Here is a 56,330-nt window from a genome sequence, read left to right on the forward strand (position 1 = left end):
CGCCGGCGGGTGCCTGCTCGGTCTGCTGCTGCTGGTCGCGCTTCTTCTTGCGCGGCTGCTGCTGGTCGTTGGCGGGAGCGGCCTCGCTGGCTGGCGCCTGCTCGGTCTGCTGCTGCTGGTCGCGCTTCTTCTTGCGCGGCTGCTGCTGGTCGTTGGCGGGAGCGGCCTCGCCGGCGGGTGCCTGCTCGGTCTGCTGCTGCTGGTCGCGCTTCTTCTTGCGCGGCTGCTGCTGGTCGTTGGCGGGAACGGCCTCGCTGGCGGGCGCCTGCTCGGTCTGCTGCTGCTGGTCGCGCTTCTTCTTGCGCGGCTGCTGCTGGTCGTTGGCGGGCGCGGCCTGGCCGGCGGGCGCCTGCTCGATCTGCTGCTGCTGCTCACGCTTCTTGCGCTCGGGCTTCTGCTCGCCCTGCTGCTTCTGTGCGCAGGCTTCGGCTGATTCGCCCTCGGCGCAGGCCGCCTGGGCCAGGATGATTGGCGCGACGCTACGTTGCATCGGGCCGAACGTGGCTGTCCCCTGGAGCGGGGACGCGCCTAACGGCGCGGATGCCATCAACAGGCCAAGCGCTGTGCCTGCCAGAATCCGTGGTTGGCGTTTCATCGAAAATTCTCCTTGTGGGGTCCCATCCTTGCCGAAACCGCTTTTAACGAAATTGGTTCCAGTCGCCCAGCGTTAGGGGCCGTGCGGGGCTATTGGCCGGCCTTTTGAAGGCAACATCATGTCATTCGGCCTGTTAGAGGCCCATTCCGGCCTTTGCCGCGCTTGACCTTGGGGGCGGCTGGGGCCACATGCCGGAAATGGAAACGCCGTTCTGGAAAACCAAGACGCTGGAAGCGATGAGTCCCACGGAATGGGAATCGCTCTGCGACGGCTGCGGCAAGTGCTGCCTGTCGAAGCTCGAGGACGAGGACACCGGAGAAATCTACTGGACCAGCGTCGGCTGCCGGCTGTTCGACGCCGAGAGCTGCCGCTGTGCCGATTATGCCCACCGGCTGGCACGCGTTCCCGATTGCGTCGGCCTGACGCCGCAGAATGTGCGCACCATCAGCTGGCTGCCCAGCACTTGCGCCTACCGGCTGGTGGCCGAGGGCCGCGATCTCTACTGGTGGCACCGGTTGGTCTCGGGCAGTGCCGAGACCGTGCATGAGGCCGGCATCTCGATGCGCGGCCGGGTCAAGGCGAACGAGACCGAGCTGGCCGAGCCGGAAGACTATTTTGACTATATGCTCGACGAGGAGCCCTGACCGCGCGGAGGAAGGCGCGCCGGCTTTGGCCGGCTACGATTTGGCCGGCGAGGGATAGCAAATGGCCGGCGCTTGGCCGCTGGCGCCACATGAACGGCGGATGAACGGCGAGTTCGTGAATGGTTCAGACAGGCGAGTGCATTCTGGCGCCATCGGTTTCACGACGACGGGCGCAGGCCCGCAACAAGGAGAGAGAACCATGTACACCACGATCAAGACGGCGGCCCTTTCGGCGCTGGTCGGCCTCGGCACGCTGGCGGCCATCCCCGCCCATGCCGACAGCCTCTATCTTGGCTTCGGCAACAACCAGGATCCGCGCTTCGGCGTCTATGCCGGCGACGATGGCTATCGCCACCGCCGGGATGAGCGCCGCGACGACTGGCGCCGCGGCTGCTCGCCGGAGCGCGCGCTCGACAAGGCCGAGCGCATGGGGCTGCACCGTGCCCGCATCGTTGACGCCAACCGCCGGGTGGTCAAGGTGATGGGCCGTCAGTACGGCGACCGTGTCGTCATCGTGTTCGCCAACGAGCGCGGTTGCCCGATCATCAACCGTTGAGCCTTTTCAGCCTGGAGGCTGGATCGCCCGCAACGTCGGTTGCGGCATAATCCTCTGCGAGGATCGCGAGGCTCGAAAAAACCCCGCGGGAGCGATCCCGCGGGGTTTTTCATGTGCCAATGATCGATGGCCGGCAGGGACCGGCCATCGCCTTAAACCGGTTACTTGAGTTCGAAGGTAACGGTGACCTGGACATTGTAGGCGTTCTCGCCGGCCTGCACCGGCGCCGCCCCGGCCGCGGCGTCGAAGGCCTTGGCGTTGATCGGCATCGGCGCCGGTCTGATGTTCTGATCCGTGATCTCGAGCACGCGGCCGAGGCTGACCCCGGCCGCCTCTGCCAGCGTCTTGGCCTTGGCCATGGCGTCGGCGACTGCCTTCTTGCGCGCCTCGGTGACGGTGGCCGCCGGATTGTCATTGGTGAAGGCGATGCCGCCGCCCTGGTTGACGCCGAGTGACACCGCCTTGTCGAGGATCTCGCCTGTCTTGTCGACGTCGCGCACGCGCACCGAGAGCGTGTTGGTCACCTGGTAGGCGATGAGTTCGGCCTCCTGGCTGCCGTCCGGCTTGTTGGTGTAGTTGTAACGGGGGTTGATCTGGATGCCCGCGGTTTGCAGGTCGCGATCCTTGATGCCGGCGGCCTTCATCGCGGCGATCACGGCGGCCATGGCGTCATTGTTGGCGTCGAGCGCGGTGCGCGCCGTCTTGGCTTCGCGCATGACGCTGAGCGTCAGGACCGCCAGATCGGGGGCCACGGTTGCTTCGCCCTCGCCGGACACGATGATGCGTGGCGGCGTCGGCAGGTCGGTGGCTCCAGCCATCGCCGGAAAAGCGATTGCAGCGGCGAGCGCGAGTGGCAAAAGATGTCTGGTCATGAAAAATCTCCTTGGTCCGCGATCAGGTCGCTGCGGTCGCGTAGAGCGCGATTATGGGATGATTTGGGCGATCTGCGAAAGCACGCCGGTAAAGCCTTGTGCCGCGATGGGAAAAACATTAATCCAGCGCGCGTGGGGCCTGTAGCTCAATGGTTAGAGCCGGCGGCTCATAACCGCTTGGTTGGGGGTTCGAGTCCCTCCGGGCCCACCATTATCGTTATTTATCAATGGCTTACGGGTAGGTTCGCCAACAGGTTCGCCAAAAGGTTCGCCAAGCAGCGGCTTGCGGGTCACGAGCCGCACAACGCGATCCATGCCCTGAACCGCCAGGCGGACCTGCGATGCCTCGCGTGAATAGAGTTCAGCGTGATCGATGTCGTCGTGACCCAGCACATCCATGAGCTGCCTGGTCGAGGCCTCTGCCTCGGCGAGATAGACGCCAAGTGATTTTCTCAGTCCGTGCAGCGTCAGCCCTTTGGCAAGCCCTGCAAGCTTGCACCAGTGTGCCATGGTCCCGGTCAGGGATTTGGCGGAGAAGGGCTGGCCATAAGCGGTCACCAGGACGGTTTCACCGCGCTTGTCCGTGGCCTCAAGGATTTCGGCAAGCATCGGGGTAATCGGTACGAAAAGCCGCTTGCCACCGGTCCGGTTCTTGTTCTTTGCCTGGACAATGTCGAAGCCGTCGAAATGGCGCTCCTGGCCATCGATCATGACCTTGCGCGTCACCCTCTGGTCCCACCGCAAATCGGCGACATCGCCGCGACGATTGCCCAGCCATAACGCCAGGCCATAACAGGTGCGCGCAGCCGTCCCCAGCGGCCAGTGCTGCTCAAACTTTTGCATGGCTTCGTGAGGCCAAGCCTTCCAGCCCGTGTAAGCAGGACGCCACTCGACCGCTGCGGTAGGATCGATTTCGATCCAGTCCAGTCGTATCGCGACATGGACGAGCTTGCGTATCGCGACCAGCAGGTGCTTGGCCTTGTGTGGTGTCGCGATGAATTGCCCCAGAAGCTCTTCGACGTGGACCCGCCGCAGGTTCTTAACGGGCACATCGCGCCATGTCAGCGGATGGTCCGGGACAACCCGCAGACCCAGAAATTCCTCGATCAGGCGCCTATTTTTGAATTTCGTGCTCTCATCATGAGCGAGCCACTTGACCGATGCCTTCAATCTCTTTTCCGCTGCTCCGAAGGTTCCTGGCAACGCAGCACCCGGCCTTGTGACCACCGGCGCCTTTTGAATCTTCCGACCCTCGACAGCGGCCTGATAGGCTTGCTTGAAACCGCTCGCGTTCGGGGCGGGCAGAGGCACCACGCGCCCTTTGGCGCGATAGCGCCAGCGCGTCTTTCCATGACGGTCCTGATAAGAGGACAAACCCGGATATTTGTCTTTGAGACGCTGTTCCATAGCAGGACCAGACTATTAGCCTCGATGATTCCCTTGCAAGAGGAAGTCGACGATATTGTCGTCATCGTCGCCGGGCAGATCCGCGAACGCGGCCTCCAGTTTAAGGCGATCCCAGATCACACGACTATCGATTTTCTTCGGTTTTGGCATCCGCCGGTCGGCGACCATTTGGTCGAATTTTGTCACGCCAACGCCGACGTATCGTGCGGCTTCGTCCCGTGACAGGCCGCGTGGTGGGTAGAAGAGAGTATCGCTCTTTATCACCTTGGTCCTCCAAGCACCTTCCAATCGCGTGGAGCTATTTTGCGAGTATCTCGCCGAAATAGGGGGTCTCGGTATCAAGGGACAGTCCCCTGACTGGTATCGAGTGTTCCGGGGTGTCGCGGCGTGCGAATAGGACGGTTGAGCGCGGCGGGAGCTGGAATACTCGACCTTCCGCAGGCCGTGATCGAGTAGGGTTTAAAATGAAACCAATGGCCTGGAAGTGAAAATCATCCCGTGTCGCATGGCCTCGCTGAGCGAACCAACTTAACCTAGGCGGCGCCGCGTCGGTCCGAAGCAACGGGTTGTGCTCCGACAGGCCATGCGAACTTTCCTGTCCGAGAGAACGATGTACGGAGCCGATAGCGATCACCTGCGTAGCGGATGGTCGAGGACAACAACGGACGGCCGGAAGCGTCGACGATCAGCTGACGCATGACCAAAGTGGATTTGCCTACGCCCATGTCGAGATGTTGCGCCAGCGCCGAATCCGCACCATGGGCCTCAATCGTGGTCTCGGCGCGGGCCAGATCGATGCCGGCGGCGATCAGCAGACCGAACAGCGAAGCGGTCCGAAAATCTACCTGGCCGAGATGGGGCGCCAGGGCGACGGCGAAGAACGAGGTGTCGACGGCGACCGGGACCTGGTCGAGCCGGCGGATGCGTTCTAGGTGAAACAGCGTCGTGCCGGGCGCGATTGAAAGCTCCTCGGCTTCGTCGAGCGTGGCCGGTGCTTCCTCGGCACGCAGCACGTCGGAGGAGGGCGTCAGGCCAAGGCGCTTGGCGGTCTCGCTGAACGATTCCAGCGTGTTGGGAAACTCCTTCGGCACCTTGGCCGAGACATACCAGCCACGCCCGTGCGACGGCGTCAGCACGCCTTCCTCGACGAGGCTCTGCAGGGCCCTGCGCAAGGTCACCCGGCTGATCGACATCCGCGTGAACAGGTCGCGCTCGGCCGGCAGGCGCGCGCCCGAGGCGAGCTTGCCGCTGGCGATCTCCTGCAGGATCGCTTCGGCGGCCTGCCGCCAGAGCGGCTCCGGTCCATCCAACTGCAGCGGCGAGCCCTCCATCTCAGTCACCCATCCGCCTTCACTTTTTCCCACACGCCCGTTCGCATCGAACGGTAGCAGGCGTCAATTATCCGGTTGACGATGACACCGTCCTCGAAGGTTTCCATCGGCACTGTCCCCGCCGTGAAGTGATCCACAAAATGCCGCATCTGCTGCGAAAAACCATAGGCCCTGGTCTCTTCCGGTACCGGATAGACCCAGCCAGTCTCTGCGTCAGCCTTCTCGACGAGATAACCCACCGGTTTCTCGATAAAGCCCCAAACCGGGCCGACGGATGTGTCGGTGACAATACGCCCGGCCGAGCCGACCAGTTCGTGACGCAGCTGCATGCCGCCTTTCTCGATCCACGAGGATTCGATCGTGGCAAGCTGGCCGCCGGCGAATTTCAGCAGTGCGATCGCGGTGTCCTCGCCGGTCGTCTTGTCGCCATGGGCCATGGTGGCGCCCCACGCAAACACCTCGGTGATCAGATTGTCCTTGCCGAAAAAATGACGCGCGCTCTCGACAGTGTGGCAGCCCATGTCGAGCAGGGCGCCGCCGCCGGCGAGTTCGGCGTTCCAGAAATGCGGCGCATGGGGTCCCGAATGCGCTTCCCGGGCCCGCATGGTCAGCAGATTGCCGATGCCACCCGCCTGGATCATCTGGTGTGCCTTGGTGATGTTGGGCGAGAACACGGCGCATTCGGCATAGCCATGCCAGATACCGGCGCGCTGGACGATGTCGAGGATTTCCCGTGCTTCCTTGCCGGTGCGCGCCAACGGCTTGGTGCAGATGACAGCCTTGCCGTGTTTCGCGGCGATCCTGACGGCTTCGAGATGGATCTCGTTGGGCAGCGCGATCACCACCAGTTCCACCGCTGGATCCGCGCAAACGGTGTCCATATCCCGGTGCGCCGTGACCCGCGGTCCCCACTTCTTGGCAAAGGTCGTGGCTCGCTCGAAACTGCGTGACGAGCAGGCCACGAGTTCGGCGGTGCGTACGTCGAGCAGAGAGTCCGCATAGGTCTCGGCAATGAAGCCCGAGCCCAGAATTCCAACTCCAATCATCGAGCCCTCCCGAATTTCCTTGCCATCGGTTGGGCGTGTCCAATCAAGACGGCGCCTCATTCGATGATAAAAAGACAACACAATACCACTTGTCACAAGATGTATCATTAGGTATGGTCCGAGGCAACAGTGCAAAATCGTGAATCCACAAGAGGCACCGTGTTGAGGGAGGACCCCAAAATGCGTTCGATACATGCATCGATTCCGCTGGCAATGACGCTGAGCGCGATGTTTTCCAGTGGTATCGGCATGGCCTATGCCGACCCGGTGACCATTACCCTGAACAGTTGGCGCACCGAGGACATCGCGGTCTGGCAGGACACGATCCTGCCCGCTTTTGAAGCCAAGCATCCCGACATCAAGATCGAGTTCGCGCCGATCAATACTAATGAATACAACGCCGCCATCCAGTCGCAGGTCGAGGGCGGCGCCGGCGGCGACCTGATCACCTGCCGCCCCTTCGATGTGAATCGCGAATGGATCAAGCGCGGCTATTTCGAATCGCTCGAAGGCCTGCCAGGCCTGGCGAATTTCGACAAGACGTCGCGTGCGGCGTGGAGCGGCGCTGACGACAAGACCTATTGCCTGCCGGTCGCCGCCGTGCTCGCCGGCTTTTACTACAACGCCGACATCTTCAAGGAACTCGGCCTCAAGGTGCCGACCACCAGCGCCGAGTTCATCGCTGTACTGGAGGCGATCAAGAAGGATGGCCGCTACACGCCGCTCGCCTATGGTTCGGCCGAATCCTGGCAACTCGCCTATAACGGTCTCTATTCGATCGGCCCGGCCTATTGGAAAGGCGAGGACGGCCGTCTCGGCCTGATCGATGGCAAGAAGAAGCTGACCGATCCGGAATTCGTCGATGCCATCGCCGCTTTCGCGGCCTGGAAGCCATTCCTGCCCGCCGGGCAGGAGAGCCTCAACTATGCCGACATGACGCAGCTGTTCACGCTCGGCAAGGCGGCGATCCTCCCCGACGGTTCGTGGGACATCAACCAGGCGACGTCGACCAATTTGAATGTCGGCGTGTTCGGCCCGCCGGCGCCCAAGGCCGGCGACCAGCGCTATCTGCAGGAGATGCCCGACATGGGCATCGGTATCAACGCCAAGAGCGCGCACAAGGATGCGGCCAAGACCTTCCTCGACTGGGTCGCCGGGCCGGAATTCCAGGAACTTTATGTCAACGCTGCTCCCGGCTTCTTTGCTATGAGCTCGAAGCCGGTCACCTACAAGAACAAGCTGGCACAGGATTTTGCTGACCTGAAGAAGGGCGCTGAGCTCACGCCACGCCTGGCGCTGGATCGCCTGAGTGCCGGCACGCCGCCGCTCGACGACGAGACCTGGCGTCTCCTGCAGGTGATGTTCACCAAGTCCGATGTTACGCCGCAGCAGGTCGCGACCGAACTCCAGGCAGGCCTTGCCTCCTGGTACGGACCGCAGAAGAAGTAATCGGCAATGCTTCGCGCATGCCTTGCCAGCTGGCCGGACATGCGCAAGCCCCGCACGCCGACGCCATCCAAGCCGGCGTGAACAGGAGCAATCCAGGAAAAGTGTGAGACGGTTTTCCGTCCGGAATTGCGTCGAAACAAAAGATATAGAGCGGTTCCCGTTTCCGCGAAACGGCGAACCGCTCCAGAGGTCTTCAGTTGATATCTCCCGCTGCCGCCTACCGAAACCTGCTGCTGTTCGTGCTGCCGGCCCTGGCCGTCTATTTGGTCTTTGCTGTGCTGCCGCTGGCGACGTCGATCGTGATGAGCTTCTTTCAGACGAGTGGCGCTTCAGGCCGGACGTTCGTCGGCCTCGCCAATTACGAACGCCTGTTCACGCACCCGACCATAAGTGCCCGCTTCTGGAATGCGTTGCTCAACAACATCCAGTATTTCGCCATCCATCTGATTGTCGAAGTGCCGGTAGGCTTGCTGCTGGCTGCTTTGCTCACCTCCGGCAAACTGGCTCGGTCGGAAGGCATCTATCGCACCTTGCTGTTTATTCCGGCGACGCTGTCGGTGGTCATCGTCGGCTTCGTCTGGCGCCTCATCATTAACCCGCTCTGGGGCCTGGTCGGCTTTCCGCTGCTCGGAACGGAATCGACCGCGCTCACCACCATCTCGCTGATGTCGGTGTGGCAGTATTTCGGCATCCCGATGGTCTTCCTCTACAGTGCCCTGCTGGCGGTGCCCAACGAGCTTGTCGAGGCCGCCAAGATCGACGGCGCCAGCGGCTGGACGACCTTCTGGAAGATCAAGTTCCCGCTGATCGCGCCGCAGTTCGGCCTGATCGCGATCCTCACCTACATCTGGACCTTCAACGGCTTCGACCTGGTGTTCGCGCTCAACGGATCGGCGCCCGGTCCGAACTACAGCACCGACATCCTCGGCACCTACTTCTACCGCACCTTCTTTGGCTCGAGCGGACAGCTTGCCGATCTCGACCTGGGCGCTGCGGTCGCGACGGTCATCTTCCTCACCGTGTTGCTGGTGACGGCAGCCTATTTCTGGCTGATCCAGCGCCGTCTGAAATCCTATTCGGTCTAGGAGCTGACATGAGCGCCCCAGACCGCATATCAGACCTTGCCATACCAGCCGCCCGCCGTCGCCAGGACCGCGAACCCTGGCCGGTCGAACGCATCATCGTGCACGCGCTGCTGATCCTGTTCGTGCTGCTTGCCATCGGGCCGGTGCTGATCGTCATCATCAATTCGCTGAAGACGACGCCGGCGATCTTCGGCGGACCGTTTGATCTGCCGACGGCCAAGACCTTCAGCCTCGAAGGCTACAAGCGCGTCTTCACGCGCGGCAATTTCATCGTCAACTACCTCAACAGCCTGATCGTCACGGTGACCACCATCGTGCTCACCATGGTGCTGTCGACCCTCGCCGCCTTTGCCCTGGTCGAATACCGCGTGCGGCTGGCCTCGCTGCTTGGCGGGCTGTTCGTGCTCGGCATCATGCTGCCGATCCGGCTCGGCACCATCCCGCTGATCCAGATGATGCTGGCCTGGCGGCTGATGGACACGCTTGCCGCACTCATCCTCGTCTACACCGCCATGAGCGTCCCGATCGCGGTGACGTTGATGGTCACCTATTTCCGCACCGTGCCGACCGATCTCAAGGAAGCCGCGCGCATGGATGGCGCCAGCGAACTGCGCACCTTCTGGATCGTGCTGCCTTTGGTCAGGCCGGGCCTCGCCGCAGTCGCGGCACTCACCATGCTGCCGGTCTGGAACGACCTCTGGTTTCCGCTGATCCTGGCGCCGAGCCGGCAGAACCAGACGGTGACGCTCGGCGTGCAGCAATTCGTCGGCCAGTTCATGAACGACTATCCCGCGCTGCTCGCCGCACTCACGCTCGGCGCGGTGCCGCTGGTTCTGCTGTTTACCCTGTTCTCGCGGCAATTCATCAGCGGCCTCAGCAAGGGCTACAGCAAATAGCCGTGCCTCCGACAGATTTTAACGAGACTGACAATTTCGAACTGATGGAACGATGCGATGCAGATAGGCACTTACATCCGCCGGCAGCCCGCGACCCTCACCGGTCTCCCCGCCGCCATCGGCGCGGATCTCGATGGCTTTGCGAGCCTGCGCCAGAGGCCGGAACGGATCGTGCTGCTCGGCACCGGCTCGTCGATGAACGCACTTCTGGCCGGCGCCGAAGCGCTGGAGGAGGGGACGGGTGCCTCCGTGATCGCCAAGGAGCCGGAGGCATTCCTGCGCCTGCCGCCCAGGGCATCGGCCCAGCGCACGTTGGTGCTGGCCGCTTCGCAGTCGGGCATGAGCATCACCACGATTGAAGCGGTGCGCCTGGCGGTTGAGCTCGGTTTCCCGACGCTTGTCATCACCGGTGAAGCCGGCAGCCTGATCACCGAGACCGGCGCCGAGATCATCGTCATGCCGATCGGCACGGAGACGGTCGGCCCCAAGACCATGGGCTATTCCGCCACCGTCATCTCGGTGCTGGCGGTCGCCGCCAAGCTCGCCGGCAGGACGATCGATGTGTCGGGGTTGCTGCAGCAACTGGAACAGACGGCGGAAACCGGTCTTGCCGCCGCGAAAGACTTGATAATCCGCTTCGGTGTGCCCGATTACATCCTGGTCGCTGGCCAGGCGACGCATCTCGGCACCGCGCTCGAGACGTCGCTCAAGATTGCCGAGATCAGCGGTGTGCCGACTGCTGGTTTCGACACCGAGGAGGCTTTGCACGGCCATGTCTATGGCACGACGGATAAGAGCCTGGTTATATCAATCGCGCAGACCGAGGCCGAGGCCAAGGTTGCCGCCAATCTCGGCGAGGCACTGGCCGAACTCGGACCACGCACCGTCGTCCTGAACCTCTCCGGCTACTCGACCCGCTTCGACCTCGATGTCAACTGGCCGACGGAGCCAAAACAGCAATGGCTGGCCGGCTGCTGGGCGCCGATGCCGCTGCAATGGTATGGCTGCGAGCTGGCGATCGCGCGCGGCATCGATCCTGACAAGATGATCTACCCCAACCTCGGACGGCGGCTCAACGTGCGCATCCGCAAGGAGGCGTGATGGTAACCGCTGTTGGAATCGACATTGGCGGCAGCCTGGTCAAGCTCGGCGTCGTCGACGGTTCGGGCAAGGTCCTCGCGCGCAGCGCTGTCCCGGTGCATCGCGATATAGAATTCGCCGATTTCGTTCATCTGGTCACCAACGTGACCGAGGAACTGAGGCGGGCATTTCCCGGCATCACTGCGATCGGCATCGGCGTGCCCGGCACGCCCAATCCCGAGACCGGCATGCTCAACGGCCGCTGTCCGGCGATCCCGGCGCTGCTGAAGGGGTCGCTGTCGAAACTGTTCTCGATCCGCTTCGGCGTGCCGGCCGTCGTCCGCAACGACGCCGTCAGCGCTACCCATGGCGAAATGCGCCATGGCGCCGGACGTCCGTTCTCGCGCTTTGCGCTGCTGACGCTTGGCACCGGCATTGGCGGGTCGATGGTCATCGACCGCAAGGTCATCGACGGCCCGGACGGGCTGCCGCCGCAGTTCGGCTGCATCTCGCTCGACCCGGCCCGCACCGATATCGCCGATCCGGTGCCGGGCATGGTCGAGAACCTGGCCAGCGCCCGCGCGCTGGTCAACCGCTACCGCCAGCTCAAGCCCGACACCGATGCCAAGGACGCCGAGACCGTCGTCGATCTCGCCAAGGGAGGCGATCCGGCAGCGCTGCAGGTCGTCGACGAAGTGGCGCGCTGGCTCGGCCAGATGATCGGCATCATGTCAAACATGCTCAATATCGAGGCGGCGATCATCGGCGGCGGCCTGTCGCTGGCCGGTCCCTTCTTCATTGATCGCATAGCCAAAAATGTCAGGGATTTCGTCCTGCTCAAGCCTGGCCGGCCGCCGGTGATCGTGGCGGCGGAGCACGGCAACGATGCCGGCGTGATCGGCACCGCGGCACTGGCGCTCGACCTGTTCGCGCCCCCGGCAAAGGAATAGCCCCATGGCGGATGTCGAACTGCGCAAGATTTCGAAAAGCTTCCAGAACCTGAAGGTCGTGCACGATATCGATCTCGAGATCGCCGAGGGCGAGTTCGTCGTCCTCGTCGGACCGTCCGGCTGCGGCAAGTCGACGACGCTGCGCATGGTGGCGGGACTGGACCGGCCGAGCGGCGGCGAGATCCATATTGGCGGCCGGCTGGTCAACGACGTCCAGGCCAGGGATCGCGACATCGCCATGGTGTTCCAGAGCTACGCCCTCTATCCGCAAATGACGGTGGCGCAGAACATGGCTTTCGGCCTGCGCATCCGCAAGGTTCCGGACGCCGAGGTGACGCAACGCATCGCACGTGTCGCCGACATTCTCGATCTCAGCGAGCTTCTTCAGCGCAAGCCGCACCAACTGTCCGGCGGCCAACGCCAGCGCGTCGCCATGGGCCGCGCCATGGTGCGCCAGCCGAAAGTCTTCCTGTTCGACGAGCCGCTCTCCAATCTTGACGCCAAGCTCAGGGGCAAGATGCGCGCCGAGATCAAGAAGCTGCACCAGATGGTCGCCACCACCACGGTCTATGTCACCCACGACCAGGTCGAGGCGATGACCTTGGCCGACCGCGTCGTGGTGATGAACAAGGGGCGCATCGAACAGATCGGACCGCCCAACGACCTCTACCACGAGCCGGCCAGCCGCTTCGTCGCCGGCTTCATCGGCAGCCCCGGCATGAACTTCTTCAAGTGCCGGCTGGAAGCGCGCGGCGACCGCCTGGCGGTGGTGCTCGGCGATGGCACGGCGCTTGCCGTTCTGGCGTCCCGCACCGCGCGCTACACCGGCCATGCCGGGCGCGAGCTCGAATTCGGCCTGCGGCCCGAGCATATCACCGAGCAGCGCGAGCGGCCCGATAGCGTCGACATCAAGGTGCCGGTCGAGGTCGTCGAGCCGATGGGTATGGAAACGCTGCTGCACGTGCTGGTCGCCGGCGCGGAAGTGACGGCGCGCATCGATCCCGCGGCGACACCGAAGCCAGGCGAGATGGCGACGCTGTCGCTCGGCATGGCCCACATGCATTTGCTCGATCTCGAAAGCGGCAAGGTGCTCTGAGACGCGACGGCTCCAACACAGGTCGAAACCGGCCCACCACACATTCGCGTGTCGAAACGCAAAAACAATATATTATCCGTTGACAAATATAATTTCTGAGCGAATTTTAGGTGCGGCGCCAGACGGCCGTGATGGCCTTCGACATGCAGGGACATCTTAAACGCAGTCCAGGAATGTGCCGGTCATGATCGACATCCACAGCGTGTCAAAATCCTTCGTGACCCGGGATGCCGATCCGGTGCATGCGCTGAACCTGGTCAGTCTCGAAATCTACGATAATGAGTTCTTCACGCTGCTCGGCCCGTCGGGCTGCGGCAAGACAACCTTGTTGCGCCTGATCGCCGGCTTCGAGGCGCCGAGTTCGGGCGCCATCCGCATCGCCGGCAATGACGTCGCGGCGTTGCCGCCGCAGAAGCGGCCGGTCAACACGGTGTTCCAGAGCTACGCGCTGTTCCCGCATATGAGCGTCGCCGAGAATGTCGCGTTCGGGCTGGAAATGCAGAAAGCGCCAAGATCGTTGATCGACGAGCGCGTCAGGGAAGCGCTTGCAATGGTGCGGCTGGAAGGCTTTGCGGCGCGCCGCCCGGCGCAATTGTCGGGTGGCCAGCAGCAGCGCGTCGCGGTGGCGCGCGCGCTTGCGCCCAAACCAAGCGTTCTCCTGCTCGACGAGCCGCTGTCGGCGCTCGACCTCAAGTTGCGCAAAGGCATGCAGAGCGAGTTGAAACGGCTGCAGCGCGAAACCGGCATCACCTTCGTTCTGGTTACCCACGACCAGGAGGAGGCGCTGGCCATGTCCGACCGCATCGCGGTCATGCGCAGCGGCGACGTGCTGCAGGTCGGCACGCCAAGGGACATCTACGACAACCCGCAGGACCGCTTCGTCGCCGACTTCATCGGCGAGTCCAACCTTTTGCCTGGTGCAACCCTTGGCCGCGACCCGGCGAAAACCATCGTCGTGCGCCCCGAACACATCGTCGTGTCGCCGGCATCGGACGGCACCAAGGGACACGCGACGGGCGCGGTCTCCGCCATCACCTTCCTTGGCTCCGACACGCTCTATGAGGTCGTGCTGGAGGAGGGGGCAAAACTGCATTCGCGCTCGCGCGGCGGTGCGGCGCTTTCGACCGGCGACAGGGTCGTCGTGGACTGGGCACGGCATCTCGAACGCGAACTGGCGAACTGAGATGGGTCCGACCCGCACCTGGCTCCTGATTGCGCCGGCCATGCTGGTCATCGGCATCTTCATGGTGCTGCCGCTGTTCCTGGCGGTCGCCTACTCCTTCATGACCGCCAACCCCTATGGCGGCGTCACCGCGCCGGCGACCTTCGACGCCTATCTGCAGTTCCTCTACCAGCGCGACTTCGACGACAGCCTGGTGTTTTCGCCGAGCTACGCGCTGATCATCCTGCGCTCGATCTATCTCGCCATCGCCACCACGATCATCTGCCTCGTCCTCGGCCTGCCGGTTGCCTGGTATATCGTCTGCCAGACGCCGGAGCGGCGGCGCATCCTTTTGTTCGCTGTCACGCTGCCGTTCTGGATCAATACCCTGATCCGCACCTATTGCTGGATCCTGATCCTGCGCGACGAGGGACTGGCGAACGGCGCGTTGCGCCATGCCGGCATCATCTCCGATCCGCTGCCGTTGCTTTACAATGACGGCTCGATCCTGCTCGGCCTCGTCTACACCTTCCTGCCCTTCATGGTGCTGCCGATCTATTCGACGCTGGAGCGCATCGATCCCCGGCTGATCGAGGCCGCGCACGACCTCTATGCCGGCCGCGCCGCCGTCTTCCGCCGCATCGTCTGGCCGCTGGCGCGGCCCGGCGCGCTGGCCGGCGCCACGCTGGTCTTCGCGCCGGCGCTGGGCTCCTTCCTGGCGCCGGACCTGCTCGGCGGCGGCAAGAAGCTGCTCATCGGCAGTCTGATCCAGATGCAGTTCACCTCCTCGCGCAACTGGCCGTTTGGTGCCGCGCTCTCGACCGTCGTGACGGTCGTGGTGCTGACCGTCTTCGTCATCCGTTCGCGCAAGGCGCAGGAGGACCTGCGATGAACGGCGTCAAACCCTTCGACTGGCGGCACACGCCCGGCCTGTCGGCCTACACCGCGCTGATCTTCGTGTTCTTCTACGCGCCGCTGCTGATCCTGGTGATCTACGCCTTCAACTCGAGCCGGCTGGTTACGGTGTGGGCCGGCTTCAGCTTCAAATGGTTCGTCGCCGTCGCCTACAATGGCGCGATCCGCGACGCCGCCTTGAACAGCGTCATCATCGCCATCGTCGCCACCATTGCCTCGACGGCGATCGCCACCGCCGGTGCGATTGCACTGGAACGCGGCCGGCCGCGCTTCGGGCGGGGTGCTGCAATGGCGCTGATCGCGATGCCGCTGGTGGTGCCGGAGATCGTCGTGGCGATCACCACGCTGATCTTCTTTTCGGGGCTCGGCATGCATCATGGGCTGCTCAATCTAATGATCGCCCACACCGTCTTCTGCATCCCATTCGCGCTGCTGCCGATCCAGGCGCGCCTGCGCGACATGGGCGGCACGCTGGAGGAGGCGGGACGCGACCTCTACGCTGACGAGTGGCGGCTGTTTCGACGTGTCACGCTGCCCTTGCTGCTGCCGGCAATCTCGGCCGGCGCCATCATGGCCTTCGTCGTCTCGCTCGATGATTTCCTGATCTCGATGATGGTGTCGAGCGCCGGCTCGACCACGCTGCCGGTCTACATCTACGGCATGATGCGGCTTGGCGTGACGCCCGAGGTCAACGCCATCTCCACCATCCTGCTTGCCGTTTCCATCATCTTCGTCGCCGCCGCCCTGCTCGTCGGACGGCGCAACAGATTTGCCTAGAAAAATAAGACCAGACCAGAGGAGAACGAACGTGACTAAATGGAAAGAAGGACTTTCGAAGATAGCCCTTGCAGCCGCTATGCTCGGCGCAATCACCACCAGCGCGCTCGCCGATGCCGGCGAACTGCACATTTACAACTGGACCGACTACACGTCGGACGAGATGATCAAGAAGTTCGAGGCGGAGACCGGGATCAAGGTTACCATCGACACCTATGATTCCAACGAAACCGCGCTCGCCAAGCTGAGCTCCGGTGCCGCCGGCTACGACGTGATGATCATCAGCAACGACTTCGTGCCGATCTTCATCAAGCAGAAGCTGTTCCAGGAAGTCGACGCCGGCGCGATGCCGAACTTCAAGAACGTCGATCCGAAATGGCAGCACCGGCCGTGGGATCCGGATGCGAAATACACCGTGCCATGGGTATGGGGCACCACCTCCTATTCCGTCGATACCGCCGTCTACAAGGGGCCGACCGACAGTTTGAAGCCGCTGTTCGACCCGCCGGCGGAATTGAAGGGCAAGGTCGGCATGTTCGGCTCGCCGACCGAGGTGATCTCGCTGGCGCTGGTCTATCTCGGCAAGGATCAGTGCAACAGCAATCCGGCCGACCTCAAGGAACTCGATGCCTTGCTCGAGGCGCAGAAGCCGTTCGTGAAGGTCTATAATTCCGACGGCATCGTCGAGCGTCAGGTTGCCGGCGAAACGGTCATGCACGAGCAATGGTCGGGCAAGGCGCTGGCGACGCGCCAGCAGAAGTCGACGGTCAAATACGTCTATCCTAGGGAAGGCGCTGTCGGCTGGATGGACAATGTCGCCGTGCCGACCAGCGCGCCCAATGTCGAAAACGCCAAGAAGTTTCTCAACTTCCTGATGGATCCCGAAAACATCGCCCTGCAGCAGAAATACACCGGCTACCAGAGCGCTATCTCCGGATCGAACAAGCTCCTGGCGCCGGAAATTGGTGGTTCGCCCGAATTCAATCCGCCGGCCGATCTCAAGATCACCTTCGCGCCGTCATGCGACGAGAAGGCGATCCGCGCCTATGACCGGATCTGGACCAATCTGCGCCAGTAGGCCGCGACACGAAACGCCGCCCGTCTTGCACGGGCGGCGTTTGTTTCTGTCCGAGGAGATCGAATGAAACGCTACGCCCGCTCAATCGTCTTGCGCGCCGGCAGGTCGTCGGCTTCGGCGGCGAGCAGGATGTCGGTGGTGACAGCCAGATGCTCCGCCAGCAATTCGCAGGCCTTCTCCGCCTCGCGGTCGAGCACGGCATTGGCGAGGTCCTGATGTTCCTTGCTGATGTTGCGCGCCCGGGGTGCCAGCGAGACCGAGCGGCGGCGATAGCGCTCGCTCTGGTCGTAAAGCTGGTCGCGCAGGCGCAGCAGCCAGCGGCTGTCGCAGCCTGCGACCAGCGCCTTGTGGAAGGCCGCGTGCGCGGTCGCCCATTCGTCGCTCGAATGCACCGGATCGTCCGGCGTATGCTCAGGCGTGCGCGACAGCCGGTGGAGTGCCGCGACCAGCTGCGATTCCCAGGCGACATCGCCGACCTCTATGGCGCGGCGGATGCACAGCGTTTCGATCTGGATGCGCGTCTTGGTGAGGTCGAGCAGGTCCTCGGCCGAGATCGGAGCGGCGCGAAAGCCGCGCTGCGGTTCGGCCACGACGAGGCCTTCGGATGTCAGCCGCGACAGCGCCTCGCGGATGGCGCCGAGGCTGACCGACAGCCTGTCGCACAGCTCCTGGACCTTGAGCCGGCTGCCGGGTGCGATCCGGCACGACAGCAAGTCGGCGCGCAAATCCTCATACGCGCCCTGGGTGAGATTGATCGAGCCTTCCCTAGCCATTCGTTTGCCTGCGGGCGAATCCGTCCTTCGAGGGGCCTTGATACATTATCCCAGCGGAAAATCAGAATGCAGAATAATATATTCTCTGTTGACAGATATATAATTTGTCAACAAAGTCCAGTCGTCACGAGCAAGGGTGTGGCCAGTGCGATTTGCAGCCTATAAATCGTCGCGGGGACCTGGGCTGGCGATCGCCTTGCCGGCAGGCGAGTTCCGCGGCATCGACGCCAGCGATGCGATGTTTCCCGGATGGCTGGACGAGCTGATTGCCGAAGGCACGCCGGCACTGCAGGCCGCCGGCGAGAAGCTGGCCTGCGGGCGGCGCATTGATGCGAAATCGGTCGAATGGCTGCCGCCGATCTCGAGGCCCGGCAAGATCATCTGCGTCGGCCTGAACTATGTCGACCATTCGATCGAGAGCGGCTTCGTGCCGCCGACCTATCCGACTTTGTTCGCCCGTTTCTCGACCAGCCTGATCGGGCATGGCGCCGCGATCCGCCGGCCGGAGGCTTCGATCCAGCTCGATTATGAAGGTGAGATGGTGGCGGTCATCGGCAAGGCCGGCCGCCACATTGCACCACGCCAGGCGCTCAGCCATGTCGCCGGCTATTCCATCTTCAACGACGGTTCGATCCGCGATTTCCAGACCAAGGCGCCGCAATGGACCGTCGGCAAGAATTTCGACGGCACCGGGTCGTTCGGGCCGATTTTCGTGACCGCGGACGAACTGCCGCCGGGCGGCAAGGGCCTGCGCATCCAGACAAGGCTCAACGGCGAGATCGTCCAGAACGCCTCGACCGACGACATGATCTTCGATGTCGTGTCGCTGATCTCGATCATCAGCGAGGCCATCACGCTCGAACCCGGCGACATCCTCGTCACCGGCACGCCGTCCGGCGTCGGCATGGCGCGCAAGCCGCAGCTTTTCATGAAGCATGGCGACATCTGCGAAGTCGAACTCGAAGGCGTCGGCATCCTGTCCAATGTCGTGGCCGACGACGTCATCGCAGCACAAGCCGTCAACCAATAACCCTCGCCAACTCCGAAAGGACGTTTGTCATGACAAGAGTGATGTTTCGAAATGCCATGCTCTGGGACGGCACGGGCGCTGACGCCTATCCGGCCGATCTCCTAGTCGGCAATGGCCGCATCGTCACCATCGCACGCACGCCGGGCCAGTTGTCCGGCGAAGGCGCGACGACGGTCGAATGCCGCGGCATGACGCTGATGCCGGGCCTTGTCGAAGGCCATGCCCATATCTCGTTCGGCGGCGCGATCAAGGATTCCGATCTCGGCTTGATCCCGCCCGAGGAGCATCTGCTGCTCACCATGCGCAATGCCAAAACCTTGCTCGACCACGGCTTCACCAGCGCCTACAGCGCTGCGACCTCGAAGCTTAGGCTCGACATCGTCATCCGCAACGAGATCAATGCAGGGCGCCTGCCGGGTCCGCGCATGCGTGCCGGCAGCCCGGAGATCACCGTCACCGGAGGCCTCGGCGACGAGCGCCAGCAGCATATGTACCATGAGAGCTTCGGCATGATCGCCGATGGCGTTGAAGAGATCACCAAGGCGGTGCGGCTTTGCTGCCGCGAAGGCGCCGACAACATCAAGATCAACATTTCGGGTGATGATCTCAGCCCCGCGGCGCATGGCGGCCTAACCGTCATGAGCGAAGCCGAGGTAATGACTGCGGTGCAGGTGGCGCGCGACTTCGGCAAGAAGATCAACTGCCATGCCCGCGCCGCCGGTTCGGTCAAGCGGGCGGTCAAGTGCGGCGTCGACGTCATTTACCACTGCGAATCCGCCGACGAAGAGGCACTCGACGCGCTGGAATCGGCCAAGGACCGCATCTTCGTCGGCCCGGCCATCGGCATCATCTACGGCACGCTCTATGAAGGTGAGCCCTTTGGCTTCACCCATGAAATGGCGGTCAAGTTCGGCATGCAGCGCATCCTCGACGACAGCCGCAAGGTCTACACCGAATTGCGCAAGCGCGGCGTGCGCGCGCTGATCGGCGGCGATTACGGTTTCGCGCAGACGCCGCAGGGCACCAATGCGCGGGATCTAAAGCACTTCGTCGACCTGCTGGGCTATTCGCCGAGCGAAGCGCTGCAGTGCGGCACGCGGCTCGGCGGCCAGGTGATGGGGCTCGGCGACGAGCTCGGCTTGGTCAAGGAAGGCTTCATCGCCGACCTTTTGCTGGTCAATGGCGACCCGCTGAAGGACCTCGACATGATGGTGCATGAGAAGAACCTCGTCGTCATCATGAAGGACGGCGAGCTCTACAAGGACCAGTCGGCCTCGGTCGCCTCGCAGCGGCAGGCGGCATAAGCGCCATGCAGCCCGCAGTTCCGATCGATGTCGATGATACAAGCGGCATCTGGCGGACCGACGGGCTGCCCATGGTCTATCTGCCCAGGCATTTCCTGGTGAACAATCATCTCGCGGTGGAGGCAGCCCTCGGCCGCGCGGCCTACAGTGCCATCCTGCGCGCGGCGACGGCGAAATCCGCCATCGAATGGTGTGAGGCGCAGGTGCGAGACAAGAGGCTCGATCCCGAAGCGACGTTTCGGCACTATTTCCAGCGGCTGTCGCAGCGCGGCTGGGGCCAGTTCTCCGTCGATGAACTGGATATCGCCGGCCGGCGTGGCAGCATCGGCCTGAGGAACTCGATCTTCACGCTGGAAGCGAGGCAACAGCAGGGCCAGCGCGTCTGCTACATGTTCGAGGGGTTCATATCGGGAGCATTCTCTTTTCTGCTCGGCAATTCCGGCGCGAGCGCGATTGAATGCGAAGAAGTGTACTGCGGCCGCGAAGCTCACGATCACTGCCGCTTTAAGTTCGCGATAGGGGTCTCGCGTTGAAAGTCAATGAGACGACCCGTACTCGGCTGCTCGTCTCGCCATGATCATCTTGTAGATCGGAGCGACATCGCACGTCCCGAAAAAGCTTTCGCCAGCCTTGATCCATGGCTGCCTTCCTTGGCGTGTCCATGTTGTCGACTGCCTAGACGATCGCGTGTTCCAGCACCCACCACGGTTCCGGGTTCATAGTCTAGGTGTCAAAATCTTCCAGCTTGGGATTGGTGGTGGTGTTTGGCACCCAACTCAGAACGGCTGCGGCTTGCAGCGGTGCTGTGTTGGCCATCGGGCTTTCTCCTCTACTTGCGCCGCCTCCCAGCTAGGAACTGGAAATGCTGGGCGCGAGCAATCAGGTCGTGATGCAGCACCATAGCTATATCCCGTTCCTTCGCATCACGCTCTACATCTGTTCTGACGCGGCGAATATCAACCGGACCTCTGATGTCGAAGTTGCGAAGCTGGTGCGCAACTCAGTGCCGATTTTCACGTTGTGTATTGCTGCCTCATCGAGCTCTCTCCGTTCAGTCAAATCTACCGAGCAAGGTTTTTCATGCGGCGCCCTTCGCCGGGGGCGGTCGGTCCCGCATCCCGCCTGACGGCGGCGCCATGCTGATGCTCCTGCGGCCGCCCTGTTGAACCGGTCTCAGGGCCACGAACTTGCTCCAGCACCGAACTGGCCGAATCTCGCTGGCGGACATTTCGGTGCTTGCGCCTTGTACGCCCTTGTTTGCCTGGCACGGAGAGCAGGGAGCTCTCCGTGCGGAGAGTGAGAGGAGGGTCGAGTTTTCCGCGACGGGTTGAAAGCGGAAGGAGAGGCCTTCGGCGCCGGTCGCGGAGAACCATAATGACTTTCCAACGCAATCGGAGCCGTGCAGTCGCCAAGCGTTCGAACCTCTATGATGAGATCACGGGCAAAATAATCGCCGAACTGGAAGCGGGTCGTTTTCCTTGGGTCCAGCCATGGGGCACGTCCGCAGCCAAGGCGCCGCTTTCCCTACCGAAGAACGCCAGCACGCAGCGCTCATATACAGGCATCAACGTTCTAATTCTCTGGGGCGCCGTTGTCGAACGCGGGTTTTCAACGCAGGCCTGGGTAACGTACCGACAGGCCCTCGGGCTCGGCGGCAATGTCCGCAAGGGCGAGCGTGGAAGCACGGTGGTCTATGCTGACCGGTTCGTCCCGACTGATGAGAAAAAGCGGGCTCGCGAGGCGGGCGAGGATGTCCAGGCGATCCCGTTCCTGAAGCGCTTTACCGTCTTCAACGTCGAGCAATGTGAGGGGTTGCCTGCCGAAGTCGCGACTTCGGCCCCGCCGCCGGCCGCGGGTTTGATCGAGCCGCAGGTCGAGAAGCTGATCAAGGCAACTGGCATCTCGTTCCGTCTGGGGGGCGACAAGGCCTTCTACGTGCCTGCCCAAGATTATGTGCAGGTGCCCCCTCCTCAGGCCTACTTCGAGACGATCAACTGGCACCGCACGGCTTTGCATGAGCTCGGCCACGCGACCGGTCACCGTTCACGCCTGGCGCGCGATCTCTCTGGCTCATTCGGTTCGAAGAAGTATGCCTTCGAGGAACTGGTGGCAGAGATCAACGCAGCTTTCTGCTGCGCCGCGTTGGGCATCGTGCCGACGGTTAGGCATGCCGACTATATCGGCTCCTGGCTTGAGGTGTTGCGGGAGGACAACCGCGCCATCGTGCGTGCCGCCAGCCGGGCAAGCAAAGCGGCCGACTGGATCCTGGATCATGTCCTTGCCGAACCCGCGATCGGCTCTGGCGCGGTCACTGACAAGAGGGCCGCTTGACCCTCACCTTCGCCAGGGACTTCGTCGCGCCAATGCCGTGCCTGGGCTCTCAATCCGGCTCGCTTAAGGCACATGGCGCCCCCGTTGAGGCCACCGCGATCGATCACGTGTGCCGGATCGTGCGCAAGCGTGGGAGAGGAAGAGGTTTGAAGGGACCTGGTGACGGGCTCAGGACCGAGAGAGAGGCTCTCGGCGGTCCGTCGCGGAGAAACTCAAATGACCACTTCGGTTCAAAAGATCACACTGTCGTCCTCGCGCGATATTCCATTCAACAAGCTGGTGCTCGCCCAGACGAACGTGCGGCGTATCAAGGCTGGCATCTCGATCGAGGATCTGGCGGCTTCGATCGCGCGACGCGGACTGATCCAGAGCATCCATGTTCGCCCGGTGCTCACTGCCGACGGCCATGAGACAGGAATGTTCGAGGTGCCGGCTGGCGGCCGTCGCTACCGGGCCCTTGAAATGCTTGTGAAGCAGAAACGTCTCGCCAAATCCGCGCCTGTCCCGTGTGTCGTCGGCAGTGCTTGCAGCGGCTTACTCGCGCAGGAAGTTTCGTTGGCCGAAAACATTGAACGCGCGCCACGCAACGATCATGACGGTCCTCTACTTCGCGGCTCTGCGGCCGCAGGACAGGGTCGCGGTCAAGCCGCACGCCAGTCCGGTGTTTCATGCCATCCAGTACCTCTTTGGTAATCAGAGCCGCGAAAAGCTGGAGAATTTTCGCGGTTACAAAGGGGCACAATCCTATCCCTCGCGGACAAAGGATGCCGACGACGTCGACTTCTCGACCGGTTCCGTTGGCCTCGGGGTCGCCCAGACTTTGTTCGCGTCGCTCGTGCAGGATTATCTTCATGCCAAAGGATTGGGCGAGCACCTGCCGGCGGGCAAGATGGTCGCGCTGATCGGCGACGCCGAAATGGACGAGGGCAATATCTTCGAGGCCCTTCTGGAGGGGTGGAAGCAGGGCCTTCGCAACACATGGTGGATCGTGGACTACAACCGGCAAAGCCTCGACGCGGTCGTACGCGAAGGCCTGTGGGAACGGTTCGAGTCGCTTTTCGAGAACTTTGGCTGGGACGTGGTGCTGGTCAAATACGGCCACTTGCTGGAAGCGGCTTTCTCGGAGGCGGGCGGCGCGACGCTCAAACAATGGTTGGATCACTGTCCCAACCAGCTCTATTCCGCGCTGACATATCAGGGCGGCGCGGCATGGCGAAAACGGCTGCTTGACGATATCGGCGACCAGGGTGCGGTATCCAGGCTCATAGAAAGCCGCAGCGACGACGAATTGGCTACGCTGATGACCAATCTTGGTGGTCACGACTTGCCGACACTGTTCGAGGCCTTCGCGAAAGCGCGCACCCATGACCGTCCGGTTTGCTTCATCGCCTACACCATCAAGGGCTTTGGTTTGCCGCTCGCCGGCCACAAGGACAATCATGCCGGGCTGATGACCAGGGCCCAGATTGACGAATTGCGCGCCGCGCACGGCGTCAGGGCCGGCAGGGAGTGGGAGCCCTTCGAGGGGCTTTCGCAGGCCCCGCGTGTCGCTGACTTTGTCCGCAACGCGCCCTTCAATGCCAAAGGCACAAGGCGCTATGCATCGGCGCGTGTCGATGTGCCCGCCGTGCTGGACGTGCCGATGCAACCGCAAATGTCGACTCAGCAAGGTTTCGGCTTGTTGATGCACGAGATCAGTAAGCGGGAGGACGAATTCGCCAGGCGCATCGTCACGACGTCGCCGGATGTTACCGTCTCGACCAATCTGGGCGCCTGGGTAAACCGCCGCGGACTGTTTGCGCGCAACGAGATGGCCGATCTCTTTCGCAAGGAACGAATCCCGTCCACGTTCAACTGGGATTTCTCGCCCAAGGGGCAACATATCGAACTCGGCATAGCCGAGATGAACCTCTTTATCCTGCTCTCGGCGCTGGGCCTTTCACACTCCATTTTCGGTGAACGTCTGTTGCCGGTTGGAACGCTCTATGACCCCTTCATCGAGCGCGGGCTCGATGCGTTGAACTACGCCTGCTACCAGGACGCTCGCTTCATCGTCGTCGCCACACCCTCGGGCGTGACCCTGGCGCCGGAAGGCGGCGCTCACCAGTCGATCGCAACGCCGCTCATCGGCATGGCGCAGGACGGTCTGGCCACTTTCGAGCCCGCCTTCGTCGACGAGTTGGCGACGATCATGCGGTTTGCGTTCGACTACATTCAGCGTTCGGGAGAGCCAGAGCCAGACGAGACGAGCTGGCTGAGGGACGCCGTAGGCGGATCTGTCTATTGCAGGCTGTCTACACGCTCCATCGAACAGCCTCGCCGCGAGATCGGGTTGGAGCTTTCCCGGCACATCGTCGACGGCGCCTACTGGATGCGCGAGCCTGGTCCCAATTCGGAAGTCGTGGTAATCTACACAGGGGCCGTTGCTCCTGAGGCCATCGAGGCGGTTGGCTTGATGGGCGAGGACCGGCGAGACGTCGGGCTGCTTGCCGTTACCTCGGCCGACCGGCTCAACGCCGGCTGGACCGCCGCCCTGCGTGCGCGCGAACGTGGTATTCGTCATGCAAGAAGCCACATCGAGAGACTTTTGGCCCAGGTGCCCACGAACTGCACGCTGATCACGGTCGTTGACGGTCATCCGGCGACCCTTGCTTGGATGGGATCTGTCGTGGGTCACCGCGTCCGACCGCTTGGCGTTGAGCATTTCGGGCAGACCGGCACTATCGCCGACCTCCATCGTCACTATGGCATCGATGCTCAGGGCATAGCGCGTGCGGCGCAGGCGATCTCAGGTGGCCGGCCAATCAGGCATGTGGGCGTCGCCGCGGCCTAGTACGCCGACGCGGCATGAAACGTACCCAAAAACCATGAGGTCTCGGTATCCATAACAGGCGGATGTTTAGGGAAGCGAGCGCTTGTGAGCGGTGCTGAAATACGCATCAACGATACGCCTTCGCGCCGCCTCGTCGATTTCCTTACTTCGAGGGAATTTGATCTGATCATATGTGACCCCACATGCATCTTCGTCAGAACGAAGCGGCACGAGGTTCTCCAAATCTGCGGTCGGCACCTTGTTGACGAGTTGCGGCGGAGCGCCCAGATGCGCCGCCAGCGCGCGCACCCGGCGCTTGTTTAGACCTGAAAGAGGAAGAGGGTCAGCAACGCCGTCGCCAAACCTGGTGAAGAAGCCCATCATTGCCTCGGCCGCATGAGCGGTACCAATGACCAGTCCTCCTCTGGCAGCGGCGAGCGCGAATTGGGCGATCATGCGCTGACGGGCCTTTGTGTGCCCAGCAAGAAGTCCTCCCGACGAGCATCGCCGAATTCCACGCCAGCCGACCTGATCGAGTCGAGCGTTGGGTCGGCCGCCGGTTTTATGTCGAGCCTGTGCACTTCGTCCGCCGCAACGGCGTCGAGTGCTTTTCTGCGGTGTGGATTAAGCTCGCCCCTGAAATAGGGCATAGCCGGAAATCGAAAAGAACAGACGCGGCTGAGCCTGCTTCTCCGGCGACCCTTGACCCAGAGATCCACGGGTCTGATTGGCCGCCATCGTCGGAGTTCAAGCGCTCGCGAAGCTTGTCGCGATCCGGGCCGGCGCCCCAGTACAGGCTGCCGCCCAGCTCGCTTTGATCTCCCCAGCATTCTTCAATCCGCGCAGCCGATGGGAACGCCTACCTCCCAAGGGAGACGGACTCCGGAACTTCGCTGCCCCGATGACGTTTCGACTTCTATGAGACGAAGGAGGCCACAACATGGACTGGAACCGTGTCGAAGGGAACTGGAAGCAGGTCAAAGGCAAGGTCAAGGAAAAGTGGGGCAAACTCACCGACGACGACCTCGACCGCATCGCCGGCAAGCGCGATCAGCTCGAAGGCAAGATTCAGGAACGTTACGGATTGGAGAAGGACCGCGTCCGCCGCGATGTCGATGATTGGTATAGCATGCAGGGCTGGTGACCATTCGCCAGAGAAGTCCCAGAAAAGCCCGCGCCCCTGGCGGAGGACGCGGGCCGGCTGGATACCGATCTTCAGCCGGCATCGTGGGCGACGAAGGCCGCCAAGCCACGATTAGCCGCGCGTCAGGCACTGTTCAATGCAATTGCCACCTGTCGATGGACTTCGGCACGTCGAAAGCCACGGCTTGGTGATCGGCGCGACCCAAGAAGCGAGGGCAACGCTTACCGAGAATGAGATCAGTGAAGCCAAGGCGGGTCGTCAGTAAGGGCAAACCCGCACGCGTTCCAATACCCGGTGGTGATGGCGCCAGTGCCTCAACAGCTTGACCCGGCAATGGCGGTAGTGATGCCTGGAGTAGCGGTGCGGATATCGAACCATATAACCAGGATAGTCACTGTAGTAGCGGGGGCCGTAATAGCGGCCGCCATAGTCGTAGAACGGAGCCCCGTAGAACGCGCCGCCCGAAAATGGGCCGAATCCGCCGAACGGGCCAACGCCGAGGCCAAGCAATCCCCAGGCATCAGCCGGGGCGACGGTGGCGATCGCGGACGCAACAGCGATCAATGAGGCAAGTAGCAGCTTTTTCATGGCAACCTCCTAAAGGCTGATTAACTGCTAAACGACCGCACGAGGCCTGAGTTCCCGATTGCTAATGTTCGCGGCGGTCGCTCGAGGCCGTGAGCAGGCTTGCCGCAAACAACGTCCCGGAGGCCACAGCTGCGGATGTTATCTCGGTTGAGGAACTGACGCACAAGCTCATCGCCGACGCGAAGGCGCTCGGCATCAAGCGAGGTGAGATCGACGAGGAGGTGGGCAGCCTCTATCGCACCATCCTGGACGCGATTGTGCACGTCGATCCAGGTTTGCCCGAGTGACGTTCTTGTCGGCTTGACTCGCACGTTCCGACTTTTCCCTGAACGTAATTAGGCCGGCCTCAAATCAGCGGATGCGTTTTCGTGAAGGCCACACTGCTCGACCCTGGCGGTCGACTTGCCGGGTGACAACTCCCGCTCTGGAATGGGGCGCTAAGTCTGACCTCACCGATCATCATTCCGGAAGAGCTGTCGACCGGCATGGCTGGGTTTGTGTCCGCCGTGGACCTTGCGCGCGGCGGGCACGGGACGGTTGCAGCCGACCGCCGCCGACGCTGCGAAACCATCGTCAGCGACGGGATGTTGCGTAAGGCCTTCGCTTCGGCGCTGCCTCGTAGCGGTCGACGGCTATCTCGAGGTGGCACAAGCTTGATCTGCCTTGAACGGGTGATCCATGGTGAAGGCGTCTGGACGCACCCCCCGCTCAAGCTGGCCCCATGTCACAGGGTGGGCGATTGGAAAGCCGGGGCGTGCTCGTGGAGAGAACGCGCCCACGGCCGTGTTGCCTCTCCCGTTGCGAAGGTAATCGATGAAAATGCGTCCCGTTCTTGCCGCCGGTGCAGCAGACAAGAGGTAGCGGTCGGGATGAGCGTCGGCGAGGCACCGGGCAAGCGATTTCGCGAGTTTCCGGGCTTTGTCGTGGGTCATCTTTGTCTCAAGAGGGGCCATCAAATGGATGCCCTTGCCGCCGGTGGCCTTGGCCCAACTCTTCAGACCTGAAGCCTCTAGGATGTCGCGAAGCGCCAGCGCCGCTTCGATCACCTGCTCCCACTCGACGCCCTCGCCGGGGTCGAGGTCCAGCACGACGCGGTCGGCCCGCTCGATGTCATCAATGGTGGCGTTCCAGGGATGCAGCTCGACCGCATCCATCTCGACCAGCCCGAGCAAACCGGCGAGAGCGTCCACCCACACGCGCACACCCTCCCCACCATCGCGCTTCTGGATGCGCAGTTGATGCACGGCGGCCGGAATATCGGGCAAGGGACCCTTGTGATAGAAAGTGGTCCCGCTCGCGTGGCGCACCAGCTTCAGTGGTCTGTGGCCGAGATGGACCAGCGCTTGCTCGGCAACCTGTTGCCAGTAGCGCATAAGGGCTTCCTTGGAGGGCGAGACCGCGTCCGGCAGCAGCTGAAGAACGTTCTCACCGGGCACCGCGTGTTCCTCGGCCCCGTTCCGCCGTTTGGATGGCGCGGGCGGCTTTGCGGGGATTGTTACGAGATCTTCACGCAGGCCCTTGAATACTGCTTCGCGCAAGATGCCGCGGTCGGTGACGCTGCTGAACTGCACCTCGGCCAGAACGTCCGGCCTGACCCATGTGGCCTTGGGCTTGTCGATCGGCTCCGACAATGGCGACTTGTCGATAATCAGCGGCTCCAGTCGCTCCCGGACCTGCCGCGCGATGCTCAAGCTGTAGCCGCTCTGGGCTTTGCCCGCATAAAGCAGCCGGTCGCCTTCACGCCTGCCGATGTAGAGCGAGGCGATCCGGCGCGGTTGAGCGCCAAGCTTCTCGACGAAAGCCACGATAGGAAAGGTGTCGCTCTTGACGCATTTGACCTTAACCCAGCTTGTCTGGACGCCAGAGCGATAGGGGGAATCGGCGAGCTTTGACACTATGCCTTCCAGGCCCATACGGCAGGCGTGCGCGAACATGTCCTTGCCGCTCACCTCGAGGTGTTCGGCATAGGTCAACGTCGGCGCTGAACCCTTGAGCAGCTTCTCCAAGGCGGCCTTGCGTTCCAAAAGCGGCTGCTGCCGAAGATCGCTGCCGTTGAGATGAAGCAGGTCGAACGCATAGAAGATGAGCCTCGGCGAACGCGGATTGCCTAGCTCCCGTTCCAAGGCTTGGTAGTCCGGAAGGCCGGTCTCGCCCAGAACGACAGCCTCACCATCGATGATCGCGGAGTTTGCGCGCAGGCTCGCCGCCGTCTGAACGATTCTCTTGTACCGATGTGACCAATCGTAACCCCGGCGCGTGAAGGCTCGCGCTGTTCCGCCCTTCACGACGAGCTGGGTCCGGTAGCCGTCATACTTGATCTCGTGAAGCCAGTTGCCGCCGTCAGGAGCTTTCTCGACCAACGTTGGCGATTGGAACTCGATGAATGACAGCCGGTCTTCGGTCTTACTCATGCGCACGCGAACTCCTGGAATCGGGAGTCAAATCGTGCGACGGTAATGAGTTCCGACAAATTTAGGGAAATTGCATATATCTGCGACGTCGATGTGCCCGGTCAGAGAGACGTCGCGCCTCTGGCCCTAGCCTTACAGTTTCACCCAGGCGCTTTGTACCGCGCGATAGGTCCCGATGGACGAACCGAGAAGCGGACGGGTTGATCTGAAAGGCTGTTGACGTTGCGGTCCCAGATGCCCAGTCAGTGACTGCCGCCGCAGCATCGAGCTCTCGCTGGCTTCATACTTTCGGTCGCCGCCGTCGTCGTCGGCTCCGCGCGATGCGACCCCGAACGCCAGCCTGCCGGGGAACGGCACGCACCACGGCTTCTCGCGCAGGACCTTTTAACGGTCCAGAAGTCTTCATCGTCTATAGCGATCTGATGAAACTGCTGCGACATTTTGCCGAACCGACCCGTCGTCTCTTCCTGGTGAGAACGGCCTTGCCCGTCATCGCGCTGACACTGCTCATTGCAGCGATCACCACCGGGCTATTGCTTTGGTCGACGATCCAGACCGACCGCGTTGCCGCGGCGCGGCAGAAAAGCCTGGTTGTACTGATCATGTCCAAGCTGGAAAGCGCAGTGGCACATGATCAGGAGAGCGTCACGGTTTGGGACGACGCCGTTAACGCCCTGCGCAGCGGGGATGCGAAATGGCTCGATACCAATCTCGGCAGCTGGATGCACACCTATTTCGGCCATGACCAGGTTTATATTCTCGATGCCAATGATGCGCCCGTCTACGCGTTCACCGACGGGTCGACCGCCGACCCCAACAGCTACCGCGCCATACACCCGACCACCGCGCCTCTCGTCCAGACTTTGAGAGCGAGACTGAAACGAGGGGACACCGAAGGTGTCACGGAACAGGTGCTCACCATCGGTGCTTCCGATGTGGCCGTTATCGCCGGCCATCCCGCGGTCGTCAGTATCAAGCCTGTGGTTTCCGACAGTGGCCACATCGCGCAGGTCCCAGGCCAGGAATTCCTGCATGTGGCCGTTCGCTATCTCGACGGCAGTTTTCTTACCTCCTTGCGGCAAGACTATCTGCTCGATGGCGCGCGATTCTCCTGGGATAATAAGCTTGCTTCCGGAGAGGCTTCGAATCCCGTCGTCGACCGATCTGGACCTATCGGCTTCTTCGTTTGGCGGCCGTACCGGCCAGGAGCATTTGTCCTCTTTCAACTCGCGCCCGTTCTCGTCACCTTGTTCGGTCTGGTGCTGGCGGGTGTCATCATCGCTCTGATAGGCTTTCGCAAGCGGACGTTGAAGCTGATCGAGACAGAGGACCGGATCTATCACCTCGCTCACAACGATGTGCTCACAGCGCTGCCCAATCGCGGTCAGTTCAACGAGCGTCTGGCAGATGCATTGGCGCGCTTGCCGTCGACGGAAGAGCAGCTCGCGATTCTTTACCTCGACCTCGACCGCTTCAAGCAGGTTAATGACAGCTTTGGCCATCCGGCGGGTGACGAGCTGCTCAGGGAGTTCGCGGACCGGCTAAGGCGGCTGACGACCGAAGCGGACACGGTGGCGCGTCTCGGTGGCGATGAATTCATCATCATCCGACGTTCGGTTGGCGGCGAGAATGACGTCGAGGCGCTGTGCGAGCATTTGATCGAGTCTGCCCGTCGGCCGTTCGAGGTCGCCGGCGTGCAAGTCTTTGTCGGCGTAAGTGTGGGCGTAGCGGTTGCACCCAGGGACGGGTTGGACACGGTCGACTTGGTGCGGAAAGCCGACGTGGCGCTCTATCATGCCAAAGCGGGGGGCCGCAGCAGCTACGCCTTCTTTAGGGACGAGATGGATCTGACGCTGGCCATGCGCAAGGGCATGGAACAGGACCTGCGCAACGCGCTGGATGCGACCGGCCAGATCCAGGTCCACTATCAGCCGCTATACGCCGCCGACACGAACAGGATGACGGGTGTCGAAGCGCTGGCCCGCTGGTCTGATCCGGAGCGGGGCTGGGTTGCACCGGACTTGTTCATACCGCTGTCCGAAGAAGCAGGGCTGATTGAAAAGCTTGGCGAACTGGTTCTCAGGCAGGCGTGCCTTGACGCGGTGGATTGGCCCGTCGAGACCTTGGCTGTGAATGTGTCGGCCTTGCAGCTGAACAATCCCAGTTTCGCCATGCGAGTGACCAGTATCTTGTTGGAGACGCACATGGATCCGCGGCGGCTCGAAATCGAGGTTACCGAAAGCGCTTTATCGGAGCGCCGAAGCGAATGCCGAAACAACATCGAGGCTCTGCGTAGCATCGGGGTGCGCTTTGCACTGGACGATTTCGGCACCGGATTCTCCTCCTTGGGAAGACTGCAGACGCTGGAAGTCGACAGGATCAAGATCGACCGAAGCTTCGTGCAGGGCTTTGGTCGCTCCAACGGTGACGAGGCCATCGTTCAGGCGATTATCAACCTGGCCCGTGCGACCGGGCTTAGCACCACTGCCGAAGGGGTCGAGACCGAAAGCCAGTGCGATTACCTGCGCAAGCTCGGCTGTGACCAGCTCCAAGGCTTTCTGCTGTCCAGGCCACTGCCCAAGGGGGAGCTTCAAGAGCTCCTCCTCGGGGTCGTATCTGCGCGCGCCTCTGCCTAGGAAGCCCAGCGGGGGCGAGCCACGGAAGCTGCCATCCGGAGCGGCTGGATGCCGGTGCCGTCCACCGTCCGCTTAGCAGCCCTGGACCTTCAGTGATTTGACCATGCGAACGATAAGCGGATCATAAGGGACCTTCTCGTCGCGAGCATAGTTGACCGTAAACAATGCCGCTCTGTCCCCGCAGATCTTGATGGCCCGGACGTACAGGATCTGACCGTCCTTCAGTCCTGAATAGCTGGCCCATTGCGGCGTCACTCGCTTATAGGTCACTTTCCAGCCGTCGTTCTCGTTCACGGCAATGCGATGCTCGATCTCGGTGCGAAAGCTTGCCTTGCCGAGTTGCGCCCCCCAGACCGCAAGAAATGCTTTGTTTTTGCCCTCGAAGGCTGCTCCTTGATCGGAGCGCTGGGCAAGCACAAACCCCGGGGGAACGTCGAATACGAATCCGAGATGCTTGATCCCAAACCCCTCCCATTGTTCAGCACCCAGCAGCGAAGTGGGGATCATCATGGCGCCCAAGCTGAGCAGAATATGGGGCAGACGTTTCATGGGTGTAATCCTGTCGTCGTATGGCCTGCGCCATGCCGGACACAGCCCAGCCGCCCTGGCGGAGGGCCAGCAATCCGCGGCTCCAAAGCCAGCGGACCTTTTCAAATCTGACGTGGCGCTCTTTGTTCCACTAGGAACCAAGAATATCGCGGCACGCGCGTCGAGTGGGCCGCGCCTGTTTCAGGGCAGCGCTGCCCGCCAGCACCCGACAGCGCGCGGACAGAGCCGGGGAGGGCTCGGCTCGCGTTATGGGAGAGGACCGACCGTACCGGTAGGGGCGGCATGCGAAGGCTGGCCTCGCTCGGCGGCATGCCTCCAGGCACCGCGAATCGGGACGCCCCCATGGAACATTGTTGCGTTGAAAAACTTCGGCCGTTGCACTGTTTCCCATTACAGTGCGCATCCCCACGACTGTTGACTGGCCCGCCGCCACGACCTCTCCGGCGGCGGGCATTTTTCGTAGGCGGACCTTGTCGATCGCCGCAGATTGACACCCTCGGCGACAGCGCTGCAACAGGGCTGTCGCTGACCAAAGACCCGACCTCTGGTCGGCCCGCGCCTCCCCAAGGGGGTGCGGGTCATTTGGAGCGCTTGACAGATTTCGGCGGCGTGAGGCACTTTCGCGCCTTGAGAAATCAACCGGGGGGAATACCCATGAAGAAGACCTATGAAAAGCCAGAACTGAAGAAGCGTGAGCGTCTGAACAGCATCGCGGCCCAGGTGATCATTTCCAAGTCGGCCTGAGACCCAATCCAATTAAGCATCATCTACAAGCAGCCCGTAGGCGCCGGCCGGCGGGCTTTTGCGTTCATGAGCGTTTGACGACTTGGGGCTTCAGCCGCTCATGCGTCGGCTGCTCGTGCCAGATCACCTGACGCAGATCGCGCATGTCGACCGGCTGTCCGGAAATGTCGCATTTATAGAAATGGTCGCCTTCGTCAGAGGGCGGCTCATGCGGCTTGCCCTTGATGGGCGGCCCGAGGTCCGAAGGTTTCGTCATGGGGCCAGCAACATCCCGGCATGGTAAAAGTTCCGGAACTGTCTAGCTAGAGCTTATTGAATCGCGTGCCTTTTGCCTGGGTCAGTGCATGCGTTTGAAGTTCATCGAGCCGTTGATGCCGACCCTGGTGGAGAAGCCTCCCGAGGGCGATGGCTGGAATCACGAGGTGAAGTTCGACGGTTACCGATCGCAGATCGTCAAGGACGAAACCGGCGTTCGGATATTCACCCGCCGCAGGCTGGACTGGACGGCGAAATACCGCGATCTCGGCAAGCCAGCCAGCGACATCGATGTGGAAAGTGCCATCATCGAAGGCGAGGTCATCGCGCTGAACGACGCTGGCTGCCGGACTTCGGCGCGCTGCGGAAAGCAATCAAGCCGGCAGCATGACCTCTATTTCGACGCCTTTGATCTGCAGCACGTCAATGGACACGATCTGCGCGACACAGCTGCTGGAGGGCCGCGCATCCCATTCACAAACGCCTTTCGTTTCTCGGCATCGAAATTCGTGCCCTCCACGAGGCGGAGTGAACACGGTCCAGGTCGGCCTACGCGGTCTTGTTAGCCAGCTCTACCGAGAGGAGTCGCTCACAAAGTCCGCAGGGGCCAAGCCGGTCGAGTCAACAAGGGGCTTCATGCCGGCGGATTGACCTATGGCTATTCGTACCTGTAGGCGACCCGGGGAAGCGGAGATTGCACAGGATGATGCGGACGCTGGCATCTGACCGAAGTACTTGGATTCTATACGGATGCTGGGCGTCCACTCCCTGCCAGTCTGGATGATTTCGATTGATTGCACGTCACGTAGGGCCCGCAGTCGCGCTTCATTGGAGCGGCCCGCGATCTCGTTGGCCGTGCTGGCATCTTTGCACATCGCCACCGACGAAGAGAGTCGTACGTCCCCGTAGCCGTTCCAATACACTCGATCATCTAATCGGAAAGACCTTCGCCTTTCGGGCGATCCGGACCCGTGCGCTCGGCTTCCCATTTGCACAAATGATAACGGCTGCGGGCAAGCAGTTCCCGTGAACGCTGAAGATTGCGCCGCCCCTCTCCGACGTGAGCACCACGAACGCGCGTGGCCGGACGCTCATCTTCAGACACGTTGGCCTCACAGGTCCGACAGGTATCAAGCAGGACTCTGATCATCGTCTCGTCTGCCTCGGTGCCGGAAAAGGCTTTCGCGAGGCTGCGAGCCTGCTTGTCCCATTCGCATTCGGGGATTTCGCCCTCCGCGATTGTAGCTTTCAGAGCGTTTTTTATGACCTCGAAATCAAAGGCCGAGATCGCGGGGCGATTGCTTCCCATATGCTCCTCTCCGCAGGTCCGAAGCTGCCGAAGAATGGATCGGAAGCACCAACGACAAAGTATAACTCGTCACCAACTTGGCGCATTAACCTGCGTTAATAGCTACCCCGAACTTCTGCTCGTGACGAGGAGCAGCGGGTTCGAAACTTAGCTGGAGTTGGAGCTGCCAAAGAGTAGGCGACCGACGCCGGGTTGGGGGGCGGGGGTACACGCCGGTCGCCATCAGGGAGAGGGACCATGGATTTAGCAAACTGCGTTGCGGTTGGTCCTGAAGAAGAAGAGGAGATTCGCGCAGAAAAAGCAATTGGCCTGAAGTGCCTCTGTTTGGTCTCAGATCTCTCGCGGGCTGTGCAGCCGTTGCCGTCAATGGCCTCGCTGCCGCTGCTGGGTCGCCACGGCAGGCCGAGGAACGCAGGAAACATTCCCGGCGCTCTGGAGTTGGACATCTGTCGATTGCCCGATCAAAGCACTGCAACGCACAGAGCTCGTCTCGGCTCACGCCGGGGCGGTTTTCCAGCGTTGGCCAGGACGGTCATCCCGAATTGCTCGGCGCAACTGCCCGTACACGGATGGCCGAGTCGAGCGCGGCGACGCCGTGATGAGATCGGCCGCTGCCAGGATATCGAGCTCCATCTCTCAGGCTATTCCGTCCCCGAGGCATGCCCGAAGCAGTGGACATAAAGCACCGAGTTTGTCACCTACCAAATGCCAGCCAGCGGCGAATGCGCCGCCGCCCGTACCCTTCACAGGCGCTTGCCTCAGCGAGCCTGGCAAACGCCTGCTCGACCAACTGAGCCGATGCATCCGTGTGTGCGGTTTGCTGCGCCAACTGCCGGCGAAGCGCCGTTATCCTTTGGCCCGATCTGTGTCAGGCATTATCGGTGTGTTAAGATTGGAATTGTGGATCATAGCGCCAACTCAGCCCATGTCGCCTGTCTTGATCTTCGTCAGGTGCTCTCTGGCTTCAGAGACACGTCTCTGCGCGCATCGTATCGTGTCACAGAGGGCCAGGTCGATGCCCACGCCACCGGTCTGGGGTGCCTCATGGTCAAACACCGACAACGCCCATTCTGGCGTGTCGGTCTCCGGCATCACCACCACACAGAAGGGCACATGATGGCTGTCGGTGGCGTTACGATGGACCATAGGTCGACCGGATCCCCGATCACAGCGGGGCGCAAGGGGGCGTCAGCCCTCCAGTCGTTGCGCAGGATGTAAAGTAGGGCGATGGTGCGCTTGAGTTCTGCCGGGCACGCCCCATCTGCCCATGCCATCCAACAGGCGGATCGCAGCGCCGTCCAGCGCCTGTATGAGGCATTGAGTGAATCGTCCGGTCTGGACGTTGGGCGAGCCGGAAACCTCGCCCTCGAAGGTATCCACATCCGTGGGAAGGGAGGCTTGGTTCCAGGTCCATGTCGTAACCAAATCACTCCAGCGGGAATTGAGGACGGTTCCATCCCCCCTTCCGCGTTATGAGGCAATCGTGGCAGTCGCCCGAAATCCGGATCGGTAGAAACATTGCAGGCCTTCGGAACTTCTTACGAAATCGGGTGTTAAGCTGCGTTTAGGGGAATTCAACCATCGATGGAACAACGAGCTTTGCCCTCCAGCATTTCTGGCGCGAAACCCTTTGCCGGTGACGGGGAGGTTGAAGGGCACCGTGCGGTCCTGCTTCCCGGCAGCGAGATGGAAGATTTCTTCGAGAATGCAGCCGTTGCTCTCCACCTTGTGGCGAATGATGGCACGATACTGCGCGCCAATCGAGCCGAACTGGACTTGCTTGGCTATGCCCCCGAGGAATACATCGGCCACAACATCCGGGAATTTCACGCTGATCCCGCCGCAATCGACGACATCTTGGATCGTCTTTCTCGGCATGAGCACCTTCAACATTATCGCGCCAAGTTGCGGGCCAAAGACGGCTCCATCCGTTGGGTGGAGATAACATCCAATGTGCGTTCGGCTGGGGGACGGTTCCTAAACACGCGCTGCATCACCATCGACGTGACTGAAAAAGTCGAAGCGGAAGAGTTGTTGCGCGAACACGAGCAGAGACTTGCCCTGACCTATCACAGCGCTGGTGTGGGAATCGTGGAAGCTGATGCCGAAGGTCGGCTGCTGCGGGTGAACGGACATTTGTGCCGTCTTTTGGGCTGTACGCAGGGGGAACTTGTTGGCCGGTCGATTTTTGATTGGACCTTTCCCTCCGACGCAGAAGCGGATCGCAGTCAATATCGGCAACAGGTCGCCGGCGAGATCAAAGGCTACACAATCGAGAAGCGGTTCGTGCGCAAGGACGGGTCGCATTTCTGGGCCGTCGTGACGTCTTCCAGCGTTCACGACGGCAGCGGACGGTTTTGTTACGCGGTACGGGTGCAGCACGACGTCAGCGAGCGGAAAGAGATTGAGGCGACACTCGCCCAAAGGGCCGAGGAGCAGGCTGCGCTGCATCAACTGACGGAAGTGCTGCAGCACGCCCATACCCGCGAAGACGTCTACGAGGCTGCGTTGGACGCGATCCAGCGCGGACTAAGATGTCAGCGCGCTTCTATTCTGCTTTTGGAAGGCGGGGTCATGAAGTTTGTCGCCTGGCGCGGCTTGTCGGACGCGTATCGAAGCGCCGTGGAAGGCCATTCGCCCTGGTCCGTGGCAGACATCAACCCGCAGCCCATTTGTATGCGCGATGTGGAACAGGCCGAGCTCCCCAGCAGCTTGAGACAGGCAATCCGAACAGAACGCATCGGCGCGGTCTGCTTCATTCCGATAACCGAGGGGGGGCGTCTGCTGGGCAAGTTCATGGCCTACTTCGACGAGCCGCATGATTGCTCGGCAGAAGAGATTGAAGTCGCCCGGACAATCGCGCGCCAGCTCGGGTTCGGCATTGAGCGTGTCAAGGCACAGAATGCGGCCCAGCGCCTGGCGGCAATCGTGGAGTCGTCCCAGGATGCCATCGTAAGCAAGGATCTCAGAGGCGTCGTCTCGACTTGGAACCGCGGCGCCGAACGCTTGTTTGGCTATACGGCCGCGGAAATGGTTGGCAAGCCCATCACCACTATAATTCCCGAGGATCGGCTGAGTGAGGAGCCGCTGATATTGGGTCGCATCCGCAACGGCGAACTCGTGGATCATTTCGAGACGGTTCGCCGCCGCAAAGACGGAACGCTGGTGGATATCTCTCTGACAATATCGCCGGTGCGGGATGCGTCTGGCCGTATCGTCGGAGCTTCCAAAATCGCACGAGACATAACTGACAAAAAGATAGCGGAATCGAAGATACAAGACAGCGAGCGCCACCTTCAAGATCTGCTCGCTGCCATTCCTGCCGCAATCTATACCACCGACCGCGACGGCAAGATCACCTACTTCAATGAAGCGGCGGTGCAACTCGCCGGCCGAACGCCCGTTATTGGCACCGACGAATGGTGCGTGACATGGAAGCTCTACTGGCCGGACGGAACGCCGCTTCCCCACGATCAATGCCCGATGGCGATCTCATTACGCGAAGGGCGGCCCATCCGGGGATATGAAGCGGTGGCCGAGCGGCCGGATGGCACCCGCGTCCCTTTCATTCCTTATCCCACACCGATGCGGGATGCTGCTGGAAACATCACGGGCGCCATAAACATGCTGGTCGATGTGAGCGAGCGTAAGCAGGCCGAAACCCAGCAACGGATCTTGCTCGACGAGCTCAATCATCGCGTCAAGAACAACATGATGATGCTGAAATCGCTGCTTTCGGTGGCGGCGAGGACCAGCGAAAGTTCGGAGGCTCGGAGCGTTCTGGACGAGGCCAGCAAGCGTGTGGCGGCCATGGCTGCCGCTCAGCGGGTCCTCTATGATACGCCCGACGCCGTCAGCTTCGGTGCCGAACCTTTCCTGGGCGCTATCTGCGAGACGGCAAAACAGATGTTCCCCCCAGCCGTTCAATTGGTCTGCGAGGCAGATTCGATCCAACTGCCAAATGACGTTGCTATGCCGCTTGCGCTCATTGTCAACGAACTTTTGATCAATGCGGTGAAGCATGGCCTACCCGAAATGGGGAGTGGAACTATTCGTGTTTCCATCAGACAAGACGGTGGTGGCAATAGGGTCGTCGTCGAGGATGAGGGGCCGGGCTTCGAACTGAATTCGGTGCGCTCGTCGTCATCCGGCCTGCGACTCGTCGAAGGCCTGGTGCGACAGATCGGCGGGACTTTCCAAGTGAGCCGGCACCCGTCCACATGCACCATGATTTTTCCTTAGATGCCTCAGGAGATTGGGCTTGCGAGCAAAAGCGGTATCTGAGCTAAGTTTTGCGGGGGACATCAGTGGATCCTTCGAGCCGCAGATGGTGTTCTCCCGGGATGATGTGAGCGGAGGACACGCCGAAATCACTCGAAGCCAGCTGATCTTGATCGTCGAAGACGATTATCTGATCGCGCTGGACATAGAGGCTGGGCTGCTGGCCGAAGGCTTCTCGTTGGCGGGCCTCGCGACCAGCGCCGATGAGGCGATAGGTATGGCGCGCTCGAGCAGGCCAGCGCTTGCCCTCATGGACATCCGCTTGCTTGGCAAGCGGGACGGCATCGATGCGGCCGTGGAGTTGTACCGCGATTTTGGGATACGATGCATCTTTACGACAGCGCACGGTGATCGCGACGTGAGGCTTCGAGCCGAGGCGGCCAGACCGTTGGGTTGGGTGCAGAAACCCTATTCTATATCGACGCTGATCGCAGCCATTCGAAATGCCTTTCAGGAGCTCGATAAGGAAGGCTGAACGGGCACGGGGGAGGACATCCAAGCAGTCGGACCCGCCGAGCGTGCCGCGTTGGTGCTTGACTTTGGATGCTGAGGTGTTCTGCTCTCGCGGCGGCTTCAACCGCATTGCGAGGCTGTATCAAAAGGTTCTCCTGTACTTGATCGCGGCCTGCGCGGCCGCGCATACGGTAACTGTTTTGTTGATGAAGCGCTCGATCCTGACCGAAAGATTGCCAGGCGAGGGCATCACTTGGTTCGCGAATATCGCGGTGATCCGTTCGCGCTGACCAGGGTACGCGAGGTCATGACCACGCAAGTGGAGAGCGTGCCGGCGACGATGCCTTGCGTCCCGTTCGCTTTTGCCACTGCCACCGCCCATTCTTCGCTGGAGACGCGCGGGTAAGCACCGCACCACAACGCTTGGCGAGTTGCTGGCAGGCGGCAAGTTCACGCTCGCCTATCCAGACGAGTACCTCGAAGGGCTTTCCGACAAGCTGCTGATGGCCAACGCCTCGCATCTGCCGGTTCTCGCTCGTGGGGACGCGCGGCTGGTTGGCTATGTCGGCTGGACGGATCTGATGCGTGTCCGGTCCAAGAAGCTGGCCGAGGAACGTGATCGTTCGGTCCTCCTTGGGTTCGGTGCAAGTGGTAAAATTCAAGCCTTTTTCAACAAATCGGGTTCGGTCTGACAAGAATGTCGCTATCGATCCAAGCGGGAAGATGTGCTTCACCACGCCCATGCATCCAGAACGAATCGCTCGCATCGAGGGGCGGCTTCTGCGTAAGCTGGTGGCATAGGCTCGATCGCCCGACTTGAGGCCCGGATTACCTGGTCATGGTTTGGCCAGTGCCTGCGCCATTTTCAGGTGCTTTTGAAGTGTCGGTAAGGTCTTCTTGGCGAGCTTGGCGACCTTGCCGCTGCCGGTCTTCGCCTCATCCTGGAACTCGGCGATGTCCTTCTGGTGGTCGGACACCATGTAGGTGGCAAACTCCTGATCGAAAGCCGTCCCCGAAAGGCCGTTCAGCTTCTTCATCTCGGCGGTTGCCTCGTCGGTGAGGTCGCTCGTGTCGGACACACCCAGCTTCTTGCCAACCGAGAGAGCCTGTTTCTTAGCCTTTGCATGGTCCTTCGCCAACGTCCGGCCGAACTTCTTGATGCCACTACTATCACCCTTTTGCGTCGCAAGCGTCCCGAGGGCGATCTCGGAATTGTCGCCTTTGATGGCGTCGGTCAGAAAATCCGAATCGCTTTTTGCGAGTGCTTGGCTACTGACAAGGACGCCGGTTGCGAATGCTGCGGCGGTGACGATGCGCTGAACGGACATGACGGAGCCTTTCTGAACCTAAGAGCTGACCCGAACCGATGCTCGCGCTCCTTGTTCCACCAACCGGCAAAAAACTCAGCAATACCTCGACTCTGCGCGAGATCTTCGACGGGCTTCTACCAGCGCCTAAGGTTCCCCTCCGGGGGTGTCGTCGTTGTCTACCGCGGGATTGACCGGAGACGCGGAGTTTACTCGCATGGTGCAGACCAGTCCCGATTTCTGGAACTTCAGAGTGACGCGTCCCGACGTGCCGGACGCAAACACGCGCTCGAGGAGCTGCGTGCCGAAGCCCTTTCGCTCGACCGGTTCAACGGGCGGACCTCCCCGTTCGCGCCATTCCAGATTGAGCCAGCGATACTTTTTTTGCCCGAGGAGCTTCCACTGGATCGACACCGTGCCGGTTTCGTTCGACAGCGCTCCATACTTGAGCGCATTCGTCGTAAGCTCGTGAAAAGCCAGAGCGGCCGAAAGAGCCACGTTCGGTGGTAGCCAGGCCGACGCGCCGCCGATTTTGAAGCGGTCGATCGGTGCGTGTGAGCTGACTGATGTGACGATCAAATCCCTCACGTCGGCGCCACTCCAGTTCTGCTGGATCAGCAGGTCGTTGGCCTTGGCAAGCGAGACGAGACGGCTGGAGAGCGTCCGCCCTGCTTCGGGCAAACTTGTCGCGTTGCGCAGCGTCTGGGAGGCAATGGACTGAACAACGGCAAGGATATTCTTCACGCGATGGTTCAGCTCATTGGTCAACAATTCGAGATGCTCCTCGTCGCGTTTGCGGTCCGTGATGTCGAGACTGATTTGTACGGCGCCTATAATGCCGCCGCCCGGATTGCGAATTGGACGTGCGCTGGAAAGTAGAAAACGCTTGACACCTGAGGGCAGCGTGTAGGCGAACTCTTCATGATCCGTCAGCTGCCCGCGCATGGCGCGGCTAAGAGGGCGGTCTTCGCGACTCACGATGTGGCCGTCCTTGACGGCCACGGTGTCGATGACGAGGTCGGGCCTGCCGAAGGACTTCTGCGCGTCCGTCGGCAGGCCCATGAGTTCGGCCGCGAAGCGGTTGCGGATAACCTGAAGGGCTTTCGGATCATAGGTAAACCAGACCGCCGCCGGCGCTGTCTCCAGCACCGCCTCCAACTCGTAGCGCCGTTCGGCGATCGCCCGCTCTGCGTCCACCATCGCCTGGGCTATGGCGGCGAACTCCGTAACCGAGGTCGACAGGGGTGCAACGCTGCGGCCATGACCCAGCGCCTCCGCGCGGCTCGCCAGTTCAGCGGTGGCTTGCGTAAATCTCTTGCCGACGAAATATCCCAGAGCAACGGAAACAAGAAGGGACAGGAGACCTATTCCGCAAATTGCGGCAAGCGAGGCCCAAAGCGGCGCCTGCGCTGCTGAAAGCGGCACGTTTGCGGTATAGAACCACTCAGACAGCGGGGACCTGTAGTAGCCCGCCAGCAGCGTCACTCCGTCGAAGTTGCGGGAGGTAAACGAGCCGGAGCGCCCAACTATCTTTTCCACATATTCGGGCAATCCGCGTTTTCCGGTCCACTCGTCGTGCAACTTGGAACGTGAAACGTAATTTCCGTCGCGATCTCCCACGCCAACGGTCCATCCTTCTGGTACGGCCGGCATTAAAACATCACGGATTCGGGAAGTCGGCACTGAAAGCGAAAGAAGCAGATCCTCCCCCTTTGGAGCGGCCACTCGAATGGCAACAGCCACGCGGTATTCGCCTGAGCCCTTGCCGGCGAAGACATCGCTGACGTAAACACCGGAACGGTTGAGTTTCTCGCGGTCGACAGCCGCTATCGGTTCGACGGACGGCAAGGCGGGACCGTAGCCGATTTCGGTGTTCATTAGCTGATCGCGGCCAAGATCGCGCAGGACGATCGTCCGGTCCGTCCCGTGGACAAGATCGACCGCCTCGCGGTGGAAGGCTTGCAGATCGCCATTGGCGAGCGCGGCGGATTTGGACAGGCCGTCGAGGATGGTTTGGAGATTCGCCAGCTCGCCCTCTACGACGAGCGATACCTGTCGAGCCGTTTGCACGGCATCCTGCTCAAAACGATATCGTTCATGCAGTGCATATTGGCCGAGCAAATAACCGGCAAACAGCCACACCGGGACAACCGCGGCGGCGGTCAAAGCAAGCAGATGCGATCGAACTGATCGACGAGGCAAAGTTCATATCCCGTGCCGCCTCAGGAACGCCCAACCATAATCAGGGAGCTACGAACAGCAAGCGTTAGTTCAAGCGAATATAGTGCTTCCCGCAGGTCGTCCCGCGAACCGTGCAACGCGATGCAAGCATCACGTAGCGTGGCACAACGCCAGCTCTGCGTCGCTCCAGCGACAACCATCGCGCCGCGTCCGGTGTGGCGTAAACTCAGTACGCGGCGGAGCGCGCCATCACCGCCGCCGGTCACCAGCCGCCGCTATTCTTTGACAGCGCCGGTCATTGACGACACATAGTGCTCGACGAAGAAGGAATAGAGGATCACCACCGGCAGCGAACCGATCAGGGCGCCGGCCATGAGCGAACCCCATTCGTAGACGTCTGAGCGGACGAGTTCGGTCAGCACGCCCACCGGCACGGTTTTGTTCTCGGACGACTGGATGAAGGTGAGGGCGTAGATGAACTCATTCCACGACAGCGTGAAGGCGAAGATACCGGCGGAGATCAGGCCTGGCACCGACAGCGGCAACACGATCTTGGTCAGCACCTGCCAGCGGCTGGCGCCATCGATGAGGGCGCACTCCTCCAGTTCGAAGGGGATGGAACGGAAATAGCCCATCAGCAACCAGGTGCAGAACGGTACCAGGAAGGTCGGATAGGTCAGGATCAGGGCGAAGGGCGTGTCATAAAGCCCGAGATTAAACACCATCACCGACAGCGGAATGAACAGGATGGACGGTGGGACCAGATAGGCGAGGAACACGGCCAACCCGACTTGGCGCGAGCCGGAAAAGCGCAACCGCTCGATCGCATAGGCGGCCAACACCGCAGCGATGAGCGACAGCACGGTAGCGGCGATCGAGATGATCGTCGTGTTGAGCAACCAGCCGGGATAGGAGGTCTCGAACAGCAGGTACCTGATGTTCTGCAAGGTCGGGTGGACTACCCAGAACGGGCTCGATGTATCGTAACTCGTCATTTCTACGTTGGGTTTGATCGCGGTGATCGTCATCCAATAGAAGGGAAAGAGCAGCACGATGACGAAAACGGCCAACGGGACATAGATCGTCACCACGCGGCGCGGCATGCTCTGCAGATAGGTCATGCCACCTTCGTCGCCGCCGGCCGGATTCGCTTTGGGGCCGATCTGAGCCATCTCAATCTCCGCCGCCTTGCTGCCATCTGCGTCGCTGCAGGCCGAAATAGCTGAGCAGGATAGCGCCCAGCAGGAAGGGGATCATCGCTACGGCGATGGCTGCGCCTTCACCGAGTTGCCCGCCCGAAATCCCGCGTTGGAAGGAAAGCGTCGCCATCAGGTGTGTGGCGTTCACCGGGCCACCACGCGTCAGCACATAGATGAGCTGGAAATCGGTGAAGGTGAACAGAACCGAAAAGGTCATGGTGATGGCGATGATCGGCGTCAGCAGCGGCAGGGTGACATAGCGAAACAGCTGCCAGCGACCGGCGCCGTCCAGCGTGGCGGCTTCGTAGAGCGATTGCGGGATCGTCTGCAGGCCGGCGAGCAGGGTTATGGCAACGAAGGGAATGCCGCGCCAGACATTGGCGGCAATCACCGAGGCGCGCGCGTTTTGCGGATCGCCGAGGAAGTTGATGTTGTGGTCGATGAGGCCCATCTGCTTGAGGGCCCAGGAGATGATCGAGAACTGCGAATCGTAAATCCACCAGAAAGCAATCGCCGACAACACCGTCGGCACCACCCAGGGAAGAAGCACCACGGCGCGGAAAAAGGATTTGAACGGCAGGTTCTCATTGAGCAGCAACGCCAGCCACAGGCCGAGGGCGAACTTGAGGATTGACGCGCTCACCGTGTAGAGAACCGTGTTGAACACGGACAGCCAGAACACGCTGTCATCCCAGAGGTATTCGTAGTTCTCCAGGCCGATGAAGACGCCCGGCCTGCCAATGCGGGCGTCGGTAAAGCCGAGCCAGACGCCGAGCCCCAGCGGATAGGTCAGGAAGACCAGCAGCAGCACCACCGTTGGCAGCATAAAACCAAAGCTGAGCAGGCCACGGCTTTCCGCAATGCGCGACAAAAAGGAGGGGCGGGGTGGGGCGGCGGCGGTTGTCACGGCCATGAAAGGCTCCTGTGGCGGGTATCAAGTGGCAGCGAGTCCCTCCGCTTTTCGTGGACTGCTGGCGCGGGGCCCTGATTGGTCCGCGCTCTCCTTGTCGGCGCCTGCACCTCGGCGGTATGCCGCGGGCATGCTGGCGCCGACCCGAAAAATAACAAGCGTCTTCTCCCGCGAACGGAAGAAGACGTCCGGACTTACACCCGGTAATACCGGTTGGCGCGCTTCTCGGCTTCTTCCATTGCCTCCTGTGGAGTCGCCCGACCGGTCACCGCCTTGGCGAACATGTCGACCAGCACATAGTCGGCCATGGTCGCGGCCGAAGCGTAACCGAGCGGCCCGGCGTAGCCGTTGTTGCGCAGTGTTGCGGACGCTTTGGCATAGGGCGCATAGTTCGGATCGGCCTTCCAGATCGGATTGTCGTCGTAGGCCTTCAAGGTCTGGCAGCAATAGCCGGAAGAGCCCTTGATCCATTCCGACATCTGCGGTTCCTCGAACATGAACTGCAGATAGGCCTTGGCCGCGTTCGGATAGGGCGTGTAGTTGAAGATCACCGCCGAGGTAACCTGGTAAAGCTCCACGGCCTTGCCAATCGGACCGATCGGCAAGCTGGCCGTGCGGATGTCCTTGGCCATTTCAGCCAGCTTGGGATCATTATCCTTGTTGATCCTGGCCGTTTCATAGGCCGAGATGCCGTTGGCGATAACGGACAACTCGCCGGCGAGGAAGGCGCGGTTGTTGTTCACGTCGAGCCAGCTTTCGGTGCCAGGGATGAAGGTCTTGTAAAGCGCCTGAGCATATTCGATCGCCTTAAGCGTCTCGGGACTGTTGATCACCACCTTGCTGTTCTCGTCGACCATCTTGCCGCCATGGCTCCATAAGAGCCAGTGGGCGTAATTGTTGCCGTCGCCAACGCCGTGGCCATGGGTGAAGCCGGCCGGATGTCCTTTGGCCTGCACGGCCTTGCACAATTCGAGGAAGCTGTTGGTGTCCTTCGGGAACTCGGAGAAGCCGGCCTCCTTGACCCAGCTCTCGCGGTAAACGATGGCGTTGCCTATGGTGGCCAGCGGCAGCCCGATGAATTTGCCGTCCTTCGTGGCGTAGCTCTTCGGGCCCTCGTGCCAGCCGCCATATTTCTTCCCCAGATAATCACCGAGATCGGTCACATCGAGGAGCTTTTCGGGGTATTGGAAGGGATCGTCGAACCAGACGAACATCAGGTCGGGACCCGAGCCGACATTGGCGGCGACCGCCGCCTTGGGGCGAATGTCCTCCCAGCTCTCCTTGTCGACGCGCACCTCGACACCTGTGGAATCGGTGAATTTCTTCGTCAGCGCCAGCCAGGCGTTCTCATCGCCCTGAACAAACGGCGACCAGCGAAGGAGCCTGAGCTTGGCGCCCTTTTCGGGCGTGTATTTCGGCGCATCCTGGGCAAAGGCGGAGGTGCCAAGCAGCCGGCTACCGATTGCTCCGGCAGCCGCAGCACCGGCGCTGGTGCGCATCACGTCTCGTCTGGTGTATCTCATTGCTATTTCCTCCTGTTTGATTGGCTGACCCGGGATACTCAAAGCCGGCGCCCCGTCTCTGCGTCAAAGAGATGGACCAAGTTCGGCTCGGCGGCGAGCCTGATGGTTTGGCCCGGCTCGAACGGGTGGCGCTCCCGGAAGTTCGCGACGATCTCTTCGCCGCCAGGCGCGCGGCCGATGATCTGCAACTCCGACCCGGTTGGTTCGACCACCGAGATGGTGACGGGAAAGCCCTGGTCGGACAGGCGCAGATGCTCTGGCCGGATGCCAAGCACCACCCGACCGCCGTTCAGGCCTTTCGGCGTCTGCGGCAAGTGTACGGCGACGTCGCCGCTGCCTTCGAAGCCGCCGGCGCCAATGCGCCCTGTCAGCATGTTCATGGCTGGCGAGCCGATGAACATCGCGACGAAAAGATTGTCCGGGCGGTCATAGAGGTCGAGCGGGCGTCCGATCTGCTCCACATTGCCATCATGCATGACAACGATCTTGTCGGCCATTGTCATCGCCTCGATCTGGTCGTGCGTGACATAGATGGTGGTGGTCTTCAGGCGCTGGTGCAGTTCCTTGATCTCTGCGCGCATCTGCACGCGCAGCTTGGCATCGAGATTGGAGAGTGGCTCGTCGAACAAAAACACCTGCGGGTCGCGAACGATCGCCCGGCCCATCGCCACGCGCTGCCGCTGCCCGCCCGAAAGCTGCCGGGGATAGCGCGACAGAAGCGGGGTGAGGTTGAGAATTTCCGCGGCACGATCGACCTTGGCATCGCTCTCCTGCTTCGAGACACGCTTCAACATCAGCGAGAACGCCATGTTCTCACGCACGGTCATATGCGGATAAAGCGCGTAATTCTGGAACACCATGGCAATGTCGCGCTCCTTGGGAGCGACTGTGTTGACAATGCGCCCACCAATCGCGACTTCGCCGCGCGTGATGCCTTCGAGGCCCGCAATCATGCGTAACAGCGTCGACTTCCCACAGCCCGAAGGGCCGACCAACGTGACGAACTCGCCGTCTTCTATGTCGATGCCGACGCCATGCAGGATCTCGGCGGCGCCGAAGGATTTGTAGACATCGCGGATCGCAACGGATGCCATCGATTTCCTCCCGAGCGATGAGACGCCTGCAGGAAGACGTCCACCCTTACGTATGCAGCTTCCAGTCTTGCCGCGCCCTCCCATCTGAAGTGGTAGCGCTACCAGCAGTGCGTGTAAAGCACGGCCTGAGCTTGCCCGGCCACAATGATCTAGATCGAATTTCCGATATTTCGAGAGGCGCTCGCCGGTCAGCACAGACGCACCAAATGGAACCCTCAGCGGCAATCGGAGTTGATCGAAAACATCCGGGGGGTTCCCCGGGGGCAACGGGGAGGATTGCGGCATGGGTGTCATTGGCAAGTTCTTCGTAGGGCTGTTCGGCAGCAAGTCATCGTCAACCGAGAGCAGTGGCGACATGCGGAAGGCGACCGGTGCTGGTCCGGCACTGGCGGCACACTCAAAGGATGCCAAAACATCCGCAGCAAGCGGACAAAACGTAAAAGCAGGCAGCAAATCCAAGTAATGACAATTTCAGCAAACCCGCGGCATTGTAGATGGATTGCGACAACCCGGTGCACGAGCCAGTGGATCAAGGCCATTTCGATTGTCGGATTGATACCAACTCCGCTGCGGCGAAATGCTGGCGAGGACCGCACAGCAGGGAGAACGAGCCGGACTCCTTCATGTGGATCTCGACCGCAGCAGATCAACGAACGCTCGGACACACGGCCGGCGACGCCATGTTGACGCACGCTTCGAAGATCATCATGGCCGATGCCGGACATGCCGACTTCGTCGCGCGCATTGGCGGCGACGAGTTCGTGGATCATTTGCGGCACGGCGCGACGACGCCGAGTTGCATCCGCTGCACTCCTGGACTAAGCGCGGGCCTTGGTGGAACCGCGCGGTGCGCGTTTGCATGGCCGCGATGACTGACCTGAGGAGGCCGACGGCGCTCCAGGTGGCTGCCAAGGAAGGGGCGAAGTTGCTCCCTGATCAAAGCCTTGTCGGTGCGACGGGACAAACATCTTGGTGAGCCCGCTAGCGGTGGGACAGGCGAGACTTTTGGCCGTTCCGCGAGCTCGGGGGACTCTCGCGAGTTGAAATGCAATGCTGGGGCTTCATGCCGGAAACGGCGTCTGCGGCGCTCGGGCGTCGCGCCCCAGGGACCCTGGATAAGCGACGTCAATCTATCCACTTCATCAGGGTGTCGGAATCGGCACTGGCGCGGCCACAAGCCGAGCTGGGAGCGGCTGTCCGCCTGATCGACGGAAGGACGGAGAGACTTACGATTTCACGCAACCAAGTCGATTTGCCGGCATTGATGTCTGTAAGCGCCGGAGGAGGCCAATGCTACATTATAGCGCGCCCCGGAAATTTGAGATCGATGACGAGGTCGCCTTAACGGGTACCGTCACCGCGATACTTGCCAGCGGACGTGCCAGAATAAGCATTCCATCGTATGGCTCGACCTATTCGGTTGACCCGCCACCCAGAACCCGCGTCGGAGATAAAGTGGTTCTCGTTGGAGACATCATCCGTATCGATCGCAAAGCCGACAGGCTGACAGTGCGGATTGACTGCGGGGGCATAATCACGGTCGAACCTTCTGCAATTACAAGGTTGAGAAAGCATCGTCGGTCGCGCTGACGCTCACCGGGTAGCCTGCGGAGTGCGCACGATTGGTTGCCCGGTCGGATCTCTTGAGCGCCGCGCCGCAAGGAATTTTCTTTCACCCGTGTCGCTCGATCCATCAGTGATCTGCGGCGCGGTTCGCAGGTGGAGGGCTAGCTTTGCTCGTTGGGCTCACCAGTGTCTGCCGCACCGGCCTCCGAAAAGGAGCGGCGTCGCGATTGGCCCGTTGGTGAAAGACGGCCTTGCTCACGGCCTATTTGTTTGCCGAACTTGTACGCCAAACAGGGGGCGCCGAATTGAACGAGTAAGCGTATCATGAAGTTCTCCTTGCTCGCCAAGAAACCAGCCCTGCGCGTTTATGTTCCAGTTCATGAGGAAGCCGATGTCGGCATGGATGCGCCATGCTTCGTCGTCTCGAATTCGTGTTTTACACCGGGTGCGCCCGATAGCGGCGGCAGCATGCCTTGATCCGGAAGACAAGGATGCCCCATCAAAGCCTGGACTAAACAACTAGCCTTGGCTTGCGACGTTTGGCACTCCTGAGTCCCCCGTCCGACCACTCACGTTGCGTGGAGCCCTGAAGCTGGCGCCGGATGGTAGCGTCGGCAATCACCGTACCGAAACCTGGCTTTCGGGACTTCGGGGGAGGCGGCCCTCCAGTTTCTTCCCAGACCAGGGTGAGACCTCTGTTGTGCGGGATGTCGCTCCAGCTGATTGCGACCAGACCCGTCCGCTTAGAGAGCGATCCATGGGAAGCCGCGTTGACAGCGAGTTCATGGATAAACAAGGCGAGCGGCTGGACGGCATGCGGCGAAAGCATGATATCTGGCCCGTTCAGCAAGGATCGCGATGCTCCATAGGGCTCGAGTTGCGATTGAATTGCCTCGCGCAACGGAATGTCCTGCCAATTGCGCCGCGACAGAAGCGAGTGTGCGCGAGCCAGGGACTGGACGCGATTCTGGACAGAGGCGGCATAAAGGGCCGGGTCGTCAGATCGGGACAGGCGAACGATGCTGTCAACCAGAGCAAGCACATTGTTGGCGCGATGGTCCACCTCAAGGAGCAGCCGGTGCTCTGATGCCTCCAGAGATTGAACCCGGCGATAGTCGGTCCGATCGATCTGCGATCCGAAATGGTAGACGAGCCGTCCACCGTCGTCGTAGATCGGGCTAAGGTGAAGTTGGTTCCAGAACGGTGCTCCGTTCTTCCGGTAATTGAGCACCTCGACGCTAACGTCGCGCTCTTCCTGTAGGCCGGCACGGATTTCGGCTACTGCGGCCGCCGATGTTGCTGGTCCCTGCAGGAAACGGCAGTTCCGGCCTAAAACTTCCTCTGCACTGTAGCCGGTCAACGTCAGGAAGGCCGGGTTTGCCAGGACGATCGGGTAATCTCTCAGGGTTGCATCCGTCACCACCATAGGCATTCGCGTCCGCTGAAAGGCCGTGGCGGCCAGTTCTTTCCAGTCGGCAATCGCATCCGCAGTGACCGCGGCCGGCGGGTCACCGTACACGTGAACCGTGTCTTCGCTCATCAGCTGCGCTATAGCCTCCAAACCCCTTGAACTTCCGCCGAGTAAAAACGTTGCAAGACGTTGTCCGGCTTCGAATATACGTCGCTTTCAGCAACCCACACGAACCTATATGGCGACTGTGCGGCCTCGATATAGGCCGTCGCAGCCGGCATTCTGGTCTGTGGGACTATCGTCCATCTCGGCTGGTGCCTTGCGCAGGGCGAAGGTCAGCACGAATAGCGCCAATCTCGCCGCGTCCGCATCAGCAGGTCTGCGGTCTCTCGTTGGCTGGCCCGGGAGCAGTCCTGCGACCGCGGGCCGTGGCTTTTGACACCGAATGCGCATCGACGAACTGCTGGAACTCGCAATCGAGCTAAGCGCTCTTGCGCTTGGGGGAAGCCGCTTTCTGTTTTGCGGCGGTTTTTTGCGGCGCCGACAGCCCTTCCTGTTTCAGGCTCTTGCGCAGCACCTCCGCAAGACTGATGACGTTTTCCTTGGGTTGCGGGGCCGGCTTAGGCGGCTTCTTGCCCTTGCGCTTCGCATCGATCATGGCGATCAGGGCGTCTTCATAGGTGTCCTCGAACTTGGACGGATCGAAACAGTCACCTTCTTTTCGATCAGCATTTCGGCGATCTCCAGAAGCTCGGCATCGTAGTCCTCCTTCTTCAGATCGCCAAAAACGCTTTCAGCCGAAACCATCTCGTCATGAGTTCTCAGCTCGGTCATCACCATGCCCTTGCCGTAAGGCTGGATCAAAACCTCGCGGCCGCGTTGATAAAGCACGATGCAAGAGCGGGCCGCGACCTTCTTGCTTGCCATCGCGTCACGAATGACGCTGAACGCTTCGACGGCGGTCCCGTCTGCCGGGATAAGGTAATACGGCTTCTCCAGGTAACGTGTGTCGACGTCCGCGAGCGCCACGAACTCACCGACTTCCAGGGTGTGCTGCGAGGTCAGCTTCAGCTTCTTGATCTCGTCAGGCTCTATCCGGATGTACTCGTCCTTGTTGATTTCGAATCCCTTGACCTGATCGGCGGCATCCACTGGCTCTCCGGTGACTTCATCGGCATAGACGCTTTTGACGGGCAGACCATCCTTGCGATTCAAAATCTTGAAATGGATTTTCGAGGCCTCGGACGTGGCGCCGACGACTTTCACGGCGCACGAGACAGCACCAACCTTGAGAAAGCCCTTCCAGGCAGCGCGCGGAGCAACCATCGAATTCCAGTCCCGATGAAACGTTGAGAGATCTCAACGGGCAGGGCAGTCAAATGTTCCTGGAAGCCAAAGACCGCCTGGATGAAGCACGCCGCTGGGGTGCGGCGATGATCGCCATTTTGTCGGGCCCCATAGTCCCGACGGCGAACGATTAGGCCGCCCGGAATTTCGTTGAGCGGTATTTGCCTCCCTTTTCCGCACCGCGTCTATAAGGGGAGTCGTGCGCTCTTCCATTTCTAGCGCCATGTATTGCTCCCTGACTGAACCTGAAGAGTCCGACCGCGTTGTGCAGGTGTCAAAACGTGAATTTCGGAGGAAGACATGACAAGTAGTGGAGCGACGCGCGGCCGCAACCAGGACTGCGCCAGAGTTGCCGGCGGGCAGGACCATGAAGTGAGGTACGAGGCGGGCAAGGCAGGCGCAAGAAAAGAGGCCGTGAAATCGGCGGTTAAGTCGGTGGGCAACAGCCTAAGAAGCTCGAGGACAAGCTGAGCAAGAAATAAACAGGCCGGGGAGTGCCGACGATGCGCATTGCCACCTTCAACGTGAATGGCGTCAACGGCCGGTTGCCGGTACTCCTCAGATGGTTGGCTGAGAGCGCCTGCGAGATCGTTTGTCTTCAGGAACTGAAAACCTCGGATGAGAAGTTTCCTGCTGAGGCGATCCGGGCGGCTGGCTATGGCGCGATCTGGCACGGCCAGAAGTCGTACAACGGTGTGGCGATCCTCGCGCGAGGTTCGCAGCCCGTCGAGCGACGAAAGGGTCTGCCGGGAGATCCCGACGACACGCATAGCCGCTATATCGAGGCCGAGGTCAATGGATTGATTATCGGGTGTCTCTATCTGCCGAACGGCAATCCTGCGCCAGGTCCCAAATTCGACTATAAGCTCCGCTGGTTCGAACGCCTGATCGCCCACGGCAACCTCCTGCTCAAGGAGCGAGCGCCGACAATCCTTTGTGGTGACTACAACGTGGTGCCTACGCCGATCGACGCGGTGGTCCCGGGGCGGTGGTTGGGCGATGCCGTCTATTTCCCCGAAAGCCGGGAAGCCTATGCGGCAATGCTGGAAGACGGCTGGGCCGATGCCATCAGACACCTCCATCCCGAGAAGGGGATTTACACCTACTGGAACTTCTCCTACCGGGGCGGCTACGATCGGAGCTCCGGCTTGCGGATGGATCATCTGCTGCTCAGCCCATCGCTTGCCGGGCAGCTGCGGAATGCGGGCGTGGACGCGGAGACACGTTCCTGGGAGAAGCCGAGCGACCACGCTCCGGCCTGGATCGAAGTGGATCGGTAGGCAGACACGCCGCTGCTCAATCCGAGTGAACTGGTTCGGGCCGCAGGATCGCTCGAGCACAAGCTCGTTACGTCCGGATATGCCGGCTGCTTGAGAGCACGGATCCTGTGACACAAACATGCAGCCCCATCGCCTCCGTCAGATCCCGAGGAGCACACCATGCAAGTTGTTCGTACCCAAGTTTCTTGACACTGCCGCGCCCGACGGACAGCCCATCCATCGCGTCGTATTTTGCGGCGAAGGGAGTGAGTGCGTGACGGTGGATATGGCAAATCCGGATGGCTCCGCTGCCTTCAGGGAGCATTGGACCGCGCGAAGGCGATCCTGGTCCAAACCGCCACCTTCGATCTAGCCGCCAATGACTATCACGCGAACAGCAATGGTAATTTCGACGAAGACGCCGTGACTTCGATGAGCGATGCCGCAGGCGATATGTATGTCTTTGACTATCGGGACGGCGAAACCAGTCGGCGGATACCGCGATCGCGTATGCCAAGCCTTAGCGTTGCCCGCACCGAAGCAATCCGCTGTGCGATGGACATCCTGGCGGATCTGCAGCCAGGCACCGACGACCTTACGGGCTGGCTGGCTGGTCAGAGTTTCCAATGAGAAGGGCGATGTGCTCTGTACGATCGATGTCGCGGAGGCCGAGGCTGCGCGTCACGCAAGCAAATAGAGACGACCAGCGGAGCGTTCGCGCCAGTCGAGACCGTCACGAGGGCCGCGCGGATGGTGTTAGGGAACTAGCGGCGCTCTTAAACACTCCTATTCGGCGACGAATGAAAGGTTCGCCGGCGATAGGCGTCACCTTGCGTTGCGTTTCGTCGATGAGCATGCCCATGTGAGCATGCATCGGCGACTTGATGCAGGCGGGATCCGTTGCAGCGGCGTCACCGGCTATCGCCACCGCCTGACATCTGCAGCCGCCCCAATCGACTTCGCGTCGCTCACAGCTTCGGCACGGCTCCTGCATCCATTCGGTGCCCCGGAAGGCGTTGAATGCTTCGGAATGGGCCCAGATTTCAGCGAGCGGGCGGGTCTCGAACCGCTCGAAGCGCAGCGAGGCGATCGACTGCGCGGCGTGACAAGGTAATACGGTACCGTCCGGAGCAACCACGAATGCGTCGCGGGCCCAACCGCCCATGCAGGGCTTGGGATAGGTGGCAAAATAGTCCGGCGTGACGAAATCGATGTTCATGATGCCGATGAGTTTTTCGCGCGCCGCCGCGACGATGTCGGCCTGACGTTCGACCGCCGCGAGGTCGGGCATAAGTCTATCGCGATTGGCCAGCGCCCAGCCGGCATACTGCACGTTGGCGATCTCGAGCCGCTCGGCGCCCAAAGAAAGGGCGAGATCGATGAATTGTGGTACGTCCTCAATGTTATGACGATGGATTGGCGCATTGATTGTGAGCGGTAGCCCGCAAGCGCGGGCAAGCCGTGCCGTCTCCAGTTTCTTTTCGTGGCTGCCCGGGTAATGGCCGATGCAGTCGGTAGAAGCCGGATGCGCACCCTGAAAGCTCAGTTGCAGGTGGTCGAGACCGGCTCGGGCAAAAGCCTGGATGCGGCCCTCGGCAATACCGACGCCCGCGGTGATAAGGTTGGTATAGACCCCCCGGGCCGACAGTCCGGCAATCAATTGTTCTAGGTCGCGTCGTAGCGTCGGTTCGCCTCCGGACAGGTGCACCTGCAGAACGCCGAGATCGGCGGCCTGCGAGAAAAGTTCGAGCCAGGTCTTTGTGTCGAGTTCGCGATCGGCCTTCAGTAATTCGAGTGGATTGGAACAGTAGGGGCACTGCAATGGGCAGCGATGCGTCAATTCAGCCAGCATTCCGATCGGAGGCAGAAGCGGTTCGCTCACAGCTTCACCAGCAGCTTGTCCGACCAGTCCTGCAAAAAAGCTATCACATCGGCCGCGACCTCCTCCTGTTCGGCATCATATTCGGTGACGAGATCGGCGATGATGTGGTCGACGGTGAACCGCCCGTCGCAGCGGCGCAATATGTCCAGCCCGGCCTCGTTCGGCCAGAGCACCTGCTCCGGCGCGAGCACAGCGACTGCCTGGCGCACGGGATCGAACTGTAAGCGTATGTGCTTCGGCAGCGATGGGATCGATCGCAACGACACTGTGGGTTTGGGTCCCGGTACCCTCATCAGGCCGCATCCGGGCGGAAGGCGCCGGGCGGGATGTTTCCGGGCGCACCATAGGCATGTTGAAGCGCATCCAGCATGGCCCAGAGTACATCGCACTTGAACACCAGGGCACCGATTGCCTGCTGCTGGCGTTCGGGCGTATCGGCATGACCGAGCACATAGGCCAGGGCATGGTCGGCGTCACGCGACGCCTGATCGGGCCGCACCCTGAAATACGCAAGCGTGTCCTCGGTCACATATTCGTATTTGGCCAGCATCGCCTGCACGCGTTCGCCAATGATGAGCGGCGAGAACATCTCGGTCAGCGAGGATGCGACAGCCTCTAGCAGCGTGCGGTTCGCGCAAAATGACAGATAGGCGCCGACCGCGAAACGGGTTGCGGGCAAAGCAAGGTTTTCGCTCTTGACCGCTTCGGCATCGAGGCCGAAAGACGTAGCAAGATGCACCCAGCGCGCGATGCCGCCGCTCCAGCCGTCCTCCCCGTCATGGTCTTCAATGCGTTTGCGCCAGGCGGCGCGAAACGCCGGATCCTCAGCACGAGCCAGGATCAGGGCGTCCTTGCGCGGAATGACGGCTTGGTAGCAATAGCGGTTCAGCGCCCAGGCCTGCATCTCTGCCTTCGACAGAGCGCCACTGGTCATCCGGTGATGGAAAGGATGTTGATTGTGATAGCGCTCGGCACCTACCTGCCTCAGCACTGCTTCGAAGTCAGCCTTGGATAGGCCATCTTTGGCCGCGTGATGGAAATCGGTCAAAATTCCATCTCCATTCCATCGCTGGCGATTTCCCAGCCCGCCGC

At 61.3% G+C, this 56,330-nt stretch carries 52 protein-coding genes, 1 tRNA gene and 7 pseudogenes (1 of these 60 running past the window's edge); 33 read left to right on the forward strand and 27 right to left on the reverse strand.

What is annotated here, in order from left to right:
* Positions 1–595, reverse strand: a pseudogene (locus tag LB556_RS27625) (flagellar motor protein MotB); the annotation flags it as partial.
* 197 nt (positions 596–792) lie between these two features.
* On the opposite strand from LB556_RS27625, the gene LB556_RS27630 reads away from it, so the two are divergent.
* Together LB556_RS27630 and LB556_RS27635 are read left to right on the forward strand one after the other, a co-directional pair.
* Positions 793–1,239: a YcgN family cysteine cluster protein gene (locus LB556_RS27630; protein WP_224570825.1), complete on the forward strand. Its 447-nt coding sequence runs from the start codon at positions 793–795 to the stop codon at positions 1,237–1,239.
* Positions 1,240–1,438: 199 nt separating this feature from the next.
* Positions 1,439–1,795 (forward strand): hypothetical protein, encoded by a 357-nt coding sequence (locus LB556_RS27635; protein WP_224570747.1) that lies wholly within the window; start codon positions 1,439–1,441, stop codon positions 1,793–1,795.
* Between the two features lie 161 nt (positions 1,796–1,956).
* Here the strand turns inward: LB556_RS27635 and LB556_RS27640 are convergent, their stop codons facing one another.
* Positions 1,957–2,667, reverse strand: a complete 711-nt coding sequence (locus LB556_RS27640; protein ID WP_224570748.1) for an SIMPL domain-containing protein — start codon at positions 2,665–2,667, stop codon at positions 1,957–1,959.
* Between the two features lie 135 nt (positions 2,668–2,802).
* On the opposite strand from LB556_RS27640, the gene LB556_RS27645 reads away from it, so the two are divergent.
* Positions 2,803–2,878: transfer RNA gene (locus LB556_RS27645), tRNA-Ile, on the forward strand.
* Positions 2,879–3,021: 143 nt separating this feature from the next.
* Here the strand turns inward: LB556_RS27645 and LB556_RS31925 are convergent.
* The 4 genes and pseudogenes from LB556_RS31925 to LB556_RS27665 all read right to left on the reverse strand — a co-directional run.
* Positions 3,022–4,074 (reverse strand): annotated as a pseudogene (locus tag LB556_RS31925) (tyrosine-type recombinase/integrase); the annotation flags it as partial.
* A 15-nt stretch (positions 4,075–4,089) separates the two neighbouring features.
* Complete coding sequence (locus tag LB556_RS27655; RefSeq protein WP_224570826.1) at positions 4,090–4,335, reverse strand: hypothetical protein; 246 nt, start codon at positions 4,333–4,335, stop codon at positions 4,090–4,092.
* Between the two features lie 272 nt (positions 4,336–4,607).
* On the reverse strand, positions 4,608–5,405 hold the full coding sequence (locus tag LB556_RS27660) for a GntR family transcriptional regulator (protein WP_224570827.1): 798 nt from the start codon (positions 5,403–5,405) through the stop codon (positions 4,608–4,610).
* A 5-nt stretch (positions 5,406–5,410) separates the two neighbouring features.
* Positions 5,411–6,451, reverse strand: coding sequence for a Gfo/Idh/MocA family protein (locus LB556_RS27665; protein WP_224570749.1), 1,041 nt, complete (start codon positions 6,449–6,451; stop codon positions 5,411–5,413).
* Positions 6,452–6,631: 180 nt separating this feature from the next.
* Here LB556_RS27665 and LB556_RS27670 point away from each other — a divergent pair, with 180 nt between their 5' ends.
* The 10 genes from LB556_RS27670 (at position 6,632) to LB556_RS27715 (ending at position 16,939) form a co-directional block, all read left to right on the forward strand.
* A complete protein-coding gene (locus LB556_RS27670; protein ID WP_224570750.1) occupies positions 6,632–7,900 on the forward strand; it encodes an ABC transporter substrate-binding protein in 1,269 nt (422 codons plus the stop codon).
* Positions 7,901–8,097: 197 nt separating this feature from the next.
* Positions 8,098–8,985 carry a carbohydrate ABC transporter permease gene (locus LB556_RS27675; RefSeq protein WP_224570751.1) on the forward strand — a complete coding sequence of 296 codons (888 nt, stop codon included), beginning with the start codon at positions 8,098–8,100 and terminating at the stop codon, positions 8,983–8,985.
* 8 nt (positions 8,986–8,993) lie between these two features.
* Entirely contained in the window at positions 8,994–9,881 is an 888-nt protein-coding gene (locus tag LB556_RS27680; RefSeq protein WP_224570752.1) for a carbohydrate ABC transporter permease, read from the forward strand.
* 57 nt (positions 9,882–9,938) lie between these two features.
* The gene (locus LB556_RS27685) at positions 9,939–10,982 is read left to right on the forward strand and encodes an SIS domain-containing protein (RefSeq protein ID WP_224570753.1); all 1,044 of its coding nucleotides are present in this window, start codon (positions 9,939–9,941) and stop codon (positions 10,980–10,982) included.
* The gene (locus tag LB556_RS27690) at positions 10,982–11,911 is read left to right on the forward strand and encodes an ROK family protein (protein ID WP_224570754.1); all 930 of its coding nucleotides are present in this window, start codon (positions 10,982–10,984) and stop codon (positions 11,909–11,911) included. The genes LB556_RS27685 and LB556_RS27690 overlap by 1 nt, the downstream gene beginning before the upstream one ends.
* A gap of 4 nt (positions 11,912–11,915) precedes the next feature.
* The gene (locus LB556_RS27695) at positions 11,916–13,007 is read left to right on the forward strand and encodes an ABC transporter ATP-binding protein (RefSeq protein WP_224570755.1); all 1,092 of its coding nucleotides are present in this window, start codon (positions 11,916–11,918) and stop codon (positions 13,005–13,007) included.
* Positions 13,008–13,191: 184 nt separating this feature from the next.
* Positions 13,192–14,190 carry an ABC transporter ATP-binding protein gene (locus tag LB556_RS27700; RefSeq protein ID WP_224570756.1) on the forward strand — a complete coding sequence of 333 codons (999 nt, stop codon included), beginning with the start codon at positions 13,192–13,194 and terminating at the stop codon, positions 14,188–14,190.
* Between the two features lies 1 nt (position 14,191).
* A complete protein-coding gene (locus tag LB556_RS27705) occupies positions 14,192–15,061 on the forward strand; it encodes an ABC transporter permease (protein ID WP_224570757.1) in 870 nt (289 codons plus the stop codon).
* Positions 15,058–15,861 (forward strand): ABC transporter permease, encoded by an 804-nt coding sequence (locus LB556_RS27710; protein WP_224570758.1) that lies wholly within the window; start codon positions 15,058–15,060, stop codon positions 15,859–15,861. Before LB556_RS27705 ends, LB556_RS27710 begins: the two co-directional genes overlap by 4 nt.
* A 31-nt stretch (positions 15,862–15,892) precedes the next feature.
* Complete coding sequence (locus tag LB556_RS27715) at positions 15,893–16,939, forward strand: extracellular solute-binding protein (protein ID WP_224570759.1); 1,047 nt, start codon at positions 15,893–15,895, stop codon at positions 16,937–16,939.
* Positions 16,940–17,010: 71 nt separating this feature from the next.
* Here LB556_RS27715 and LB556_RS27720 read toward each other — a convergent pair whose 3' ends face one another.
* Complete coding sequence (locus LB556_RS27720; protein WP_224570760.1) at positions 17,011–17,712, reverse strand: GntR family transcriptional regulator; 702 nt, start codon at positions 17,710–17,712, stop codon at positions 17,011–17,013.
* Between the two features lie 145 nt (positions 17,713–17,857).
* Between LB556_RS27720 and LB556_RS27725 the strand changes: the two genes are divergently transcribed.
* The 7 genes and pseudogenes from LB556_RS27725 to LB556_RS27755 form a co-directional block, all read left to right on the forward strand.
* On the forward strand, positions 17,858–18,742 hold the full coding sequence (locus LB556_RS27725) for a fumarylacetoacetate hydrolase family protein (protein ID WP_224570761.1): 885 nt from the start codon (positions 17,858–17,860) through the stop codon (positions 18,740–18,742).
* A 29-nt stretch (positions 18,743–18,771) separates the two neighbouring features.
* Positions 18,772–20,046, forward strand: coding sequence for a metal-dependent hydrolase family protein (locus tag LB556_RS27730; RefSeq protein WP_224570762.1), 1,275 nt, complete (start codon positions 18,772–18,774; stop codon positions 20,044–20,046).
* A gap of 5 nt (positions 20,047–20,051) precedes the next feature.
* Positions 20,052–20,579 (forward strand): 4-vinyl reductase, encoded by a 528-nt coding sequence (locus tag LB556_RS27735; protein ID WP_224570763.1) that lies wholly within the window; start codon positions 20,052–20,054, stop codon positions 20,577–20,579.
* Between the two features lie 329 nt (positions 20,580–20,908).
* Entirely contained in the window at positions 20,909–21,172 is a 264-nt protein-coding gene (locus LB556_RS27740) for a hypothetical protein (RefSeq protein WP_224570764.1), read from the forward strand.
* A 248-nt stretch (positions 21,173–21,420) separates the two neighbouring features.
* Positions 21,421–22,377, forward strand: a complete 957-nt coding sequence (locus tag LB556_RS27745; protein ID WP_224570765.1) for an ArdC family protein — start codon at positions 21,421–21,423, stop codon at positions 22,375–22,377.
* 216 nt (positions 22,378–22,593) lie between these two features.
* Positions 22,594–22,974, forward strand: a pseudogene (locus tag LB556_RS27750) (ParB/Srx family N-terminal domain-containing protein); the annotation flags it as partial.
* Positions 22,949–25,210: pseudogene (locus tag LB556_RS27755) on the forward strand (transketolase); the annotation flags it as partial. The pseudogenes LB556_RS27750 and LB556_RS27755, both read left to right, overlap by 26 nt.
* A 66-nt stretch (positions 25,211–25,276) precedes the next feature.
* Here LB556_RS27755 and nadE read toward each other — a convergent pair.
* Positions 25,277–25,800, reverse strand: a pseudogene (gene nadE / locus LB556_RS27760) (NAD(+) synthase); the annotation flags it as partial.
* Positions 25,801–26,129: 329 nt separating this feature from the next.
* Here nadE and LB556_RS27765 point away from each other — a divergent pair.
* Positions 26,130–26,333: a CsbD family protein gene (locus LB556_RS27765; protein WP_224570766.1), complete on the forward strand. Its 204-nt coding sequence runs from the start codon at positions 26,130–26,132 to the stop codon at positions 26,331–26,333.
* A gap of 258 nt (positions 26,334–26,591) precedes the next feature.
* Here the strand turns inward: LB556_RS27765 and LB556_RS27770 are convergent, their stop codons facing one another.
* A complete protein-coding gene (locus LB556_RS27770) occupies positions 26,592–26,921 on the reverse strand; it encodes a hypothetical protein (protein ID WP_224570767.1) in 330 nt (109 codons plus the stop codon).
* Between the two features lie 89 nt (positions 26,922–27,010).
* Here LB556_RS27770 and LB556_RS27775 point away from each other — a divergent pair, with 89 nt between their 5' ends.
* Positions 27,011–27,208 (forward strand): hypothetical protein, encoded by a 198-nt coding sequence (locus LB556_RS27775; RefSeq protein ID WP_224570768.1) that lies wholly within the window; start codon positions 27,011–27,013, stop codon positions 27,206–27,208.
* Between the two features lie 345 nt (positions 27,209–27,553).
* On the opposite strand, the gene ligD is transcribed toward LB556_RS27775, so the two are convergent.
* Positions 27,554–29,332 carry a DNA ligase D gene (ligD, locus tag LB556_RS27780; protein WP_224570769.1) on the reverse strand — a complete coding sequence of 593 codons (1,779 nt, stop codon included), beginning with the start codon at positions 29,330–29,332 and terminating at the stop codon, positions 27,554–27,556.
* Between the two features lie 422 nt (positions 29,333–29,754).
* On the opposite strand from ligD, the gene LB556_RS27785 reads away from it, so the two are divergent.
* The gene (locus LB556_RS27785) at positions 29,755–31,968 is read left to right on the forward strand and encodes a putative bifunctional diguanylate cyclase/phosphodiesterase (RefSeq protein ID WP_224570770.1); all 2,214 of its coding nucleotides are present in this window, start codon (positions 29,755–29,757) and stop codon (positions 31,966–31,968) included.
* Between the two features lie 72 nt (positions 31,969–32,040).
* Here the strand turns inward: LB556_RS27785 and LB556_RS27790 are convergent, their stop codons facing one another.
* Positions 32,041–32,517, reverse strand: a complete 477-nt coding sequence (locus LB556_RS27790; protein WP_224570771.1) for a hypothetical protein — start codon at positions 32,515–32,517, stop codon at positions 32,041–32,043.
* A gap of 808 nt (positions 32,518–33,325) precedes the next feature.
* Positions 33,326–33,517, reverse strand: coding sequence for a hypothetical protein (locus LB556_RS27795; RefSeq protein ID WP_224570772.1), 192 nt, complete (start codon positions 33,515–33,517; stop codon positions 33,326–33,328).
* Positions 33,518–33,611: 94 nt separating this feature from the next.
* Here LB556_RS27795 and LB556_RS27800 point away from each other — a divergent pair, with 94 nt between their 5' ends.
* Positions 33,612–34,082: a hypothetical protein gene (locus tag LB556_RS27800; RefSeq protein WP_224570773.1), complete on the forward strand. Its 471-nt coding sequence runs from the start codon at positions 33,612–33,614 to the stop codon at positions 34,080–34,082.
* Positions 34,083–34,447: 365 nt separating this feature from the next.
* Here LB556_RS27800 and LB556_RS27805 read toward each other — a convergent pair whose 3' ends face one another.
* Together LB556_RS27805 and LB556_RS27810 are read right to left on the reverse strand one after the other, a co-directional pair.
* Entirely contained in the window at positions 34,448–34,825 is a 378-nt protein-coding gene (locus tag LB556_RS27805; RefSeq protein WP_224570774.1) for a hypothetical protein, read from the reverse strand.
* Positions 34,826–35,743: 918 nt separating this feature from the next.
* Entirely contained in the window at positions 35,744–35,971 is a 228-nt protein-coding gene (locus LB556_RS27810; RefSeq protein ID WP_224570775.1) for a hypothetical protein, read from the reverse strand.
* 438 nt (positions 35,972–36,409) lie between these two features.
* On the opposite strand from LB556_RS27810, the gene LB556_RS27815 reads away from it, so the two are divergent.
* The 3 genes and pseudogenes from LB556_RS27815 to LB556_RS27825 form a co-directional block, all read left to right on the forward strand.
* On the forward strand, positions 36,410–39,067 hold the full coding sequence (locus LB556_RS27815; RefSeq protein WP_224570776.1) for a PAS domain S-box protein: 2,658 nt from the start codon (positions 36,410–36,412) through the stop codon (positions 39,065–39,067).
* 19 nt (positions 39,068–39,086) lie between these two features.
* On the forward strand, positions 39,087–39,581 hold the full coding sequence (locus LB556_RS27820) for a response regulator (RefSeq protein WP_224570777.1): 495 nt from the start codon (positions 39,087–39,089) through the stop codon (positions 39,579–39,581).
* A gap of 127 nt (positions 39,582–39,708) precedes the next feature.
* A pseudogene (locus LB556_RS27825) lies at positions 39,709–40,251 on the forward strand (chloride channel protein); the annotation flags it as partial.
* A 144-nt stretch (positions 40,252–40,395) separates the two neighbouring features.
* Here the strand turns inward: LB556_RS27825 and LB556_RS27830 are convergent.
* From LB556_RS27830 to LB556_RS27855, 6 genes are all read right to left on the reverse strand, one after another.
* Complete coding sequence (locus LB556_RS27830) at positions 40,396–40,887, reverse strand: DUF4142 domain-containing protein (RefSeq protein WP_224570778.1); 492 nt, start codon at positions 40,885–40,887, stop codon at positions 40,396–40,398.
* Between the two features lie 126 nt (positions 40,888–41,013).
* Positions 41,014–43,008 (reverse strand): sensor histidine kinase, encoded by a 1,995-nt coding sequence (locus LB556_RS27835; protein WP_224570779.1) that lies wholly within the window; start codon positions 43,006–43,008, stop codon positions 41,014–41,016.
* A gap of 314 nt (positions 43,009–43,322) precedes the next feature.
* Entirely contained in the window at positions 43,323–44,219 is an 897-nt protein-coding gene (locus LB556_RS27840; RefSeq protein ID WP_224570780.1) for a carbohydrate ABC transporter permease, read from the reverse strand.
* Position 44,220: 1 nt separating this feature from the next.
* Entirely contained in the window at positions 44,221–45,159 is a 939-nt protein-coding gene (locus LB556_RS27845; RefSeq protein WP_224570781.1) for a carbohydrate ABC transporter permease, read from the reverse strand.
* Positions 45,160–45,350: 191 nt separating this feature from the next.
* On the reverse strand, positions 45,351–46,679 hold the full coding sequence (locus LB556_RS27850) for an ABC transporter substrate-binding protein (RefSeq protein WP_224570782.1): 1,329 nt from the start codon (positions 46,677–46,679) through the stop codon (positions 45,351–45,353).
* A gap of 38 nt (positions 46,680–46,717) precedes the next feature.
* Positions 46,718–47,773, reverse strand: a complete 1,056-nt coding sequence (locus LB556_RS27855; protein ID WP_224570783.1) for an ABC transporter ATP-binding protein — start codon at positions 47,771–47,773, stop codon at positions 46,718–46,720.
* 283 nt (positions 47,774–48,056) lie between these two features.
* Between LB556_RS27855 and LB556_RS27860 the strand changes: the two genes are divergently transcribed.
* The 3 genes from LB556_RS27860 to LB556_RS27870 all read left to right on the forward strand — a co-directional run bounded on the left by LB556_RS27860 (position 48,057) and on the right by LB556_RS27870 (position 49,816).
* Positions 48,057–48,236, forward strand: a complete 180-nt coding sequence (locus LB556_RS27860) for a hypothetical protein (protein ID WP_224570784.1) — start codon at positions 48,057–48,059, stop codon at positions 48,234–48,236.
* Between the two features lie 160 nt (positions 48,237–48,396).
* Positions 48,397–48,645 (forward strand): diguanylate cyclase domain-containing protein, encoded by a 249-nt coding sequence (locus tag LB556_RS31930; RefSeq protein ID WP_318011329.1) that lies wholly within the window; start codon positions 48,397–48,399, stop codon positions 48,643–48,645.
* A gap of 1,018 nt (positions 48,646–49,663) precedes the next feature.
* Positions 49,664–49,816, forward strand: coding sequence for a hypothetical protein (locus LB556_RS27870; RefSeq protein ID WP_224570785.1), 153 nt, complete (start codon positions 49,664–49,666; stop codon positions 49,814–49,816).
* A gap of 34 nt (positions 49,817–49,850) precedes the next feature.
* On the opposite strand, the gene LB556_RS27875 is transcribed toward LB556_RS27870, so the two are convergent.
* From LB556_RS27875 to LB556_RS27880, 3 genes are all read right to left on the reverse strand, one after another.
* On the reverse strand, positions 49,851–50,879 hold the full coding sequence (locus tag LB556_RS27875) for a PAS domain-containing protein (RefSeq protein ID WP_224570786.1): 1,029 nt from the start codon (positions 50,877–50,879) through the stop codon (positions 49,851–49,853).
* 352 nt (positions 50,880–51,231) lie between these two features.
* Positions 51,232–51,408: a hypothetical protein gene (locus LB556_RS31935; RefSeq protein WP_318011330.1), complete on the reverse strand. Its 177-nt coding sequence runs from the start codon at positions 51,406–51,408 to the stop codon at positions 51,232–51,234.
* Positions 51,409–51,413: 5 nt separating this feature from the next.
* Positions 51,414–52,076, reverse strand: a complete 663-nt coding sequence (locus LB556_RS27880) for a Ku protein (RefSeq protein WP_318011331.1) — start codon at positions 52,074–52,076, stop codon at positions 51,414–51,416.
* A 321-nt stretch (positions 52,077–52,397) separates the two neighbouring features.
* Here LB556_RS27880 and LB556_RS27885 point away from each other — a divergent pair.
* The 3 genes and pseudogenes from LB556_RS27885 to LB556_RS27895 all read left to right on the forward strand — a co-directional run bounded on the left by LB556_RS27885 (position 52,398) and on the right by LB556_RS27895 (position 53,986).
* Positions 52,398–52,579, forward strand: a pseudogene (locus LB556_RS27885) (DUF3606 domain-containing protein).
* A gap of 21 nt (positions 52,580–52,600) precedes the next feature.
* Positions 52,601–53,377, forward strand: coding sequence for an exodeoxyribonuclease III (gene xth, locus LB556_RS27890; protein ID WP_224570788.1), 777 nt, complete (start codon positions 52,601–52,603; stop codon positions 53,375–53,377).
* Positions 53,378–53,680: 303 nt separating this feature from the next.
* Positions 53,681–53,986: a hypothetical protein gene (locus LB556_RS27895; RefSeq protein ID WP_224570789.1), complete on the forward strand. Its 306-nt coding sequence runs from the start codon at positions 53,681–53,683 to the stop codon at positions 53,984–53,986.
* A gap of 103 nt (positions 53,987–54,089) precedes the next feature.
* Here LB556_RS27895 and pqqE read toward each other — a convergent pair whose 3' ends face one another.
* The 4 genes in view from pqqE to pqqB are tightly spaced (each overlapping or abutting the next) and all read right to left on the reverse strand, a layout consistent with a single transcriptional unit that may run on beyond the window.
* Complete coding sequence (gene pqqE, locus LB556_RS27900) at positions 54,090–55,238, reverse strand: pyrroloquinoline quinone biosynthesis protein PqqE (protein ID WP_224570790.1); 1,149 nt, start codon at positions 55,236–55,238, stop codon at positions 54,090–54,092.
* Positions 55,235–55,531: a pyrroloquinoline quinone biosynthesis peptide chaperone PqqD gene (pqqD, locus tag LB556_RS27905; protein WP_224570791.1), complete on the reverse strand. Its 297-nt coding sequence runs from the start codon at positions 55,529–55,531 to the stop codon at positions 55,235–55,237. The genes pqqE and pqqD overlap by 4 nt, the downstream gene beginning before the upstream one ends.
* Entirely contained in the window at positions 55,531–56,286 is a 756-nt protein-coding gene (gene pqqC / locus LB556_RS27910) for a pyrroloquinoline-quinone synthase PqqC (RefSeq protein WP_224570792.1), read from the reverse strand. Before pqqC ends, pqqD begins: the two co-directional genes overlap by 1 nt.
* A protein-coding gene (gene pqqB, locus LB556_RS27915; RefSeq protein WP_224570793.1) for a pyrroloquinoline quinone biosynthesis protein PqqB crosses the window boundary here: on the reverse strand, positions 56,283–56,330 show its end. The gene runs 891 nt beyond the window's last position; the window shows 48 of its 939 coding nt (coding positions 892–939); its start codon lies beyond the right edge, outside the window — the gene reads right to left on this strand; its stop codon occupies positions 56,283–56,285. Before pqqB ends, pqqC begins: the two co-directional genes overlap by 4 nt.

It is taken from the genome of Mesorhizobium sp. ES1-4 (assembly GCF_020164745.1).
Lineage (GTDB): Bacteria > Pseudomonadota > Alphaproteobacteria > Rhizobiales > Rhizobiaceae > Mesorhizobium.

Excerpts from the sequence above, each read along its gene's own strand:
- LB556_RS27870 (WP_224570785.1), top strand. The coding sequence starts at position 49,664 with ATGAAGTTCTCCTTGCTCGCCAAGAAACCAGCCCTGCGCGTTTATGTT.
- LB556_RS27830 (WP_224570778.1), bottom strand. The coding sequence starts at position 40,887 with ATGTCCGTTCAGCGCATCGTCACCGCCGCAGCATTCGCAACCGGCGTC.
- LB556_RS27665 (WP_224570749.1), bottom strand. The coding sequence starts at position 6,451 with ATGATTGGAGTTGGAATTCTGGGCTCGGGCTTCATTGCCGAGACCTAT.
- LB556_RS27765 (WP_224570766.1), top strand. The coding sequence starts at position 26,130 with ATGGACTGGAACCGTGTCGAAGGGAACTGGAAGCAGGTCAAAGGCAAG.
- LB556_RS27740 (WP_224570764.1), top strand. The coding sequence starts at position 20,909 with ATGCTGGGCGCGAGCAATCAGGTCGTGATGCAGCACCATAGCTATATC.
- LB556_RS27805 (WP_224570774.1), bottom strand. The coding sequence starts at position 34,825 with ATGGGAAGCAATCGCCCCGCGATCTCGGCCTTTGATTTCGAGGTCATA.
- ligD (WP_224570769.1), bottom strand. The coding sequence starts at position 29,332 with ATGAGTAAGACCGAAGACCGGCTGTCATTCATCGAGTTCCAATCGCCA.
- LB556_RS27795 (WP_224570772.1), bottom strand. The coding sequence starts at position 33,517 with ATGACGAAACCTTCGGACCTCGGGCCGCCCATCAAGGGCAAGCCGCAT.
- LB556_RS27635 (WP_224570747.1), top strand. The coding sequence starts at position 1,439 with ATGTACACCACGATCAAGACGGCGGCCCTTTCGGCGCTGGTCGGCCTC.
- LB556_RS27710 (WP_224570758.1), top strand. The coding sequence starts at position 15,058 with ATGAACGGCGTCAAACCCTTCGACTGGCGGCACACGCCCGGCCTGTCG.
- LB556_RS27875 (WP_224570786.1), bottom strand. The coding sequence starts at position 50,879 with ATGAGCGAAGACACGGTTCACGTGTACGGTGACCCGCCGGCCGCGGTC.
- LB556_RS27695 (WP_224570755.1), top strand. The coding sequence starts at position 11,916 with ATGGCGGATGTCGAACTGCGCAAGATTTCGAAAAGCTTCCAGAACCTG.
- LB556_RS27680 (WP_224570752.1), top strand. The coding sequence starts at position 8,994 with ATGAGCGCCCCAGACCGCATATCAGACCTTGCCATACCAGCCGCCCGC.
- LB556_RS27630 (WP_224570825.1), top strand. The coding sequence starts at position 793 with ATGGAAACGCCGTTCTGGAAAACCAAGACGCTGGAAGCGATGAGTCCC.
- LB556_RS27685 (WP_224570753.1), top strand. The coding sequence starts at position 9,939 with ATGCAGATAGGCACTTACATCCGCCGGCAGCCCGCGACCCTCACCGGT.
- LB556_RS27690 (WP_224570754.1), top strand. The coding sequence starts at position 10,982 with ATGGTAACCGCTGTTGGAATCGACATTGGCGGCAGCCTGGTCAAGCTC.
- LB556_RS27810 (WP_224570775.1), bottom strand. The coding sequence starts at position 35,971 with ATGGTCCATCGTAACGCCACCGACAGCCATCATGTGCCCTTCTGTGTG.
- LB556_RS27845 (WP_224570781.1), bottom strand. The coding sequence starts at position 45,159 with ATGGCCGTGACAACCGCCGCCGCCCCACCCCGCCCCTCCTTTTTGTCG.
- LB556_RS27850 (WP_224570782.1), bottom strand. The coding sequence starts at position 46,679 with ATGAGATACACCAGACGAGACGTGATGCGCACCAGCGCCGGTGCTGCG.
- pqqD (WP_224570791.1), bottom strand. The coding sequence starts at position 55,531 with ATGAGGGTACCGGGACCCAAACCCACAGTGTCGTTGCGATCGATCCCA.
- LB556_RS27770 (WP_224570767.1), bottom strand. The coding sequence starts at position 26,921 with ATGAAAAAGCTGCTACTTGCCTCATTGATCGCTGTTGCGTCCGCGATC.
- LB556_RS27660 (WP_224570827.1), bottom strand. The coding sequence starts at position 5,405 with ATGGAGGGCTCGCCGCTGCAGTTGGATGGACCGGAGCCGCTCTGGCGG.
- LB556_RS27700 (WP_224570756.1), top strand. The coding sequence starts at position 13,192 with ATGATCGACATCCACAGCGTGTCAAAATCCTTCGTGACCCGGGATGCC.
- LB556_RS27670 (WP_224570750.1), top strand. The coding sequence starts at position 6,632 with ATGCGTTCGATACATGCATCGATTCCGCTGGCAATGACGCTGAGCGCG.
- LB556_RS27880 (WP_318011331.1), bottom strand. The coding sequence starts at position 52,076 with ATGGTTGCTCCGCGCGCTGCCTGGAAGGGCTTTCTCAAGGTTGGTGCT.
- LB556_RS27855 (WP_224570783.1), bottom strand. The coding sequence starts at position 47,773 with ATGGCATCCGTTGCGATCCGCGATGTCTACAAATCCTTCGGCGCCGCC.
- LB556_RS27735 (WP_224570763.1), top strand. The coding sequence starts at position 20,052 with ATGCAGCCCGCAGTTCCGATCGATGTCGATGATACAAGCGGCATCTGG.
- LB556_RS27705 (WP_224570757.1), top strand. The coding sequence starts at position 14,192 with ATGGGTCCGACCCGCACCTGGCTCCTGATTGCGCCGGCCATGCTGGTC.
- xth (WP_224570788.1), top strand. The coding sequence starts at position 52,601 with ATGCGCATTGCCACCTTCAACGTGAATGGCGTCAACGGCCGGTTGCCG.
- LB556_RS27860 (WP_224570784.1), top strand. The coding sequence starts at position 48,057 with ATGGGTGTCATTGGCAAGTTCTTCGTAGGGCTGTTCGGCAGCAAGTCA.
- LB556_RS27640 (WP_224570748.1), bottom strand. The coding sequence starts at position 2,667 with ATGACCAGACATCTTTTGCCACTCGCGCTCGCCGCTGCAATCGCTTTT.
- LB556_RS27815 (WP_224570776.1), top strand. The coding sequence starts at position 36,410 with ATGGAACAACGAGCTTTGCCCTCCAGCATTTCTGGCGCGAAACCCTTT.
- LB556_RS27785 (WP_224570770.1), top strand. The coding sequence starts at position 29,755 with ATGAAACTGCTGCGACATTTTGCCGAACCGACCCGTCGTCTCTTCCTG.
- LB556_RS31935 (WP_318011330.1), bottom strand. The coding sequence starts at position 51,408 with ATGATCGATGCGAAGCGCAAGGGCAAGAAGCCGCCTAAGCCGGCCCCG.
- LB556_RS31930 (WP_318011329.1), top strand. The coding sequence starts at position 48,397 with ATGTGGATCTCGACCGCAGCAGATCAACGAACGCTCGGACACACGGCC.
- LB556_RS27790 (WP_224570771.1), bottom strand. The coding sequence starts at position 32,517 with ATGAAACGTCTGCCCCATATTCTGCTCAGCTTGGGCGCCATGATGATC.
- LB556_RS27720 (WP_224570760.1), bottom strand. The coding sequence starts at position 17,712 with ATGGCTAGGGAAGGCTCGATCAATCTCACCCAGGGCGCGTATGAGGAT.
- LB556_RS27730 (WP_224570762.1), top strand. The coding sequence starts at position 18,772 with ATGACAAGAGTGATGTTTCGAAATGCCATGCTCTGGGACGGCACGGGC.
- LB556_RS27840 (WP_224570780.1), bottom strand. The coding sequence starts at position 44,219 with ATGGCTCAGATCGGCCCCAAAGCGAATCCGGCCGGCGGCGACGAAGGT.
- LB556_RS27745 (WP_224570765.1), top strand. The coding sequence starts at position 21,421 with ATGACTTTCCAACGCAATCGGAGCCGTGCAGTCGCCAAGCGTTCGAAC.